This is a genomic window from Methanoculleus sp. UBA374, from assembly GCA_002508705.1.
GTDB classification, from domain to species: Archaea; Halobacteriota; Methanomicrobia; order Methanomicrobiales; family Methanoculleaceae; genus Methanoculleus; species Methanoculleus palmolei.
The window spans coordinates 55442-109758 of record DAYL01000013.1; the positions used below are offsets into that span (position 1 = coordinate 55442).

The following is a 54317-nucleotide window of genomic DNA, read 5'->3' on the forward strand; positions in this document are numbered from 1 at the left end:
CAGAGGATTTAACCGGTTCGGCGCCTATCATTGCAGATGAACGAGTCGCTCCGGCAGGTCGTCCATCTTGTCTTCGGCCTCGGGATCGCGGGTTTTGTCCACTTCTTCGACCGCGACATCACCCTCACCGTCCTCATACTCACGCTCTTTGTGGGGTTCATCTTCTCCGACGCCGTCGCCCGGGGCTACACCATTCCGGTCGTCTCCTGGGTCATTGCGGGTCTTGAACGGCGGGATGCCGTTCCGGGCAAAGGGGCCCTTTTCTTCGCTCTGGGGGCGCTCTTCTGCCTTTTCTTCTTCGGCAGAGAGATAGCCTTCGCCGGGCTCGTGGTGCTCTCGCTTCTCGACAGCGTCACCACCCTCGTCGGCGTCCGGTTCGGCAGGACCCGGATCTACAACCATAAATCCCTTGAGGGGACGCTTGCGGGTGTCGCGGTGACGACGGCCGCCCTTTGCCTCCTCGTCCCGCCGGCGGCCGCTCTGGCGACGGCCGCGGTCACGGGCCTTGCCGAACTGGTGAGCCCCGTGGACGACAACCTCGTTGTCCCGGTCGTGGCCTGCCTCACCCTTACGGTACTGCTCTGAAGCAGTGGCGGAACCGTCGAACCGGTCCATCGGGGACTGTATCTGCATGCCCAAAGATTATGAGGCTGGACCCGGGTTTGCCGGAGATTGAGGGCGTGATTAATGCTCCGCTAACCTCTTCGTGCGGTGGTCGCACACCGGGCAGGTGGTGAAGACCCCGCAGGCAGAGCAGTCCTCTCCGGTGCAGGGCTGGACCCGGATCGTAACGCTTGTCCGGGGGAACTCCCGCTTGACGTCGGTCTCTATATGTTTCACGATCCCGTACGCCTCCTCGAGGGTTGCGGTCTTCGGGACGACGAGATGGAGGTCCACGAACCGGTTCGGCCCCGAACGGCGGGTCCGGAGCCGGTGGAAGTTGATGACTGCCGAGCAGTGCTCGTTGATGATCTCCCGGATCCGGGCCTCCTCTTCCGGGGGCAGGCTCCGGTCGACGAGGTCTTCGAACGAACGCCGGATGAGGTCGAATGCCGCCTTCAGGATGATGACGGCGACCGCGAGCGCGATGAGGGCATCGAGGACCGTAAGACCGGTCAGCCGGATCAGAACGAGCCCCGCCACGACCCCGATAGAGGTGTAGACGTCCGTCCGGAGGTGCCAGGCATCGCTTTCAAGCGCGATCGACTCGGTTTTCTTTGCCACTCGCATCAGCCGGGAGGAGACGTAGAAGTTTACTCCGGCCGAGAGCAGCATGACCCCGATACCCAGTCCTAGCGCCTCCACGTTCAGCGTCTCTTCTCCGCCGAGAAGGTTTTGCGCTGCTTCATTGATGATGATGAGTGCGGCGACGAGGATGAGGACCGCTTCAAGAAGGCCGGATATGCTCTCGTATTTCCCGTGACCGAAGGTGTGACACTCGTCGGGGGGCCGGGCCGACTCCCGGACGGAGAAGTAGGCGATGGCCGCTGCTATCAGGTCGATGCCCGAGTGGATTGCCTCGGATATGAGCCCGACCGAGCCGATCGCGATCCCGGCCGCCAGTTTCGTCACGACGAGAAGCGTGTTGGACGCGACCGAGAGGCGTGCGGTCTTCTCTTTCAGCACGCCGTCCCGTCCCGGTGCGTCCAATCCGCCCAGAACGACCCCTCCCATGATTGATGAGTGTTCGCCCTCCACCGGGATAGGGTTTTTCATGCCCGAAGGGGGAGTCCAGAAGGGTCTCTGGCAGTGTTCCCTCCATCACCCGACCGTGAGGATGATGAGCGAGTCGGTCCCCTCCCGCCCGGGAGAGACCCCTTCGGTGAGCACCACGCGCTCGCCGGACCCGATCAGACCGGAGTCCCGGATTGAGTCGAGGATCGCCCCGTGCCAGTATTCCTTCTCGCTCCGGATCAGGAACGGACAGACCCCGTAGGAGAACGCCAGAAACTTGAGGGTTCCCGGGTTCCGGGTGAACGCAAGGATCCAGGCATCGGGTTTGAACCGCGAGATGCTCCGCGGCGTGCTCCCGGAGCGCGTGGGCGTCAGCACGAACCGGATGCCGAGCGCATCCAGCGCCTCGATGACGTTTAAGGAGACGACGTCGTTGACGGTGATCTTCTCCCGCCCCCTCCCCTGCCGGAAGTACTCGAGCGGGCTGCACACCGCCCCGACGGTCGAACGCTTCTCCTCGGTCGACCGGGCGATCTTTGCCATCATCGCGACCGTCTCGGCCGGGTACTTCCCGATGGCCGTCTCCTCGGAGAGCATGACGGCATCCGTCCCGTCGAGGATGGCGTTTGCAACGTCGGTCACCTCCGCCCGGGTGGGCCGGATGTTGTCGGTCATCGACATCAGCATCTGCGTCGCGGTGATCACCGGCCGACCGAGGATGTTGGCCTTCTGGATTATCCGCTTCTGCACCGTCGGGACCTCCTCGATGGGAATCTGGACCCCGAGGTCGCCCCGGGCGATCATGACTCCGTCGGTCTCCCGGAGGATCTCGTCGAGATTTGTGAGCGCCTCCTGCCGCTCGATCTTTGCTATCACCCTGACGGACTTCCCCGACAGGGCCGCGTGCTCCCGGGCTTTCAGGACATCTTCCGCCCGCTCGATGAAGGATATGCTGAAGGTGTCGAGCCCCTCGGAAAGCCCGAAGTCGATGCACTCGCGGTCCCGGTCGGTCACGGCGCTGAGTGCAACGATCCCGCCGCCGCCGACGAGGCTCATCCCTTTGCGCGAGAGGAGGGGCCCGCCGATGATCACCGTCGCCCGGACGTCGTTCTCCCCGACCTCGTCGACCCGGAGCTGAAGGAACCCGTCGCTGAGAAAGATGATGCTTCCCGGCGCGACCAGTTGCGGGAACTGCTCGAAATCGACGGGGATCTGGTCGGGATCGCTCTGAACCGGGGCGGTCGTGAGGGTGACGGTCTCTCCCTTGCGAAGTTCCATGGGCTCTTTAGCGAGGTCGCCGATCCGGATCTTTGGTCCCGGGAGGTCGATCAGGATCGTGACCGGGAGCCCGACTTCGTCCGCGGCGGTCCGGATGTTCCTGATGTTCTCCCGGTGCTCGTCGAACGACCCGTGGGAGAGGTTGAGCCGGGCGACGTTCATACCGGCCCGGATCATCCGGACGAGCACCTCCTGTGAGCGGGATGCGGGTCCTATGGTACAGACGATCTTTGTTTTGTGGTCGGGCAGGCTCATCCGTTTCCGTTTCGTCTGCTCCGATATCTGATGAATTACCTCTTCGAGCATCATAGTACCCTTCGGGTACCGGCACCGGATTAACCTTCGCCCGGGGTGCGGACATGCCGGGTGCGGACGTATCCCTGGGCAATGCGGCAGGGTTCACCCGCGGGAGGGGACCCGGACGGGTCTCTGACTCTCCGATTCCTGCACCGCGATCACCGCGAGTGCCTGTCCGCTCTCGGCGCTGTATTCGCCGATGCGGCGGTGGACGTGCTCGATCATGCCTCCGGTGGTGATGATGAGCGAGTCTTCTCCGATGAGGGCTTTTAAGATGCACTTGTCGATGACGCCGTAGGTGTATTCGAGAAGAATCCGCTCCCGGTTGGCGAACTCCTTGGCACGGGTTCCCATCGCCCCGACGTGCTCGGCCGTGCTCCGCTCGATGAACGCCTTCAGTTCGTCGCCGCCGATCCTGTCGGCGTTGCAGAGGTAGATCTTTCCGGTTTTGTCCCGAGCCGGGGCGCGGCCGCGCGTCTCCCGTTCGATCCTGTCGGTGAACTCAAGCACGCTCTTCGGGGGAACGCCCCGGTCGATGACTCCCCGGAGACCGAGTTCGTTGTAGAGGTCGAGGAGGGCGGGCGGTTTCAGCCTGGCGGCCGCGAGGAGGGTGTGATCCGAGAAGACCTCTTCCGGCGGCCCGCAGGCGAGGACGCGCCCGTGCTCCATGAGGATGATTGTGTCGGCCCAGCGGTAAGCCAGTTCTACGTCGTGCGTGGATATCAGCACCGTCCGGCCGCCGGCGGCGAGTTCGTCGAGGAGTTCCATCACCTCTTCGGAACTTGCGGGATCGAGGGTATTGGTCGGCTCGTCGAAGACAAGGACCGCCGGTTCCATTGCGAGGATGCCCGCGATGGCAACCCGTTTCTTCTCGCCGCCGGAGAGGTGGTGGGGCGGCCGTTTCTCGTAACCCCGGAGCCCGACGTAGCCGAGCGCGTCCCGGACGGCACGCCGGACGGCGTCGGGCGATAGGCCGAGGTTCACCGGTCCGAAGGCCACGTCCGCTTCGACGGTCGGGGCGATGATCTGGACGTCGGGGTTCTGGAAGACGAACCCGACCCGCCGGCGGAGGTCCCGGAGGCTCCGGTTGTCGTAGGCGAGCGGCCGGCCGGAGAAGCGGACTTCTCCCGAAGCGGGCCGGAGCATCCCGTTGAGCATCAGGAGAAACGTCGATTTTCCGGCACCGTTCGGGCCGACAATGGCGGTCTTTGACCCGGGAGTGATCCGGACGCTCACTCCGGTGAGGGCGGCCGGACCGTTTGGGTAGGTATAGGTGACGTTGTCGGTTTCAAGCAGTGGTGTCGTCATATGAGTGTCAGACCTCCGGTTCGGAGCGATACGCCCGCGACGGCGCCGATGTAGATCAGGGTCGTTGCGAGCGCGAGGCCGGATACCGGCCGGGTTTCGCCGGGTATCCCGAATTTCCCGTCGTAGCAGCGTGCGTCCATCGCAAGGACCAGGGCTTCGCCGCTCTCCCAGGTCCGGAGGAAGAGCGCCCCGGAGAGCATCCCGAACGAATGCACCGACTCCCGGAACCGGCCGTAGCCGAGGCGCATCACCTGCGAGCGGTAGATCTGGCCGGCCTCCTCGATGAGGATGAAGATGAACCGGTAGGTGAGCATGACGAGATCGATGAAGACGGCGGGCACCCGGAGCCTCCGGAAGATATCGAAGACCTCGGTCATCGGCGTCGTGAGCGCGATGAAGAACAGCGAGCACATGCCCCCGAAGACCCGGGCGAGGAGGAGGACGGCGAGATTCGCACCGTCCGCCGTAACTGCAAGGGGGAGGCCGGGGACCTCGAAGAGCACCGTCCCGCTCCCGGTGATGAAGAGAACCACGGCGATGCTCATCACCGCGAACGAGACCGGGATGAGGAGGATGCGGGCGTAAAATCGCGCGGGGATCTTTGCGAGGATAAGGATTGAGGCGCTCATCGAGGCCGCGACCAGAAGAGGGGCGACGGGGCCGGGAGACGAGATGCAGAGGAGGATGCTCGCAAGCCCGATAAGGAGCTTGAGAGCCGGGCTTACCTGACGGAGACCGTTTTCCTGGGCAAAGTCTTCGAGCACCTCATGCATTTGTGTCTCCTATCTTGCGGTACAACCAGAAAAATCAGGCGGTTTTTCTGTTGCCCTTCCAGTAGCCGAAGATGTAGCCGATGACTATCGCACCGACGGCGGCCTGCAGGGCGAAGAGGAGCGACTCAATCTCACCGCTCGGGGGCTCCCAGAAGGGCTCGATCCAGGGTTCGTAACCGGAGGACTCGATGAGCTCGGCGGCTTCGCCGTCGGCCCCGCCCCAGGCTTCCTCCCCGGAAGCCCGGATCGCGGCATCCTGGACGAGGAAGACAGCGGCAAAGATGAGGATGAGCGCGACGACCGCGATCTCCATGCCGTACTTCATGCCGCGGCCTCCCGGAGTTTCTGGATAGTCGCCTCAGGGAGGAGGTTTAAGCGGGTGAGGATCTCGGGCTTGAGCTGGACGATGTACTTGAAGACCAGCGCAATGACCGCACCTTCGATGATGGCGAGCGGGACCTGGGTGACGGCGAAGATTGCGGCAAAGGCCGAAAAGGCCCCGAAGAACCCGACGGTTCCCGGGAACGCGAGCGCGAGCTGGATCGAGGTGACGACGTAGGTGATGAGGTCGGCGAGGGCTGCGGCAACGAAGACCGTCGCATAGGTGTTCGCCCCCATTCGAGTCCCGGCCTTATAGACGAGGTACGCGACGAGCGGACCTGCGATTCCCATCGAGAAGACGTTCGCCCCGAGGGTGGTGATCCCGCCGTGCGCGAGGAAGACCGCCTGGAAGATGAGGACGATCAGCCCGAGGACGGCGGCGACGAAGGGGCCGAAGAGGACAGCGCCGAGCCCGGTTCCCGTGGGGTGGGAGCAACTCCCGTTGAACGAGGGGAGTTTGAGCGAGGAGAGAACGAAGACGAAGGCGCCCGCAACCGCAAGGAGCGGCAGGGTTTCCCGTTTTTCCTTGACGAGCCTGTTCACCTGGTAGAGCCCGATGATGATGAAGGGCAGGGAGACGAGGAACCATATCTCCCACCAGGGGCTTGGTAAGAATCCTTCCATAATATGCATGATTTCTCCACCTGGACCGCCATAGCAACGGCCCATCCAGATCACTTGTTTTAGTGCAAATTACCTTGGTATATGTTAGTTATTCCCGGTCATATTTATCCCCTGCGATATTCAACACTACTGGAGTGATATGCGTTCGATTTCGAGAGTTCTCGTCGCGGGAACCCATAGCGGCTGCGGCAAGACCACGCTCGCAAGCGGCCTGATGGCGGCGCTCGCCGCCCGGGGGCTTGTCGTCCAGCCGTTCAAGGTGGGTCCGGACTTCATCGATCCCACGCACCATTCGGCCATCTGCGGCCGCGTGTCGCGCAATCTCGACCCGTTCATGATGGGGGAGGCGGGGGTGCGGGAGACATTCGTCCGGGCATGTGCCGGCGCCGATGTCGCCGTCGTTGAGGGCGTGATGGGGCTCTACGACGGGATCGATGGCGGCGACGTCGCGAGCACGGCACACGTCGCGAAGATCCTCGACGCCCCGGTCCTTCTCGTCGTGGACGCAAAAGGGGCGTCCCGGAGCGTCCATGCGGTTGTCCGGGGCTACGCGGAGTTTGATCCCGGGGTCCGGGTCGCCGGGGTTGTCTTCAACCGGGTCGGGAGCCCCCGTCATCGGGCGCTGATCGCGGCTACGGAAAGCCTCCCGGTCTACGGGTGGGTCCCCCGGCGGGACGACCTCGTCGTCGGGAGCCGGCACCTCGGCCTCGCGATGGCGGCTGAGACCGGGACGATGGCGGGATTCGGTGCGGTGGTGGAGGAGACGTGCGATCTCTCCGGGGTCCTGGACCTCGCGCGGGCGGCCCCGCCCCTCCCTGCGCCGGCGGAGGCCACGGAGAAGCCGGATGTCGGAGTCCGGATCGGCGTCGCGAACGATGCGGCGTTCTGCTTTTACTATGCCGACAACCTCGACCGGCTCAGGCGGGCCGGGGGGGAGCCGGTCTTCTTCTCACCGATAGCGGACCGGCTTCCGGATGTCGACGCCCTCTATCTCGGGGGTGGTTACCCGGAGCTCCACGCGGAGGCGCTTATGTCTTCCCGGTGCCGGGAGGACGTGCACCGGGCGGTCGACGACGGCATGCCGGTCTACGCGGAGTGCGGCGGGCTTGTCTACCTCACGGAGCGGCTCACGGTCGGCGACGACGATTACCCGATGGCGGACGTCCTCCCGGCATCGGCCGCGATGACGAACCGCATCCAGGCCCTCGGTTACGTGGAGGCCCGGGCTGTCGGCGGTTCGCCGGTGCTTGCACCGGGTTCAACCTTCCGGGGCCACGAATTTCACTACTCCCGTCTTGACTGCGCTTCCGATACGAGATTTGCCCTGGAACTCCTCCGGGGCCGGGGAATCTGCAACGGCCGGGACGGACTCACCGTCCAGAACGTGGTCGGGCAGTACACCCACGCTTATTTCCCGGAGGGGTTCGCAGAAACGCTGGTGCGGGCCGCCGGGACATACCGGCGGGTATAGGACGGGTCCTCGTGCTTCGCCGGTGCGGAAAAAAAGGGGTTAGAAGGTGACGATGACTTCCCCGGAGAACCCGGACGTCATCGACTGGTAGGTGTAGTTACCCGGGGTGCTGAAGGTGTAATTGTACGATCCTCCCGGCTCGATCATCCCGGAATCGAAGAATGCCGCTTCTCCGGTTGCCGAGACGGTCTGGTTCGTCGAGGCGTCGTTGGTCCATTCTACCGTGGTGTCGGCAGGAACGGTTATTGTGTTCGGCACATACCCGTTGTCGGTGATGGAGATGGTCTCGTCAGCGGCGACCGCCCCCGGCGGTCCCGGCGGGGTCTCGGTCGCGTTCGCGTCGGCGGTGGTCATCGGGGTTTCGGTACCTACGGTCGTTGTCGTCGTCATCGGGGTTTCAGTGCCTGTAGCCCCGGTTTCTGCTGGTGTTTCGGTGCCCGTTGTGGTTCCGGTCTCTATCGGGGTTTCAGTGCCCGCGATCGTCTCGGTTTCTGCTGGTGTCTCTGTCCCTATCGGTGTTTCAGTTTCCATCGGGGTTTCGGTCAGTCCCGGTGTTGTGCCGGGGGTCGCCGTCTCGTTGCCCGAAGGCTGCACACACCCTGCGATCATGATGCTCGCGATCACCATGAGGGCAAGGATACCAAACATTCTCTTCATGGGGTGGATGATGCCTCTTTGCGTAGATAAACTTTACCCTCCTCTGAAAACTGAGCCTGTATTGGTCAAATCTTTTACAGCAGCGTTGTGTCCCGGCATCATGGAATTGAGCGACGTTTATTTACCGTTATGCCTGGAAAGCCCTGTAGATCTCACCTTAGACTGAATAGCCGTCAGTGAGTCCGGATCGAGGACTGGACCTGTGTTGCCCACCCCGGACGCTATGTTCTTTGGGTCCGTGGTGCCGCACCGGAGCGTATCTGCAGCTGAAGATATTTATAGCCGGGCACGGATAGGACGGCCCATGACGGCACTGGGCAAGCGCAGGTTCGGGAAGACCGGGCGTGGGGTTACCCCCGTGGGGCTCGGGGGAGAGGGTGTCCTTCGGACGTACGGGCGGCATGCGGAGGCAAACGCCGTCATTATGGAAGCGCTCAATCAGGGGATAACCTATTTTGACTCGGCGAAGGTCTACGCGGAGAGCGAGGACTACTACGGTGAGGTCTGGCGAAGCCGTCCCGACCTCCGGACATCAGTCTTTCAGGCAAGCAAATCCGCGAGCAGGAACCATGCGGATGCCGAGATGGACCTCCAGGAGACCCTTCAGAAGATGGGCATCGCGACCCTCGACCTCTGGCAGATCCACGATGTCCGGACCTTCGCCGAGGTCCGGGAGATCGAAGGAGCGAGCGGTGCCCTTGAGGCATTTATCGAGGCGAAGGAGTCCGGCATCGTCCGGCAGATCGGGGTGACGGGACACCACGACCCGGATGTTCTCTCGCACGCGGTGGAGAACTGGCCGGTCGATGCCGTGATGATGCCCGTAAACCCGGTGGAAGGTGCACTCGGGGGTTTTCTCTCCTCGACGCTCACGACCGCAAGGGAGCAGGGGGCTGCGGTCATCGGGATGAAGGTGCTCGGCGGGTCGAATTTCCTTGTTCCTGATGCGGGGGTGACGCCGGAGGCCCTCATCCGCTACGCCCTTGCCCAGGAGATCTCCGTTGCAATCGTCGGCTGTTTTACACCCGCCGAGGTGCAGGCGCTTGCCGCCGCCGGGAGGAGCGATCCGTTGCCCGACGACGACGCGGAGGCGCTCATTGAAGCGTTTCGCCCCTACGCCCGCGAGGTTGCGTACTACCGGGGGCCCCTGTGAGATCTCCTCCGGCCGGTTTTCTATATCTGCTGAAGGCGCCAATATACCGTGAGGGATACTGCCATGACAACCAGGGAATCGGACCGGGACCGCATCGCCGCATCTCCGGACGCGGTCATCGTGCTGGTCGTGCTCGTCATCTTCCTGGACATGATGATCTACGGCCTCCTCATCCCGGTCTTTCCGCAGTATGCCCCCCGGCTCGGGGTGGACGAATCGGTCATCGGGCTCATCTTCGGGCTCTACGCCGCCATGCTCCTCATCTTCTCCATCCCGATGGGCCTCCTCTCCGACCGTGTGGGCCGCCGCCCCCTCATCATCGTCGGGATGCTCCTCCTGGCCCTCGCGACGGCTCTCTTCGGCGTCTCGACCACGGTCGTGCACCTGGTCGTTGCCCGGACGGTCCAGGGGATAGCGGCTGCGGCAACATGGTCCGCGGGGCTTGCGCTCCTTGCCGAGACCTGCGACCCGGCCTGTCTCGGGGAGAGGATGGGGATCGCGCTCTCGGCGGTCGGGGTCGGGACCGTCCTCGGACCGGTTTTCGGCGGGCTGCTCTTCGAGTATCTGGGCTATGCCGCCACCTTCCTCATCCCGGCGGTGCTGGTGGCCGCGGTCGGCCTCCTTGTCTTCGCCGTCCCGGTGCGCACCGCAAGATCGGAGGAAGGTCCGGGGCGGTCGTCGATGTTGCCCCCGGGAAACCTCGTTCCGCTTGCAGCCTGCGCGGCTGCTATCATCGCGGTTGCCGGGACCTATGGTGTCGTGGACCCCTACCTCCCGGTCTACCTGCACGCCGCCTTCTCGGCCTCCCCGGCGACGATCGGATTCGTCTTTGCGGTGCTGGCGGTTGCGGCAATTTTCGCCATGCCGGCCGCAGGACGGGTCTACGACCGTTACGGGGGCAGCCGCTACCTCATCGGCGGCGGGCTCATTCTCTCGGGAATTGCAATTGCCGCCGCCATGCGGGCGCCGACCCTTGCGCTCGTCGCCGTCGCCGTCTTCGTGCTGGGGGTCACGCTGAGTTGCGTCGTGGTGTCGGTGGTGCCGATCCTCTCCGGCATCTACCGCAACCATGGTTCGCAGGGCGCTGCCTACGGCATCTACAACACTCTCTACTCGGTGGGGCTCTCGGTCGGCCCGTTCGTGGGTGCCGGTCTTGCGGCGAGGTTACCGTTGCCAGCGATATTCCTGCTGCAGGCGGCGGTCCTCACGGTTATGGGTGTGCTCGGCTGGTTTGTCATCGGGAGGCTCGGGTGGCGTTAAGTTATGTTCATCATGCCGCGGGGCCAACAGATCCTGGATCGATGATACCATGCCGATTGAACTCCGCTACCATGTCCCGGAACTACTGATCGTCTTCTTTGGCTTTGTCTTCCTGGTCGCGGCCTTTGGGGTTGTCGGCGGTGAGGCGGGGACGTTTCTCTCCTCCGCACTTGATGTGGCGCTCTTTGTCGTTCTCGCGATGCTTGTCTACCTGGCGGAGGACCGGTACCGTGTGTTCCGGTGGGTCGCCGTCGCCTGGCTCTTCGTTCTCATCGGGGGGCTTGCGGTCGCTGCGGCCGGTATCGGGGTGATCTCGATCCTGCCGGCAGAGGTGCTCACGACCGGAGAACTCGACCCGGACGCGGTCACGCTTGCCCTGGCCGCGGATGTGGCGCTTCTCCTCCTCGGCGTCCTTGTCGCGGGGCTTGCAAGCCTCATTGGGTTTTCCCGAAGGTTCCGGGTCCGGCTTGCCCGGTACCTTCCCTTCGACCCGGACTCCCTCCTTCATACGGTTGCGCTCGTGGTCGTCATTGCCCTGATCCTGATACCGCCGGTACCGCTCCTGGTGACGGGAGGTCCGCCCTTCCTCTCGCCGCAGTTCCTCGACCTCCTGCTCGAGTCCGGGGACCTCCTCGCGGACACGGTCACGCTGAACGCCTACACCCTCTTCTGGACGCTCATCGGCTCGTTCTTTATTGCGGGGGCCTACGTCCGCCGTACCCCCGGCGAGACCCTGAAACGGCTCGGGCTCGTCCGGCCGACGGGAAGGGAGGTCGTTCTTGCCGTTGCCGGAGCTCTCGCGCTGGTCCTCGCGTTCCACTTCATCGACCCGGTGCTTGCTACGCTGGTGGGCTGGCTCGGTCTCCCGGTCACCGACGGGGAGGCCGTCAACCTGCTTTTTTCCGGCTCGCTCACCCTGCCCGGGATCATCATGGCGTCCATTGCGGCAGGTTTCGGCGAGGAGGTGAGCATCCGCGGTCTGCTCCAGCCCCGGTTCGGCATCCTTCTCCCGGCACTCCTTTTTGCGTCGCTCCACGCATTCCAGTACAGCTGGGACGGGATCATCTCGGTCTTCCTTGCGGGGATCGTTTTTGCCTATATCCGCCGCTACTCAAACACTACGACGTCGGCGATCACGCATACGGTCTACGACCTGGTGCTTTTTTCCCTGCTCCTGGCCGGGATGTCGTCGTGAGCGGGACCCCGGGTTCAGTCGGGGAAAAGTGGGTCGGCGACGTCACCATCCGATATGGTTTCCGTCGCAGAACGGTTTGTTCCACGATCTCCCGCACCGGCAGAGCGTAACCCGGTTTCGGATCGTATAGGTTCTTCCGTCGGCGGACTCGACAGGGATTCCGCCGCGGACCCAGAGCGGTCCATGTTCGCTTCTGGCGGGGTTCTCTACCACGACAACGGAGCGTTCAAGAACGGGCTCGATCGTCTCTCCCGTCTTGCGGTCGCGGAGAACGAGCCGGCCGGAAGGACAGTTGCACGCTTCTTCTACTGCCGTGTCCCGGGCGGATGGGACGTTGGACTGTTCCGTGAGGTTCCAGATCCCCCCGGCCCGCATGCAGAACCGTGCGTGTACACAGAGCCCTTCATAATCGGTCAGTTCCAGTTCCGGTCCTCTGATGAGGGTCGGGCTCTGGAGATACGGTTCATTCCCGGCGGTTTCGGTACCGTCAAAGTGGACCTTTTCATGTGTCCCGTCACAATAGGGTTTGTTCTTCGAATGTCCGCAGCGGCATAAGGCATACTCTTCCTGCAGAGGATACTCCTCCACCTTTCGCCATGAACGGCAGTCGCTCTCGTCATCGTAGGAGATCTCCATCGTCATGAGCGGGACACCCCCGGTCACGATATATGGACCATTTCTGCTCACCTGAATCTTCATGGTCTCTTCCTTTCCGTTTTTTTGTATTATCCGTCACGGTCGCGCTCTTTTTACGGGGCGATCTCGGGTCTATTATGAGTCGAGAATAAAAGGGTTCCGTCCTAACTTTTCTTCACGATAAAACTGGAAACAATGCCCACGTCATATCCGTGCCCGATTTGCTACAATCAACTGTCCTCGGACCTTTGGATCGGGGTTCGGGCATCTCCTGAAGATTGTTCCTGCGCCTCCAAGATGTATCTGTAAGCACGTGCCCGGAACTCGATATTCTGGGGGTTTCTCGGATCGGCATGGAGTGAATGCCCGCAACGTTTGTAGACGGCCTCATGATGGTGTAATTCTGCTGCTTATGGGTCGCCGCCCGGTCCTTGATCCTGGTAAAATTTCCCCGGCACGATCACGTCGACGTTGTTTTGGAAAATACGGTCATACGGGGTCCGGCCAGTGCTTCCGGTACATCTTCGACCGGTGAACCAACTTCGTAGTGGGGAACCTCGCGAAGGTGCCGCGAGTGTCGGAACCCTTTTTACTCGTTTCGGGAGGAGGGTATCGTGCTATTTTGGATATGCTTCTGATCGTTGCGGACGCGAACCGTCGACGTGAGTGTTACTGCGTCGCCACATCGCCTGCAACTCGGCGCGCACCTCCTCCAGGACATACAGGCGGCCTGCTCTGATGTTTCGAGAGACTCCTCGACTCCCCGATAACTTCTTTGATCAGGGGCTCTCTTTGTCCTCGGCGGTCCCCATAAGCCGCCCTCATGAGACCTTTGGCGATGTTATCAGCGTCGTCTCATCCTCAATCCCTATCGGTCTCATCAGCTGAGACGGACCCCGCGTCCGAAGACCGGCCGCCCCTCAGCTAGTTTCAATCCCTATCGGGTTTTCTCATCAGCTGAGACATCTTCCAGGAGGAGAAGGGCGTGATCTGTCGGTACGTTTCAATCCCTATCGGGTTTTCTCATCAGCTGAGACTGCTCTACCCGCTGCAGATCCACTTCCAGAACATGATGTTTCAATCCCTATCGGGTTTTCTCATCAGCTGAGACGTATGCCCGGGAAAGGGGCATGCCCTCAACGCGGAGGTTTCAATCCCTATCGGGTTTTCTCATCAGCTGAGACGCGCGGAGGGGGTATGATGTCGGGGACTAAGCGATGGTTTCAATCCCTATCGGGTTTTCTCATCAGCTGAGACGCAAATATGATTGATAGGATACGCCTTTTATAAGTTTCAATCCCTATCGGGTTTTCTCATCAGCTGAGACATGCGGAGTATGCTGCGCGTTTTGCGAGCATTACAGTTTCAATCCCTATCGGGTTTTCTCATCAGCTGAGACCAAGCGACGGCCCCCCCTCCCATGGCTGCACATGGTTTCAATCCCTATCGGGTTTTCTCATCAGCTGAGACGGTACACGGACGCGACCTATACCGTCAGTGTAACGTTTCAATCCCTATCGGGTTTTCTCATCAGCTGAGACTTTGCAAACATATATATACTAGAACTTTTTTAAAGTTTCAATCCCTATCGGGTTTTCTCATCAGCTGAGACCGGGAGACGGCCGGGGATCGGCCGGTGAGCCGGTGTTTCAATCCCTATCGGGTTTTCTCATCAGCTGAGACAAAAGGGGCTATTTCCATCGACTTGGTGCAGTATACGTTTCAATCCCTATCGGGTTTTCTCATCAGCTGAGACGAGGGGTTAACCATTCGGGTTCAGAGTCAAATCGAGTTTCAATCCCTATCGGGTTTTCTCATCAGCTGAGACAATAGTATGTATGTTGCTATTATGCGTGATAATCTGAGTTTCAATCCCTATCGGGTTTTCTCATCAGCTGAGACCTAATGTCTGCCATTATCAATCCCTCTCCTTCACAAAGTTTCAATCCCTATCGGGTTTTCTCATCAGCTGAGACGTCGCTGTTGTATGCGTTTCCCAGATATCATGACCGTTTCAATCCCTATCGGGTTTTCTCATCAGCTGAGACTTTCCGGGCTCCGTTCTCCATCACTCATTTTTTCTGTTTCAATCCCTATCGGGTTTTCTCATCAGCTGAGACCATTATATCACCCTCTCGCCAGGTTTATAACAACCGCGTTTCAATCCCTATCGGGTTTTCTCATCAGCTGAGACAACCGGGTCGTCTACGAGACCGACGCGGCCGGGAAGTTTCAATCCCTATCGGGTTTTCTCATCAGCTGAGACCCGCATCCGCCGGGTCAGATACGTCGAGGATCTCCCGTTTCAATCCCTATCGGGTTTTCTCATCAGCTGAGACTGCAGAGTCGGGCGACGATCCGGCCCGCCTCGATGTTTCAATCCCTATCGGGTTTTCTCATCAGCTGAGACCAATCTTCGTGGGCGTAGCCGGTCCCGGTCTCGTACGTTTCAATCCCTATCGGGTTTTCTCATCAGCTGAGACCAGCGCCTCGTCGGGGAAGGAGTGGCCGGAAAGGGTGGTTTCAATCCCTATCGGGTTTTCTCATCAGCTGAGACCGTTACGTATGTATGCACGTGTGCCACATTGAGTGTGTTTCAATCCCTATCGGGTTTTCTCATCAGCTGAGACCTTTTCTAGGGAACACCCCCCAGATTATCTAATCCTTGTTTCAATCCCTATCGGGTTTTCTCATCAGCTGAGACCCGGTGGCTGCATCTATCTGGTGGGTGCCACCCCTGTTTCAATCCCTATCGGGTTTTCTCATCAGCTGAGACCGCTGAATAATCCTGCCATCCATCAGCCCACCTTAGTTTCAATCCCTATCGGGTTTTCTCATCAGCTGAGACCGTGGTCGGGCTGTGCGGCTGGAGTTCTACGAGGGTGTTTCAATCCCTATCGGGTTTTCTCATCAGCTGAGACCCACACTACCGAGAGGATGCCGAGCGCGATGAACGTGTTTCAATCCCTATCGGGTTTTCTCATCAGCTGAGACATTGATAAATGCTACTGTAGAACGGAGGATCTTGGTTTCAATCCCTATCGGGTTTTCTCATCAGCTGAGACCACGAGTGCGAAGCATCCAATCCATATGACTACATGTTTCAATCCCTATCGGGTTTTCTCATCAGCTGAGACCAAACGTCAGATCAGTATAGAGCGGAGCGAATGATGGTTTCAATCCCTATCGGGTTTTCTCATCAGCTGAGACCGATATCATAGATTCATCGTTACGGCTCGATGCCGGGTGTTTCAATCCCTATCGGGTTTTCTCATCAGCTGAGACTTTCCCTATCCAGTCTCGCGGAGCCTGGACTCGCCGTTTCAATCCCTATCGGGTTTTCTCATCAGCTGAGACGTATATAAAACTTACGGATCTAGCCGTACCATCTTAAGTTTCAATCCCTATCGGGTTTTCTCATCAGCTGAGACGATAGCAGATTTACTCGCGGAAACAGAACAGGATACGTTTCAATCCCTATCGGGTTTTCTCATCAGCTGAGACAGTCCGGCGGCAAACCGGACGGCACGCATACTAGGTTTCAATCCCTATCGGGTTTTCTCATCAGCTGAGACCCCTGTATCGATGGCGCGGCCTGGAGGACGCCTACCGTTTCAATCCCTATCGGGTTTTCTCATCAGCTGAGACGCGCGCAGAAATGCCTGAGAACCAATAACCCGAACGTTTCAATCCCTATCGGGTTTTCTCATCAGCTGAGACGTATACACCTGACCTGTATAGGCGTTGATCGCTGGGTTTCAATCCCTATCGGGTTTTCTCATCAGCTGAGACCACCCTCGGGACGAACGCCTTCTACGCCGCCTGGCTGTTTCAATCCCTATCGGGTTTTCTCATCAGCTGAGACACCCCTTTAGGTCGCCGGCAAACTGGGATAGGCGGTTTCAATCCCTATCGGGTTTTCTCATCAGCTGAGACCCCCGAGAGGTCCCGGGTGTGCGCCGTGGAGTGGTCGTTTCAATCCCTATCGGGTTTTCTCATCAGCTGAGACAAATCCCCTCAAAAAGGGGAACAACCGCATTTGCACGTTTCAATCCCTATCGGGTTTTCTCATCAGCTGAGACGAAAATGATCGAGATCCAGAGTGACGACCAAGAAGTGTTTCAATCCCTATCGGGTTTTCTCATCAGCTGAGACTATACGGCAATCGGTCGACCCAGAGGAGAGCGAGCGTTTCAATCCCTATCGGGTTTTCTCATCAGCTGAGACAAATTGTCGTCATGCCGGATACCGTCTCAGAGATACAGTTTCAATCCCTATCGGGTTTTCTCATCAGCTGAGACACATAATCCCCCACCAGGGCCGTCCCATCGAGGTAAAGTTTCAATCCCTATCGGGTTTTCTCATCAGCTGAGACAGGACCCGTCGCCGTCAGAGACGGCGCTATAAATACGGGTTTCAATCCCTATCGGGTTTTCTCATCAGCTGAGACGGGGAGGCTCGCCCCTCCCCGGCGAGGGCATCGCGTTTCAATCCCTATCGGGTTTTCTCATCAGCTGAGACGCGCGTTCGCAGACTCAACCTCTTTCTTCCCGACCATGGTTCAATCCCTATCGGGTTTTCTCATCAGCTGAGACGGGACGGCCGGGCGGTTTGTGGACGTTCGGATCTCGGATTCAATCCCTATCGGGTTTTCTCATCAGCTGAGACGATACGACCCACGGCTCGACGTTCCAGGTCCAGAGGGTTCAATCCCTATCGGGTTTTCTCATCAGCTGAGACTCACACCCGATCACGGTGAGCTGCAGGGCGTTGTGGTTTCAATCCCTATCGGGTTTTCTCATCAGCTGAGACTGGTTACTCTCCCCCTCCCGCCCGGGGATCTTCTGGTTTCAATCCCTATCGGGTTTTCTCATCAGCTGAGACCTCCTGCCAGGCCGGGAGAAGGTCGGTTATGTCCGTTTCAATCCCTATCGGGTTTTCTCATCAGCTGAGACGCGCAGGACCCCCGGTACTATCTCCGGGTCTGGACGTTTCAATCCCTATCGGGTTTTCTCATCAGCTGAGACCAACGTCACCCCGACCGGTACCAGCGTGCAGCGAATGTTTCAATCCCTATCGGGTTTTCTCATCAGCTGAGACCGGGAGACCCGGGCCGTCCCGCTCCACCCGATGAAGTTTCAATCCCTATCGGGTTTTCTCATCAGCTGAGACGGGAGAACTCCGGGTTGATATCTACCCAGATAACGTCCGTTTCAATCCCTATCGGGTTTTCTCATCAGCTGAGACGAGGTCAAGTTCCCATCGATCCTCAAACGCGACCTGTTTCAATCCCTATCGGGTTTTCTCATCAGCTGAGACGATCTTTCCCTTGCATACAGGGCAGTTGTCGGTATGTTTCAATCCCTATCGGGTTTTCTCATCAGCTGAGACCCGGTTCGGCCTCGGGTATCCCAAGGGGAACAACGACGTTTCAATCCCTATCGGGTTTTCTCATCAGCTGAGACTTTTTTGTTCAGCCCGGCATCGAGTCTCCACCGAGGGGTTCAATCCCTATCGGGTTTTCTCATCAGCTGAGACACAACGCGCCCGAGGTCGACGTCGCCGACCAGATGTTTCAATCCCTATCGGGTTTTCTCATCAGCTGAGACCGGTACGTCGACGATCTCCCGGTGAGCGTGCTCGGTTTCAATCCCTATCGGGTTTTCTCATCAGCTGAGACCTGTATGCGGCCTGCCTGTGTCCAGGCTGATAACCAGTTTCAATCCCTATCGGGTTTTCTCATCAGCTGAGACGCGGAATCTGCTGGTCGGAACGCCCCGCACCCGTGTTTCAATCCCTATCGGGTTTTCTCATCAGCTGAGACGTTGTACTGAGGATTCCCTACGACTCTAAGTCGTTCGTTTCAATCCCTATCGGGTTTTCTCATCAGCTGAGACTTGCTCTCCCGGTTTCGACCATCGTCTCGATCACGGTTTCAATCCCTATCGGGTTTTCTCATCAGCTGAGACTCTATCTCTGGTACTCGCGCACTGCGCCCGAGAAGTTTCAATCCCTATCGGGTTTTCTCATCAGCTGAGACGAGGAGATACACATCGACCTCCTGATCGTACTTGTCGTTTCAATCCCTATCGGGTTTTCTCATCAGCTGAGACACAGCACGCTCTACTCCTCGGCACAGGGCAACCTCCTGTTTCAATCCCTATCGGGTTTTCTCATCAGCTGAGACTCGGATGGTGCAGAGTCCACCGCAAGGACATGTCGGTTTCAATCCCTATCGGGTTTTCTCATCAGCTGAGACCTTGGCTGACAGTCAGTGGCGAATCGTAGGATACTGGTTTCAATCCCTATCGGGTTTTCTCATCAGCTGAGACACATCGAGGTCCTATCTGGCCCGGGCTCGATCATCCGTTTCAATCCCTATCGGGTTTTCTCATCAGCTGAGACATGGGCTGCAAGGCTGCAAGATCCCGGGTCGAGAAGTTTCAATCCCTATCGGGTTTTCTCATCAGCTGAGACCATCCGGGTGCTGCATGCCTGGGTGACCGACGCCGGGGTTCAATCCCTATCGGGTTTTCTCATCAGCTGAGACAAAACATTGTTCTGGTGACAGGAGGATCCACAATGGGTTTCAATCCCTATCGGGTTTTCTCATCAGCTGAGACGGAGAAAGCAGCATGGGAGAAACTACCCCGAAACTGTTTCAATCCCTATCGGGTTTTCTCATCAGCTGAGACAATCTATCCCTCAGGTAGAGTTTCATCAGTATAGTGTTTCAATCCCTATCGGGTTTTCTCATCAGCTGAGACGTTTGGGTTAGCCATCCTTCATCCTCAATTACAGCGGTTTCAATCCCTATCGGGTTTTCTCATCAGCTGAGACTTCGGCAGTCTCTCCAACGAAACCTTCGTCCCCGGCGTTTCAATCCCTATCGGGTTTTCTCATCAGCTGAGACGCACCGGCTGAGGTTGCGACGGTTGCAACGGATATAGGTTTCAATCCCTATCGGGTTTTCTCATCAGCTGAGACCAACCCCGCGCTGACGAGCAAGGATCCGGGATACGTTTCAATCCCTATCGGGTTTTCTCATCAGCTGAGACAGGCGTCGCCGGTGAGGAGGGTCATGGATCCAGCCTGTTTCAATCCCTATCGGGTTTTCTCATCAGCTGAGACAGCTCTACGTCCACTACGCTGACCGTCCCACCCCGGTTTCAATCCCTATCGGGTTTTCTCATCAGCTGAGACCGTCGACCTCCTGCTCGCCGCCCCGGAGCAGGAAAGTTTCAATCCCTATCGGGTTTTCTCATCAGCTGAGACTACAGGACGAAGGCCGGCCGGTTCTTCGTGTATCGGTTTCAATCCCTATCGGGTTTTCTCATCAGCTGAGACTCAGACTCCTCGATGCACGGCGGCCGGTCGATCTTGTTTCAATCCCTATCGGGTTTTCTCATCAGCTGAGACAGGTCCTCGTAGTACTGCCGGGCCTCGTCGGGGCTGTTTCAATCCCTATCGGGTTTTCTCATCAGCTGAGACGGATGCGGTATCCTGGACGGCGCCGAGGAAGAGCGGTTTCAATCCCTATCGGGTTTTCTCATCAGCTGAGACTGAACTCGTATGGGCTGACACAGCCGAAGAGCTCAAGTTTCAATCCCTATCGGGTTTTCTCATCAGCTGAGACCGGGGAGTTCCGGTACTCCGGGAAGGACGGCAAGTTTCAATCCCTATCGGGTTTTCTCATCAGCTGAGACGCCCTTGAGCGGGAGACGGTCAATATCTGGCACCTGTTTCAATCCCTATCGGGTTTTCTCATCAGCTGAGACATGCATGGGGTCACCTTGTCGTCGGAGAGGATCGCCTCGTTTCAATCCCTATCGGGTTTTCTCATCAGCTGAGACCGGTCTCGACCCACTGGCGGAGTTTTGTCGCGTCGTTTCAATCCCTATCGGGTTTTCTCATCAGCTGAGACAGAACCTCGAAAAGGGACTCGGTGCCGATGGCTCGGTTTCAATCCCTATCGGGTTTTCTCATCAGCTGAGACTCTGCTCGGGTGGTGATAGTCGGTGCCTCGGATAGTTTCAATCCCTATCGGGTTTTCTCATCAGCTGAGACCTCCCGCCCCGGAAGGTACGGGCGGGAAGTCTCGTTTCAATCCCTATCGGGTTTTCTCATCAGCTGAGACCATCCTCGATCCACTGGAGCCACAGGCCCGCCGGCGTTTCAATCCCTATCGGGTTTTCTCATCAGCTGAGACGGCCGAACGTCTGTTACCTGGAGGTCGGCAAACAGGTTTCAATCCCTATCGGGTTTTCTCATCAGCTGAGACGACGAGCGCCTGCAGCGGGTCGCGCTGGAGATCGAGGTTTCAATCCCTATCGGGTTTTCTCATCAGCTGAGACCAGTGTAGCCGCCTTCCCTGGCCGGGCTGTTCCTGTTTCAATCCCTATCGGGTTTTCTCATCAGCTGAGACCTCCGGATCGCGATCGTCCTGGCGCTCCTCCTCCTGTTTCAATCCCTATCGGGTTTTCTCATCAGCTGAGACGAAGAATTGGTGGTTCTGGCGTCTAGTCCTATCCGTGTTTCAATCCCTATCGGGTTTTCTCATCAGCTGAGACGATTCATGACAATCGCAGATGTGCAGGTGGTAATGTTTCAATCCCTATCGGGTTTTCTCATCAGCTGAGACTTGGCAGGTAGCCATACAGCCGTTTCCGGATCTCCAGGGTTCAATCCCTGTCGGGTTTTCTCATCAGCTGAGACGGACGCCCGGACCGGCCCCGATGTTCTCCAGCAAGTTTCAATCCCTATCGGGTTTTCTCATCAGCTGAGACGGATGACGAGCATCGGCTCCGATCTCACACTGAAGCTGTTTCAATCCCTATCGGGTTTTCTCATCAGCTGAGACTCTCATATGCCTCCAGGAGCGGCGTCGCGCGCGGGGGGTTTCAATCCCTATCGGGTTTTCTCATCAGCTGAGACCAGCCATCCGCGACGCCACGACAGCGGCCGAGAGTGTGTTTCAATCCCTATCGGGTTTTCTCATCAGCTGAGACCTTACTAACCCACTTTGGCACTTTCTCTGACTCTACGTTTCAATCCCTATCGGGTTTTCTCATCAGCTGAGACCTTCTCTACCCTGTATGATGGGACATGCGCCCTTAGTTTCAATCCCTATCGGGTTTTCTCATCAGCTGAGACTTCACGTGCGATCCCTACCAGATGGTCGACGAAGGGGTTTCAATCCCTATCGGGTTTTCTCATCAGCTGAGACCGAGAGCGCGGAACGTCTCCGCGAGGTCTTGTGGTTTCAATCCCTATCGGGTTTTCTCATCAGCTGAGACGGATGAGAGCCAGGAGATGTACTCGCACCTCAACGGGTTTCAATCCCTATCGGGTTTTCTCATCAGCTGAGACTCAAGATGTCGTTAAGAGTATTATCACTCATCCTTTGCTTCAATCCCTATCGGGTTTTCTCATCAGCTGAGACGGAGTTTAGGTTAAGGCAACTACGGTTTCCTTAACGTTTCAATCCCTATCGGGTTTTCTCATCAGCTGAGACTATTCTTACACTTTTCTTAACTTTTTCTCACTTTTAGTTTCAATCCCTATCGGGTTTTCTCATCAGCTGAGACTATTCTTTTTTTATTATATTATGATACTGTCCTTAGTTTCAATCCCTATCGGGTTTTCTCATCAGCTGAGACGCAGACCGGCTCACGGTGCGGCAGGTGATCTCCTCGATGTTTCAATCCCTATCGGGTTTTCTCATCAGCTGAGACACTTCTCGCCAAGCAGTAATGAGTCTTTGGAATCGTTTCAATCCCTATCGGGTTTTCTCATCAGCTGAGACACTCATCAGAGGGATTAAAACCTAAATCAATAGCAAAAGTTTCAATCCCTATCGGGTTTTCTCATCAGCTGAGACCTACAACTCCCTCTGACACTTTTTATCAAGAATCGTTTCAATCCCTATCGGGTTTTCTCATCAGCTGAGACTTCATCTCTGGCGATGCTGATCTTGATGAGACTGGTTTCAATCCCTATCGGGTTTTCTCATCAGCTGAGACGGGGATTTGCTCGATGACCGTCCTGCAATTCACCAAGTTTCAATCCCTATCGGGTTTTCTCATCAGCTGAGACGGTCGGAGTTGAAGGTCCTGGTCGTCGACCCCTGGTTTCAATCCCTATCGGGTTTTCTCATCAGCTGAGACGCCCGCCATCGACCGGAGCGAGCGAGAGGAACGGGTTTCAATCCCTATCGGGTTTTCTCATCAGCTGAGACACATGACTGACTCCCCATACGCGGACCAGTACAACGCGTTTCAATCCCTATCGGGTTTTCTCATCAGCTGAGACGGCGATCTCCTTGTTGATGCACCCTTCGCGGGCAGTTTCAATCCCTATCGGGTTTTCTCATCAGCTGAGACTGCGGGTAGTGGCGGGCGCGGTCGGGATACTCGGTGTTTCAATCCCTATCGGGTTTTCTCATCAGCTGAGACACCCCTTTAGGGGTGGGTAGTTGACAAGAGACAGGTTGTTTCAATCCCTATCGGGTTTTCTCATCAGCTGAGACATCACGCTCACGGGGGTGGAACGGTGATAACTACATGTTTCAATCCCTATCGGGTTTTCTCATCAGCTGAGACGTAGTCGGTGGCGGCGACTGGTGCGGAGAGTGTCAGTTTCAATCCCTATCGGGTTTTCTCATCAGCTGAGACGGAGTACCAGACCGTACCTGGTATCGGTGGAAGAGTTTCAATCCCTATCGGGTTTTCTCATCAGCTGAGACCTTCTTAATCGAGCGCATCAATGCCAGCCACCTCTGTTTCAATCCCTATCGGGTTTTCTCATCAGCTGAGACATCCGTCATCGTTACGGCCGTGTCAACGACCATCTGGTTTCAATCCCTATCGGGTTTTCTCATCAGCTGAGACGCTTCACTAACTACCCTGTTGTCCTGGGTAACCGGAGGTTTCAATCCCTATCGGGTTTTCTCATCAGCTGAGACGACTGTCCCGGGCACCACCTAGCGTTACCTCTATATGTTTCAATCCCTATCGGGTTTTCTCATCAGCTGAGACCCCGAAGTCTAACGGAAGCGTTCACGCGCTCGGAGTTTCAATCCCTATCGGGTTTTCTCATCAGCTGAGACCCACCGGTAGGTGCAGGGGACAGCAGCAGAAAATGGTAGTTTCAATCCCTATCGGGTTTTCTCATCAGCTGAGACCCAACGGGTTATGAGAGCCTCACAGACGGCCTCAGAGGGTTTCAATCCCTATCGGGTTTTCTCATCAGCTGAGACCAACATCACCGGTGCTCTCCCGGTCGGTCAGGAATAGTTTCAATCCCTATCGGGTTTTCTCATCAGCTGAGACACTGTTTCCCTCAGGGTTTCCCCGTCATCGAGAGCGGTTTCAATCCCTATCGGGTTTTCTCATCAGCTGAGACCTCCCCGTCCGCCCCCTCCTCCAGCGCCTCCAGGTTTCAATCCCTATCGGGTTTTCTCATCAGCTGAGACGATGACTGGTTTGCCTGTCAGTCACTCTTTGCTTCGGTTTCAATCCCTATCGGGTTTTCTCATCAGCTGAGACATTTAAAAGAGTTAGCCCGAGGCGTCGACGCTCAGAGTTTCAATCCCTATCGGGTTTTCTCATCAGCTGAGACCCCCGGCGATCGCCTTGCTGATCCCGTCGAATAGTTTCAATCCCTATCGGGTTTTCTCATCAGCTGAGACCCTTCTTTCTCTCCCCGCTCGACCAGGGCGATGATGTTTCAATCCCTATCGGGTTTTCTCATCAGCTGAGACGATCCTCGTCATCGGAATGTAGATATGCCTTGAAAGGTTTCAATCCCTATCGGGTTTTCTCATCAGCTGAGACTCATGGGGTCGGGCTCGGTCCAGCCATCCCGTAGGGGTTTCAATCCCTATCGGGTTTTCTCATCAGCTGAGACATGTAGTTGTAGGTCGCTCCCTTGTGACAGTACGGTTTCAATCCCTATCGGGTTTTCTCATCAGCTGAGACTAATGTTGTTTACTGGAATTATTTTATGGCCTCTTTGTTTCAATCCCTATCGGGTTTTCTCATCAGCTGAGACATAGGGGATTCTATTATCATTCGTGGTCGAGATGAAGTTTCAATCCCTATCGGGTTTTCTCATCAGCTGAGACTTGGAATACACGCGTTGTGCTCAATGCTGATGTTTGTGTTTCAATCCCTATCGGGTTTTCTCATCAGCTGAGACGGAGAACGCCCTGAAGGCGACCTGGCTCGAGTTCGGGTTTCAATCCCTATCGGGTTTTCTCATCAGCTGAGACTGAGGTTCAGTTCCAAAGCGTTCTGCAATCATATGTTTCAATCCCTATCGGGTTTTCTCATCAGCTGAGACGGGATAAGAAGAAACAAGAAGTAGTCAATCATGCTGTTTCAATCCCTATCGGGTTTTCTCATCAGCTGAGACTATTCTTTGTAACCCCTACACTTTTCTCAATACATCGTTTCAATCCCTATCGGGTTTTCTCATCAGCTGAGACACTGTTTCTACAGCAGCAACCACTTCTTCTTTTACAGGTTTCAATCCCTATCGGGTTTTCTCATCAGCTGAGACAGTTTCGGATGCTCTGCTGACGTATCAGTTTACGGAGTTTCAATCCCTATCGGGTTTTCTCATCAGCTGAGACGCTTGTCGTACCGGGATCCCGGCGGTCAGCCCGAGTTTCAATCCCTATCGGGTTTTCTCATCAGCTGAGACATCGGTTCATATCATGATTCGGTGACGAAGTATATGTTTCAATCCCTATCGGGTTTTCTCATCAGCTGAGACCCATGATAGCCATGAACCCATCGACCGTAAGACGTTTCAATCCCTATCGGGTTTTCTCATCAGCTGAGACACGCCTGGGCTCGGAAGGCGGGTCATCGTATCAGTGGTTTCAATCCCTATCGGGTTTTCTCATCAGCTGAGACCTCTTTGTCAACTTTAGGATAATGGTCACCTGGTATGTTTCAATCCCTATCGGGTTTTCTCATCAGCTGAGACCATCGGGACACGATAGATAGCCAGTTACCTCGTCGGTTTCAATCCCTATCGGGTTTTCTCATCAGCTGAGACATGTTTCTGCCAGGGACTTCAAGAAGTTTAGCAAGTTTCAATCCCTATCGGGTTTTCTCATCAGCTGAGACAGGGCGCCGGAGTCGCCGCCGCCGTCTGCTCGTTTGTTTCAATCCCTATCGGGTTTTCTCATCAGCTGAGACGGGGAACTCCCCATCTTTTGACAGGGTGATGTCAGCGCTTCAATCCCTATCGGGTTTTCTCATCAGCTGAGACATGGTCTACGAATACGATCCAGAGGTCGACGTCTATGTTTCAATCCCTATCGGGTTTTCTCATCAGCTGAGACGGGATGCGGCACGGGGTCTAGATCCGCCCAAACTGAGCTTCAATCCCTATCGGGTTTTCTCATCAGCTGAGACACCTGGAGCGTCTACCCCGGCGACCCCCTGATCATGCTTCAATCCCTATCGGGTTTTCTCATCAGCTGAGACCGCCCCCTATTTTGCCTGCAAAATCCAAACAAAGTCATGCATGGCACCGAACGGAGACGATCAAGTCATAGACGAATGGCGTACCCTGCCTATATTAACAGGCATGATCACTAAGATGTCTCATCATAGAGAGAAATTAATCTTTTGCTTACACCACATTGGAGAGCGATTCCGGCGACTGCTCCCCGAGTTCCTTTATCTTTCCAATACATCGGGTGCATAGTTCGTAGATCCGCACTCTGTCGTGAGGCCCGATGACCCCCCTGATCTTTTCCTCCATCTGAACCCTCTGCACATCCGTGATCTCAAGTTCAAAGATGCTATATTGCTTCCATGCACCATATCCCTCAAGAATCCTGAACACCCGATTTCTGATCTTGTCTTTTGAAATATCATAGGTCACCACCAGCCGCACATGCCTCACCTCATGAAAGCAAGAGGATGATAGACTTTCATCTCTCCCGTAATCGCCTTCCTGAAAAGTATCGCCTGCATGACTATCGCCTGCCTTCGAGACACCTGATACTTGAAGCCCGGATGTCTGAACTTCTCTTTCATATAGGAGTCGTATAAGGAGAGATATTTTTTAAAGGATGCGTCTTTCAGGTGGTTGTCCTCCTTGAAATCATCATGCGTGAGAATTCTCTGATTCACCAGCCTCAGAGCGAACGCGTCACAAAAGATCGGCCTGAACTCCTCCAGGAGGTCCAGAGCAAGGGCCGGTCTCCCATGACGATCCGTATGCATCACTCCAAGGAAGGGATCGAGGTTATACTGCCGCAGGGCTGAGATGACCTCGTTCATGACCATTGTATAGGTCAGAGAGAGAAGGGCATTGATATGATCTTCCGGAGGTCTACGTGTTCTTTTTTCAAATGTCCAGCCCTCTATAAGGCATTCGTTCAGGGCCGCAAAGTAGATTCCGGCGGCTTCCCCCTCTATACTGCGAAGCGCACCGATATCCTTTGCATCCGCGGCACTCTGTTCCAGTTCCTTCAATCTCCCAGGGGGAGGGACATGCTTTCTGGAGAGAAGAGTCCGGGAATTCCTGATCTTGCCGCCGATAATGGCACGGGCAATCTTGAGGGCCCGGATCCCAGTGCAGCCGTACTGGTGGCGGCGGACCTCGGCGATGGTATTGTGTACCGGGACAAAGCTTCCCTCGTACCGTCCGTAATATGTGAAGTAGTTCACGGCCATGCCCCGCTCCCGACACTTCGTGAGAACCGAAGAGGAGACCGATACGCTCCCGAAGACGTTGATCGTCCTCACCTTTTCTATTGGGAATGAAACCAAAACGTCCTTTTCACCCCAAGGTGTCACCGTGATCCTGCTTTCCTCTGCCCTGACACGGCTCTTCTGTGCCGCGACATAGACCACGTCATCGTTAAACATTCCCTCGGATGTCTTCACCACTCTGAATGCCTCGGCGCCATCCGCCGCGCGATCCGATTCTGACATAACCTAAGCTTCCTCCAGCAGGCGTGCCTCATAGGGCATACAGTAGGTGACCGCACTGCACTTCCTGCATTTGTTTGGATTATCCGCGAATGGCGGGATCTCGTCAACCCTCATGGACCGTATCTCCTCAACCGTCTTCATCACCTTCTCCCGGAGTAGATCGGTGATCTCTATTGGATGCCGTGCGTTGGTCTCGTAGAGATACAGGTATCCTATCGGCACCCGTTCCCCTAGATATTCCTCCAGCAACAGGGCGTACGCCGCCAATTGGACCAGATCGTTCTCGTAATATCTCGAACCATGCTTGCGCTCGACCGGGACGATAACATCGCCAGTCTTCTCAACGACATCGATTTTCCCGTGCATGTGGAGGTCTTCGGAACGGAGATAGACCTCCCGGTACCACCCGCCCCGTCGGCTCTGGCGATGGTGGAGGGCCCGGCCGTCGGCAAGGTAGACGTTCAACCCCTGTGTCTGGTAGAACATCAGGTAATAGAGCCGACGGGGGCAGTAGAGATACTGGTTGAGGTCTGAGATGTTGACGAGATCAGGATCACTCACAGAATCACCAGAACATTATTGAACCTTGATCACCTGATTATCCCACAGAATGACTTCTTCCGGGGCCAGCATCCGACTTGGATCGATGGAATATAGCAGGTCTCCAAGATACCTGATCAGAAACTTCTTCTGTCCAAGAGAATATCCCTGCAACGCCTGACTTGCGAGAGGCATAATTATGGCCTTTAGGGCCTCGCCATGTAGGGGATATTCAACCGGTTCGGGGATATATGGGAGAATTATCGCCTGAACAAAAGGTCCATCGATATCGCTCGAAATTTCTTCCAGTTCTATACCCTCTGAAGTCTCCCTGATCTCTACCGGTGTTCTGTTCAAAACAGAGAGGAGGTCATACACCGTCTGGCGGATTTCGTGCCCCCGCACGTATCTCACATTCCCTCGTAGTGCACGACCACGAAGACTCTGGCAGGCCTTCTTGATATCGTCGATAAAATACATCAATCGGTCCATGTCCCTATTCGCCAGGGCTGGATTCCGTTTATCCAATAGTCTAAAGAAAGCCTTCCATATGGCATATCTTGGTCCATCATCAGGCGATGAGAAATATCCCTCAAGATCTTCTTCCCTGCGGTTGTATTGATCTATGGCCAACGCCTGGCGGAACGTAAAGAGATTTTTCACCTTATCGGCATTGAGAGAATAATCCGCAGAGATTCCCTTCATGGTCTCTATAAATTCTGGATAACTGATAACACCCTGGGGAAAGAGGTGTTCGATTCCTTTCCGCGTGAAGAGATAACATTCTGCGGGTTCGCGACGGGCGGCCCGCCCGAACCGCTGGACAAACGAATCAATGGTATATCCTTCCTCCATAAAGAGCAGCGAGATGGGATAGTCAAGGCCGACCTCGCTTTTATTTGTCGAAATCAGGATCGGCTTTGTTAAATTTGGCTTCTCTCCGATCTGATTTGTATCATAACCATTATCCTTTTCAGACAACGCATAGACCTCAGGACATTCCTGATACAACCTGCGGAAGAATTGGTTGCTGTCCCGCACACTGTCAAAGATCAGGAGGATGGACGGTTCCCCACCTCTTACGCCCTTGAGAGCGGACTGCAGAACTTGTACAACCTCTGTAAAGTGGTCAAGGATCTTCCCTTGATAGAAAGAGACATCTGTCTTATACCGGATCTTGCTCCCTTCCACTGGATCGTCGTTCTTCATAGGTCTGGCGCGGACCTCGGCGACGGATGGAGGAAGCCGCTCCTCACCGATCCGAACGAGGTTCTGAAGGAGAGTGATGATCTCATCCTTTGGGGTAGCAGAGCTTAGGACAACCCTGTTGTAGCACCCGTTCTGAAAGAGTGCGATCTGCATCAGAATGCCGCTCACCTCAAATTCCTGATAGGCATGGAATTCATCGTACACCACATAAGAGAACTGCCTGAACGCATCGAGAAGGTTCTCTTCCGGATTATTATACATCCGCCCGATTATTGCCTGGAAGATGTCAGGGTTTGTTAAAATGATGTCATGCCGGGCGATGAATCCCCAGAGTTCATTGCTCCGTTCAGAGCCCTTTAGGTGCAGATCCTTTGATGATAATGTCGCAGCAGAGTATCCTCTCTTTCTGAAACGCTCCATCTGGCTTGCGATGAGGGCATTTGTTGGATAGAGGAGCAGGACCTTCTCCTCTTCTTTGAGAAGGTACTCAAAGCAGGAGGTCTTCCCGGCTCCAGTTGGGGCGACAAGATGGATAACATCCGCGTTCCCCTCCTGGATACACTCGATGAAATCCTGCTGGAATTGCCTGAGCCGCTGGGAACCGTCTCCGCCGTCAGGACCGAGTGGGATATAGACTTCATCAACAGTCGTCATTGTCAGGCAGCCATGATCTGCGGAACGAGGACGTCTTCGACAAATTTTACATCGACATCAAGGAAGTGATGGTCCCGGTAATCGCTCCCGCGGACAAGGGTGCTTGCATGATTGTAAATATCGATAAGAGAGATAGCGCCCTCGTCGCCGTTCCGTCCCGAAGGGACCCCATAGACGTCGTGCAACATGAACAGGTTCAGACAGACCGTTTTGGGGTTGGCGGTCTTTTTTAATCGCACTTCTCCGCTCCGTCGGATTCCCATTGTCAGCAGGAGATCATCTGGCAGTGGTTCGCGAGACCACACGGTGAACAAGAACTTGCTTCCCGGTGCAAGGCCTATGTACCGCCTGACTTTGTTAAGCCCTACTTTTTTTCTTTTCAAATCTGGATCTAGGTCCATATCTTTTAGATTTTTGAATTCATCTTTTGCAATAATGGTCATGTTTCGCTCTGAAAGATATTCGGTACTTTTGAATGTCTCTTCAGTATAGACTAGATTCAAAGGGACACCATCGGTTACAAAGAGTTCCGTAGACGCCAGTTCTTCATACTGGTGTTGATATGCCTCTTTCCCGTAGAGAAAATATCGCTTTTTGAGGAGACCTAATGAATATCCGAGTGCGTACGACAGAGCCGTGCTACTCAGGATATCACCGGTTCGGATTAATGTACCTTCACTCGCCGCATAAAAGAGGGGGGAGTGGAGTTCTGCAACATAGGTCGTCGTTTCCATGATCATTCACCGGATCAGAGAATTGTTCGCCCTCACGCAGCCTTTTTAGGCTCCGCTGTTTTTTTCTCTTTAGTTTTCTTCTCCTTCTCCACTGTTTTCAGCCCCTCCTCCCTGAGAATTACGAGGGCTTCCCTTAACACATTCGAACTGGCCGCTTCTTTTCGTTCGCAGACATTGATCGCGTTAGTAAGCCACTCCGGAAATTTGTTGAAAGCAATGTTTTCAGACACTTCCTTGAATCCTTCCTTGACAAAGACATCCCAATCTGCCCTTTTATGCTCCATAATATAGGAGGCCAATATGGCCTTAATATCGTCCACAGAAAGGTTCTCTGCATCTGAAGGAATGTGATCCAGGATCATCTCTCCGCAACTCAACGATGAGTCGGAAGGGGATTGAATGCATCCGATGATTTCATTCCTGATATTTCGGCCGGTACGCGTTTCACGTGCGCCATACCGGCTGGTGTTCAGGATGTTGTGGAGGAGGTACAGAAACATCTCCTTTGTCCCTGCTTCAAGGGTAACGAAATGCACGAAGTGTGTACCTGGTTGGACTTTCGTAGGACTGAACAGGGCTTCTGACTGGCCTCCTTCCGCATTACGCATTGTGCCGCTCTCATAAAGGGCGTTATGTACCTCTTTGTTCATGAGATCGTACCGCTCAAGACTGTAAGTATATCCTTCAATGACTCGGCTCTTCTGGGAATATGTTGCCCGCGACACAGTCCCGGCAAGACCATAGGTCAGCATGTCGGCAGTCTGAGATTTTTCCAGATCTGAAAGCGGTTCATTGTAGGTGTACTCCGGGGTGATGATGTCTCCATCATCATCCAACTCACGGCACAGATTCAGGCCGGTAAGGCGCTCTTTGCTTACGAACTTCTCTCCGTTGACCTGTGCGTGCAGAACCCCGGAGAACTCTTGGGTCTCTGCCCGTTCAAGATCTGAATTCCTGAAAAGGGTGGGATCAGTTACTGTCCGTAGTACGATCAATGTAGTCGTTGGCCGTGCACGACGATAGATCTCGTAGTTCCCAACAAACCCTACATCGGGGATAGATTCTTTCAGTTCATTCCAGTTCATATCATTTGCCATTTTACTCATCCTTCCTTGTCACGAGAATATACTCAAATTCATAGAGATCTGTGAGGGAGTTCTCCCATGTTACGATACCATTCGCACTCCAGAGTTTCTTATTTTTCAGGTAATCAGAAACACTGCTGACAAAATCCAAGCATTCTGCAGGGATATCCTTCCCCTGCTTTTTGCTGTACTGCTCACGGAGTACATCTTTCATGACCTCTGCAGACGCGAACCGCACCGTTTCGTCGTCGGAGAATCCCTGTGCAAGAGCATTCATCAGCGATTCAAGGGTTGTGCGGAAGATCTTCACTTTTTTGTGCGTCCCGCCAAAGCGGTGCGTGCCAAAGAGTGCTGCTCCTTTCTGTGCAATTTCTTTCATTTCCATATCATCATCTCGGAACAATGCATTCAACTCATCTCCGTGGGAAACGACCCACGATTCGAAATTTTCAACTTGTTTTTTTGCAAATGGGATTACAGAAATCGGTTTGAACTCCTGGACCTGGTACAGTCCTTTAAGTGGATTAAGGCGATTGATGAGATCCAGTTGTGCGTTTCTCAATCTGGCCTCTGAGAACGATGTAATTTTGTCAAGTTCGAGCGTCTTTTCAAGCCGGGTCGGCATTTCGTTGTAGAATACACATTTCTGCATCTTGACTGTCGAATAGGGAGCGGTCACGACACACCGGCATCCGGCAGCGGTGCACATCTTCAGTGCCGTATGGATGGCTCGTGTTCTCCATGTAGTTTTGCTTGCACGGTCAGGCTTTTTGCTCCTTTTTTTAGGGACCCGAATTGCCATCGGCTTGATGTGGAAGGGTGTTCGGAAGTCACCGAGAGTGAAACTTATCCCCCACTTATCAGGTTTAGTCGTACTTGCATGGATGGCGACACGAGAGAGCGGAGCTCGAAAGGCGTCGAGATTGGCAAACGTGTAGTCGAAGTAAAAGTAAAAGAACAACAGATCTTCCTGGGTATTGCACGAACTCTTTTCGACCAACTGGTTTAGCAATAGGAATTCAATCTGGCATATGTCACAGTACCGTTTGTATTGATCCTGGAGGGTTGTACTCTTGGTAAATCCTCCAGACTGAATGAAATGAGTTCCAGGCTTGTAATCCCGGTGTGCTGGTGCTCCGCACATGAAACAAACGTCTGTCCCTCCCTCTGGAGATGGTAGATCCAGACAGGCCAGTTCATCATTATTCAGGAATTGGATTGTCTGAATTAAGGGATCAAGGACAGAACACTCTTGACTTAACAGAGCTTGCAGGATTTTTGTGACTACGGGATGTAATTGCAAAAGTTCGTCCTTCAATTCATCAGAACGCTGTATAATTTCATGAACAGAGTATGCCTTGCATTTCTGTCCGCCTATGCCAATTGTATCTGCAAAATGCTGTCGGATATTGCCTATCTTTCTAAGTGCAAGGAGTGAGTGTTGGTCAGTGAATTCAGATTCTATTTTGGGGAAAGATGTCCAGTCACTCCCACGCTTGTCACTGTAAATAAAATACGAAAGACAGGCAATCGCTTCCTGCATGCGGGTGTCTGTAGGATAGGTTGTTTTACCAAGAGCACTTAAAAGACCAGATTCTGTTCTTTCACGAACAGAATTCAGAAATAATTTATAACGAGTGTCTCCATCAAGAGGTATTGACATAAGCGGCGCAATATTGAATTTCCGATCGGAGATATCGGGCTTAGGTTCAATATTCTGGATTAACTCTTCCTCAATCAGGGACTTGAGCGCATGCAGATCAAGGGTGACTTGCTCTGGAGCAAGATACAAAATCCCATGTGGTGAGAGAAGAAGCGGGATGCCGCCGCCATCAGTAATTGCTCTCTTTACACTCCGGTAGATGATCTGGGAGAAAAGCTGTTGCGGGATGTCTGGGAGAACAATATGATGTGCGTCAAATCCTTGTGTTGATAATTTTTTGCAAATTTCTGGGAGGGAATATTCTGTTTTCCCCCAACTGGCAACTTTATCCCCGATCTTTACGAAAGGTAGGAGTTTTCCAAACTTTGGACGACTATATCTTGACTCATGGTCTGCCTCGTCTGATTCCTGTGCATGCTGGACGAGGAATACAATGTCATCGAGATATTTGTTCCACTCTGGGAAATAGTGCTTGAGCTGAAACGGATCGGTCTCAAAATATTTTTCGATCAGGGAACGGTAGTTCCCATTTATCTTCGCCCCAGATTTCTCATTCCAGAATTTCTGAACGTCGTGGAGTGTCAGGGCGATACAGAGCATTTTTACATTGAACGTTTTGATGGAATGGTGGTTGACCTGCTGCTGATTATAGAGGTACAACGTCGCCCCAGTTAAGACCGCAGTAATGACATGTGCCGGAAAACTGACGCCCCGAATATATTTTGCATCAAATTGAGCTGATTCTCGGAATAAGTCTGAAACAACTGTTGATATGTAGTCGGTTAGGTAAGGTCTAATGGCCTCATATACATCTGGAGTTTCCTGTATCAGCCGTTCAAGTTCTTCATCTGTTTGAGGAAGTATCTCAATGATTTTATCGTCTTCCATTGTTTCCCTCTTTAATCATGGTACTAACCTGACCACATCCCCGTGCAACACTACTCCCCACTCCGCTGAAAGGTGCAAACAATGAAAGAAGAGTGACGGCATTTCTGAACGCGGCGGGGGCGTCAGGTGTAACCAGATACTTACAATCACAGATAAAGCCCTGTTTGAAGATTGGGCGCGGGTGATCTCTCTTGATATCATGCACCGTATTTACGAGGACACTGTAGGTCTGATAGGATTCGGGTTCTGGTTTCTCTATGAGATACCTTCCAAAATCATCCTGATCAATTCCCATCTGCAGCCCTTCAAGGCAGACTTGGTTCCATTTCGAGAGAAGGGAGTGAAACACCGCACCTCGGTGCGGAAACATCTCTGTAACTCTACTATTCCTAAATTGAATGCATGTAGGGGTCAGAAATCTGAACGCCAGTACGGGACATTTGTACTTCGTAACTTCGGCAAACATCCCAGGATAAGTCAGGGATCTTTTTTCTACCTTCTCGATGAGGAGTGATCCCTGATCAAGTGATATTGCTGTGTCCGGTCGGAAGAGTGACAGAATCAGGGACTCATAAATCTCTTCTTCTCGGGGATCACTGATTCCTATCCGAATTTTGTAGGATGCATTTGGGCTGAGACGTTTATGTCCTGACCTGCGCCCCCCTGAAAAATCTCCAATCAACCCACTCACCGATATTGAGTGCAATGGCGTTTCGTGGATGTGAAGGCTGATCTTTTCATCTGTATTCTGGATAAAGGACAGAATTGAAGAGTATATCTGATATCCATCACTATGTGGAACTTCGAATCCATTCTCTGGCCGCACGGTGATGGAGATCTGATGCATAATCTACCATTTATGTCGAATTATATAAACATTTTGACGTTTTTCATGTCGATTTTTTCAAAAATACGGATTTTAATTTGTTGATTTTCATCACTATGCATATATATGAATGTGATTGAATTCTCTTTTAATGAAAACATATCTCTCCCCACTTGGGTTTGACACGTCTCATCTCATCTCATTGATCGCCAGATGGGGTATTGAAGAGGGAGACCGAATCTGTCTGATTAGACCGGAATATGGTGAAGATGTGCGGGCCGAGCGAGCCATTGATGATGTCAGGGTGATGGGCCAGAAGATCAGCAGCGATATCAGAGTAGATGTCCTTAAAATTGCCACTCGAAGTATTGAGGAGATGACCTTAACGCTCATGGATGAAATTTGTACATCGACGCCTCCGGCCCTACCGGAGGGGTATCTGATAGTAAATCTCTCTGGCGGTCCACGTGAAGTACTTGTCGCACTCACCACCGCTACACTTATGCTCTCGTCACGCATTCGTCAGTGTGCAATTTACTCGGATATTACGCGGGAAATTGAAACATTCATGCCACCGCGCCTTCCCGTTTTGCTCGATGAAAGAACCCTCCAGACATTGGCCGATGTCGCCATGCACAACCCAACATCTATTTCTGAAATTGCTGAGAGAATTCACGTTTCTGAGAGCACGGCATCACGGGTTTGTGCGAAGCTTGTGTCTATGAATATGATCGAAGTGCAACAAATTAAGAGAACTAAAGTTATAACACTCCTATTTGGCGGGAAAATTATGCTCAAAGTTGGAGGAGTAGAGCCTTTGCCTCTCTAAATCGTACTGGTATCCGCAACACACTCCTCTTGGCTCGATGCTGGTAGACCACATACGATTGGGAGAGAAGTGATGCTCTCAGTGATCGTCGTGCCAAAGTAACTGATCTCCAGACACAGTTCCAGTAACTTGGAATCCGGTCGTCCTTCAACTTGCAGATCCCTGGGGGATGTGGCGGGCAGATGTGAAAGCCCGAGCACTTTCTGCGGGAATTTGATCGTGAACAACTTCTATCCCACCATGGTCGCAGTCTTCAGGGTGGAGACTGCCCTTTGTCATCTCTTTGCCTCACTGATCTCGCCGTTGATCACACCACATGGTTACAGGTGCGATGGCTGTGAAGTTTGACCCAATACTCGAATGCCCGCTCTCATACGCTTTTCTGAAAAGGGTGGAGAGGGTGTCATGACTTGATCCGATTGGGAGAGCATACCCCGGTTTCTGTCAGTTTGTGGCTGTGGAAAAATGACACCTACATACGGGTTTGAGACATGAGGGTATTTCTCCTTCAAGGCTCTTCAGGCCGTTTGACGGGCCACGAAGTTGAGATCTCTGTCATTGTCAGCCGCCCTTGAGGATTCCCTCTGCGTCATATGCTGGAGTACCCCCTATGCAGAGAGCCCATCCTCTAGGTGTTTGACGGGGAGACAGATCGGCCTGTTCACCCGGATGGTGATGCCGCGCGCGGTCTGTTGTCCTGTGGTGAGGGGGCGCCGCCTTCGGTGAGGCACCCCTCAGTGGGGAGGGTGGTTGACGGAGTGGTGCGCAGACCAGTTTTGGTCGGACAAGAACTGTGGTCCCCTTAAGGGGAGGTAAAGCGGCTGAACCTACGATACGGATTAGGAATCACGGAATTTAACGGTTTAAGAAAAGAATCGAGATGTTTCGTTTAAAACGCTGAGGGGGAGATTTGAACTCCCGAGGGGCTCAACGCCCCACGGGCTTTCCAGGCCCGCGCCCTACCGGTCTAGACTACCTCAGCACAATGTGCATCAGTAGTTGGCGACATACGCTATTAATAATATCTCCCCGGGGGCTTTTCCTTCCCTTACGCCCCGGCATCTTTTACGTGTTTCTTCCATCCCCCGGGATAGGTGCCGGGCTGCATCAGGACGACGGTGGGGGCGACGACGAGCCCGGGTTCTCCGGGTTTCAGCGCCGACGAACCGACGAGGGCCTTCCCGAGCCCCACCAGCTCGTCGCGCTCCGTCATGATCGCGACCGTCTCGCCCTTTCCAAACCCTCCTTCCTTTGCCGTGACCCCCACCCCGGCGAGCACCGCGCCGTGGCAGACGGCGTCGACCGCGGTGTCGCGGACGACGACCTTCGGGAGGTCGGGGACGGCGGCTTCCGGGAGGCGGATCATTCCCCGGAGGGGCCCGGGATTGCCCGCCCGGGCTGCTGCAGCGGCATCGGCGAGTTCGTGGAGCGAGACGGCGACGCGTTCGTCGAATGGTCCCGAGCGTATCCTCCGGAGTTCTTCCATGTGGGCGCAGACCCCGAGGGCGTAGCCCAGGTGAACGCAGAGCGTCCGGATGTAGGTCCCGGCGTCGCATCTGACCCGGAAGAGGACGAGCCTGCCCTCCATATCCAGGACCTCGATCTCCTGGATCTTCCTGATCCTGAGGCTGCGCTTCACCGCGCTCTTTCTGGGGGGCCGCTGGTATATCCGGCCGGTGAACTCCGCCGCCGCCCGGTCCACGGCCTCCCGGGATACGTCGCCGTGGAGTCGCATCAGACAGACGTACTCCTTGTTGTGCGAGAGGAGGACCGGGGCGAGTCTGACGGCGGCGCCGAACATGACGATGAGCACCCCGGAGACCTGCGGGTCGAGCGTTCCGGCGTGGCCCACCCGCCGCCCGAGGATATTCCCGACCCAGGCGGTCACCTGGTGGCTGCTCGGCCCCCGGGGCTTGTCGACGACGACGATCCCGGCTTCCGGGATGGGGAGGTCCTGACCGGTCACCCGTCTCACCGGCCTTCCCGGTAGCGGTTCAGCGCCTCAAGGGTTCCTGCGAGCGACCCGTCCCCGACGACCGCCGGAGGGTGTCCCCCGGCCCGCATCGCGTCGGCGGTGACGTCGCCGATGGCGACGAGGAGGAGGCCGTCGCGGGGCCGCCACCGTGCTTCCCGGTAAGACATGGCGCTTGTGAAGAGGACCGCGTCGGCGTCCTCAAGCACGAGTTCGGCTCCCGTGGGGACGAGCGCGTAGACCCGCTCCTCCCGAACCGTCCCGCCCGCCCGGGCTATTGCGTCGAGGAGGCCCGGGTTCGGGACATCTGCCCGCGGGATTCCGACCGTCCGGCCCCGGAGCCAGTCGCCGAGGTAGGGGACGAAGTCCCGGGAGTAGAACGAGGGGAGGACCTCGGCCTCGATCCCCGATTCCCGGAGGACCTCGGCGGTCTTCGGTCCGATGGCGATCACCCGGGGCCACCGTTCGAGTTTCGGTCCGATGATCGCCGCAGGGAGGGCGCTTGAGAAGAAAAGACAGTCGAATTCGCCGTGGTTGACGGCTTCAACGAACGCGGTGACCCTGTCTGTCCGCAGTTCCGCCCGGAGCGGCGAGACCGTGTAGCAGTCATGGCCGTAGGAAGCGCAGAGGGCGCGGTCTCCCGTCGCCTTGTTTTCAAGCCGGGTGATGGCGATCTTCATGGTCACAACGTTCGTCACGGCGGAATATGACTGTATCGGAGAGCTCAATCCGGTTGATTTATCGCTTCCGTCTCCGACCGGTGATCAGCGTGCTCATCAGTATCATACTGGGCGCCGTCGTCGGCATCGTGTTCGGCGCCGTGAGCGGTCTCGTTCCCGGCATCCATGCAAACACCGTGGCAGGGGTCCTTCTCTCGCTCCAGGCGTTTCTCCTTGTCTGGTTCGACCCGGTGGTCATTGCCTCGGCCATGTTTTCCGTCCTCGTTACGCATACGTTTCTCGACAACGTCCCGGGTACGTTCCTCGGTATTCCTGATGCCGATACTTCCCTCGCGGTCCTTCCGGCGCATGCCCTCTGCCTCGAGGGGCGGGGGGAGGAGGCCGTCCGGATATCGGCCCTCGGGAGCGCCGCCGGCGTTGTTCTCTCCCTCCCGCTCGCGCTGGCCTTCGTCCTGGTCCTCCCCGCTCTCCAGCCGGCGATTGACTGGGGCATCGGCCTCGTCATCCTCGCGGTTGCGGGCTACCTCATCGTCGTCTCCGAGTCGCCGGGGTGGGCACTCGCCGTCTTCTCGGTCTCGGGGGTTCTTGGCCTCTTCTCTCTCGGCTACTCGTTCCTTGCCTGGCCGACGGGCGGTGAGTCCGGGGTGCTGATGCCCCTCCTCTCCGGGCTCTTCGGGATCGCGGTCCTCCTCCAGGCATCGCACGGGTTAATGCCCGTACAGCACTTCTCGGGGATCGACCTTCCAGAGGGCGCTCTCCGGCGTGGCTCCATCCTCGGTTCGGTCGCGGGGGCGCTTGTCGGCTGGCTTCCTGGCCTCTCGAGCGCCACGGCAAACGCTCTCCTGACCTCGGTCGTCGGCTACGACTCCAATCCGCGCGAATACATCCTTGCAACCAGCGCCGCGAACACCGTGAACGCCTTCCTCGGGCTTGCAGCGTTTTACGCCATATCGCGGACACGGAGCGGTGTCATGGCGGCGATCTCGGCGCTCGAAGAGATCCCGCCGGCGACCGCCATCCTCCTATCCGGTGCGATCGCCGCGGTCGGAGCCTACCTCCTGACCGTCCGCCTCTCACGTGCAGCCGGGTGGTTCTCGGGCATCAATATCACGAGGCTCAACTACGGCGTCATTGTCTTCGTCGCCATCCTCTCCTTCATCCTCTGCGGTCCGTTCGGGGTCTTCGTCCTCCTCCTGGCGACGGTGGTCGGCTACGTCCCGACCCTGGTCAACATCCGCCGGGTCTACTGCATGGGGGCGATCATGGTCCCGGTGATGGTCTACTCCTTCAGCCTCGCCTGACCCTGTCGGGGTTCTCTTATATCGACTGACTCCCAATACCGTAACCATGCTACAGCGCTACTGGTTCGGAGACGTCGATGAAGAAGGATGCCGGGCCGCCGGCACCGATCCGGCCGCTCTCGCCGAGCGGGCGGCCGCGCTCCGCACCGGTATGGACTCTTTCATCCCCATCGACTGGGAGGTTGCCCGGGACTGCGGGGTCGTCCGGACCCGGGAGGAGTACGTCGCCCTGCTTCGTTCCGTCTGCACCATCCTTGCCCGGGAGAAGGTTTCCCGCTCCTACCAGGGCCGGGACGTCGAGCTTCTCCAGATGGTCAGGATGCTCGATGAACTCGACAACGTCGTCAATCTGCTCCAGGAGCGTGCTGCGGAGTGGTACCAGGTCACGAACCCGTCGTTCTCCCGGAAGTACCGGTCTCTCCCGGCGAAGAAGATGCTCGGGATCATCCGGAATGGGGCACGGGGCGGTCTATCGGACATCTCCGGGGAGATCGAGCGGCTCACCGCGGCGAGGGGCCGCCTGATGAGGGAGGTCTCGGCCCGGGCCGACGAGGTGCTGCCGAACACAAGCGCCCTCATCGGGGGGCTGGTCGCGGCCCGTCTCCTCTCCCGCGCGGGGGGGCTCGCCGCTCTCGCGAAGATGCCGGGAAGCACCATCCAGGTCCTCGGCTCGGAGCGGGCGCTCTTCTCGCATCTCCGGGGCGGGACGCCGCCGCCGAAGCACGGGATCATCTTCCAGCACCGCCGGGTCCACAACGCCCCAAAAGAAGTGCGCGGAAGGGTGGCCCGGGTGCTCGCGGCGAAACTCGCCATCGCCGCCCGGCTCGACTACTTCCGGGGAGAGGCGGTACCGGAGTTCCTCAAGGATGCCCAGGCCCGGATCGACGCTGCGGGGGATGCCGCATGATCCGGCTTGGGAACGTGCTCGTCTCGCCCGGGGAGGGCGGGGTCTACGGCGAACGGACGCTCGACGGGTACCGTGTCTGGGACCCCTACCGGAGCAAGCTTGCGGCGCTCTACACCCTCGGCGGCGGCGTGGAACTCACTCCCGGGATGCGGGTGCTCTACCTCGGTGCGGCGAACGGGACCACGGTATCGCACGTCGCCGACTACGTCGAGACCGTCTATGCGGTGGAGTTTGCACCCCGGCCGATGCAGGACCTTCTTGAGGTGGCCCGCCGGAGGAAGAATATCGTCCCGATTATGGCCGACGCGAACCGGCCGGAGGAGTATGCGCCGTTCATGGAGGCGGTCGACCTGGTTTACCAGGACGTTGCACAGCCAAACCAGGTCGAGATCGCGGAGCGAAACCTGATTTTTCTCAAACCGGGCGGGTACCTTGTCCTGATGCTCAAGACCCGGAGCGTGGACGTCCGGCGGGAACCGGCCGAGGTGCTCGCGGAGGCCCGGGTCGGGCTTCTGCGGCGTCTTGATGTTGTGGATATCCGGTGGCTTGAGCCCTACCACCAGGACCATGCTGCGATCATCTGCACTCTCCGGAGTAGTATATATTAAAGAGGAGGGCGACTTCTTCACATGGACCGGGTAGTCTTCAATCCGTTCTCTCCGTTCGTGCTCTTCCTCCTCTTCGGGCTGTTCATCTTCTTTCTCTTTGCCGTCGTCATCTTCCCGGTGATCTTCCTGACGGCGATCGGGGCGACGTTTGCAAAGCTCGGGTTCTCCTGGTGGCAGGCGTTCCTCATCCTTCTCATGACGCTTGCCGGGAGTTTCATCAATATCCCGGTCCGGACGCTTGAAAGCCGGCCGGCATCGTCGGTTTACAACCGGTATGTCGCGTTTTACGGGCGATTCTACCGAATTCCTCAGCCGGTGCAGCGGACGGTCATTGCGGTCAACGTCGGCGGCGCCGTGATCCCGGTCGCGATATCGCTCTACCTGCTCTATGATTCGGTCGTGATCAGCGGGGGCTACCTGCTTCTCTGGCTCGCCCTCGTCGGGGTTGTGGTCGTGACGGCCGTAACGAAACTCGTCGCCCGTCCGGTGCCGGGTCTCGGGATCGCGACGCCGTTCTTCATCCCGCCGCTTGCGGCGCTCCTTGCAGCTCTCTCCCTCTCACTCTTTGCGGGCGGCGTCCCGGCCGCGGCGGTGATCATCGCCTACGTGAGCGGGACGCTCGGCACCCTGATCGGGGCGGACCTCCTGAACCTCAACCGCATTGCGGATCTCGGGGCGCCGATGGCGAGCATCGGCGGGGCGGGGACGTTCGACGGGATCTTTCTCTCCGGTCTCCTTGCGGCGTTGCTTGCATGAGGGGGTCCTTCGACCGGTCGTGATTTTTTGCTATAGGGGTTCCCGGCACTCAAGGCGTCATCCGGCACCGGGGTATGGCTCCCTTCGAGGGGAGAACGGTATGGCTCCGCTACTTTTCTCTCACCGATTGCAGAACGTGTTCAATCTCCTGCCTGAAGAGAGCAAAGTCGCCGATATGCTCGTTGAGGATTGAGAAGGCAAGAGCATCGTCGATTGCGCCGTAGCGGTGCACGACAATGTTCCGGAACCCTTTCATCGCCTTCAGGTTCTGTCGCGTCCCCGGGGCAAGCACCCCGTGCTGCACGAGGTTCCCGAGGATATCCTCATCGGTGCCGGGGACACCGAGATGGAGGTCAGCATTTAGAATTGCACATACATCAAATACGTCCTCGATGGCATATTCGACCCGTTTGTAGATGCCGTCCTTCACGATGCCGAGCCGCTCGAACGAATCGACGGAGTCGGGGAGGTGTTCTTTGACCATGTCGACACTCTCTGTCATCTCCTGGAGTTTGATACGGATTATCGCATCCCGGACCTTGTCCGTCACGCCATAGCCTCCTTGCCGATGTAATCATACAATCGGTGCTTGAAATCATCGAATTCCCGGATCGTCTGATACGCGACGTCGTAGAGGAACCGCTCGTCGGGACAGTAGATTACCTTTCCGCGGAGGACTTCCGTCCGGACATAGAGCGGCAGGAAAGAGAAGATCTGGATGTCGTAGCGGTCATCGAAAAGTTCGGAGAGCGCTGCAAACCGGAATCGGGCTGCCTCCTCACGGTCCCCGTCGTAGTAAATACAGAGATCGATGTCTGATCCTTCCCTCGCCCGCCCTTCGGCGACGGAGCCGTAGAGGATGATGAAGCGGACCCTCTCGAACCCCTCAATGGCCTTGAGCCGCTCAAGCGCATGCCGGACAAAACGATCCACTTTTTCTCACACTGCCCGGAAGTTCTTTAGGTTCTAGATGGGGATCGCTCTCACATTAACGTTTCCTGCGGTGGGGGCTGGACCGGGCTGGTCGTCTGTCCCATTCCCTTCATAAGACCAATATCGCCACCCGGGCTTCCCTCAGGCAATCGTTCAGCCTCACAACCACAAAATAAGGTGAAGTGAACCGCTACCTGACGAGCCGGCTCCATTCTTCACGGGATATGCCTGCCTGCCGGAGGATGCGCACGAGCAGGTCGACGCTGATCTCTGACCGGTGGGTGTTTGGGATGGTCAGAACGAGATCTCCTTTCACCATGAATGGGTGTCTGCCTCCCCGACACGTTCCCTCGAATCCAGGAGCCTGAAGGTTCTTCACAGGTTGGTTCCATGAGATGGGTCTCTATGCTCCGGCACCCATATCCACTCTGACGATCTCTCCCACCGTGCGACCGGCGATCGGAGGTATCGGGAGGCCGCGCCGGAGCCGTATGATCAACCATTCGTCGATGACGTCGGCAAGGTTTCTTCTGCACTCTTCCAGCGTCCTGCCGGTTGCAAAGACCCCGGGAAGTTCCGGGATCTCTCCGTAATACGGTTCGTCGTCCTCGATGATCTCGTAGTTGGCGTGTTCAAGTGCCGCGTTGATATACTCAAGGATCATTGTATACCGCAATGTGATTGCCCCCGCATATAGGGTTTCGCTTTCCCTGGTCGAGCGGGATCACGACTGCTGCTATTGGTCTATCCTACCTTAGTGTTGGGGTGTGAGGGCATGGATTCACTCCCCGGCATACTCCTCCCGGAGGCGGGTGAAGACCCGCACCTGCCGGGTGTAGATCGCCGTTGCGTTCCGTTTGTACTCGAGCGTCGTCGGGACGGCGGGATACCGCCGGAGCCGGGAGAAGATTCTCGCAAGGTCGAGGCCGCCGTCGGGATGGTCGAGTTCGAGGTGCTCGTCGGTGATCGAGCCGCGCCGCATGTTCGAGAGATGGTGGAGGGTCACGCTGAGGTCCTCGAACCGTTTCAGTTCCTCCGTAAAGGAGAGACGGCGGTAGTTTGCGGTGCAGGCGAGGTGAGGGAAGTCGAGGCAGAATCGGGTGATTCTATCGTCTGCAAGGGCCGCAAGTTCTTCTGCGGTGTTCCCGAGGAAGGGACGCCCGGCGTGGACCGCGGGGAGGTTCTCGAGGGTGAACCGAGGATCGTTGTAGCGGTCGAGGAACCCGGCGAATCCTTCAACGGTCTCGGCGCGCCCTCCGGGTTTGTACCTCCCCGCGTGGAGGACGATCGTCTCCGCGCCGAGGACGTCGGCGGCTTCGAAGGTCTGGCTCACGGCCTCCTCGATGTACGCCGTGATCTCGCCCCGCGGCCGGTCGTCGTAGGCGGCGGGGGCGCAGGGGTTGACGCCGTGGCTGTGGTGGGGCGCATGGACGATCGAAGGGATGCCTGCCGCGGCGACCCGGTCGAGGTGTTCCTGGAAGAGAGGACGGGGCAGGGGGACAGCCTGCACCTGGATATGCTGGATTGCACCCTCTTCGTAGAGTTTCGAGAGAAAGGCGAGCGTTTCCGGGTCGTCGAGCCGTACTGTGCAGCCGAGGTTGTAGTCAGGCAATGGCATATCTCCCTCTGATGCGTGGGGCCGCAGTTATCATCAGGATACCGGCGGGATGAAGGGAGTTCGTGCGTTTGAAGGGTGGTAATCCCGCGAACTTCGCGTGCAACCGGAGCGCCACCCCTACAACCGTTGTCTCACACCTGTTCGTAGAGATACTGACGATCCGCTTCAGGTACTGCAAAAAAGGTTCGACCCTCAGATGGGTAGTAGCCCGGAGCAGATTCGAACTGCTGTCGCGAGATCCAGAGTCTCGCATGATTGACCGCTACACTACCGGGCTATTGGGCTCTAAAATGTTGTTTGTGAATCCTAATTAACCTGACGGCCCGGCATCATATCTTTGACGCGCGCGGGCACTTTCCGCAGGCGCGGCAGACCTCGGCGACAGGCTGGATCTCGGCGCCGGATTTGCAGAACGGTTCGATGTCGTTCGCATCCCGCCGGTAGTACACGTGCGGGACGAGCGCAATGTGGGTATAGCGCCCGCAGGCTACCCCGAGTCGGTCGGCGATCGCTCTCTGGAGGCGGACGAGCGCGTACATGTTCGCGCCGGCTGCGGAGAGAATGTCGTTGCTCCGGAAGACGACCTTCATCTGGAGTTTTCCGTTCCGGAGGAGGCACTGGACAAGCTGCAGGCAGGGGCAGTCGTCGAGGTTCTCGTCGATGACCGGGTTCCAGGTGACCGCGACCGCCCGCCGGGAGTTCGCGGCGGCGGCGAGTTTTCGGGAGATGTAGGCGATCTGGTCGACGTGGACGTCTTCGCCCTCCGTAGCGAGCCGTTCGCCCCAGTCGAAGAGTCGCCGGTGGTAGTCATACTCGAACTTCGCGTCGGAGCCGGAGAGGAGATTCTCGGCGTAGGCATCCAGGAACCGCTGCTGGAATCGGGAGGCGGGGCTCACCATCGGCTCGCTCTCCGGCGACTCCACGTCGAGCGCAAGTTCCTCGCACTCGATCGTTGCTTCGTCGTTCTCGGTCTCCAGCGCCCATCCCTTTTCGAGGACGGTCCTGACCGCCAGTTCGTGTGCCCGTGCGAGCGTGGGGGCCCGAATGATCCGCATAGGGAGTAGTTGGCGGGCCGGGGTAGAAAAGGCTCCGCACTAAGGGGGGTCTGATATATAGATGCTCCGGCAACGATGCCGGTCGGGGTTGCCGCCGGGGTCGGGGTGAGGGGGGGAATTTCGGCGTCCCCTGCCGCTGGCGGTACTGACCGGGTGCGGGTCCTTGGGTGCGATACGCGATGGTGCGGGCGCCGGGGTTGCCGCCGGGGTCCGGCGCTTTTCGCTTTTTCCGGAGTAAGGTTTTTATCCTCATAAACCAATGGAACGCGGTGATCCGGGAATGAACCGGAATCCAGGTGAATTCGGGGCGTTTTCCCGTGTTGTGGTGCCTATCAGGGACGCCAGATCCCCGGTCGACCACAAAGGATATATTAAGTGTTCCACAAATATTGTGACATATTCCGTAATTCGGAGTATAGAGCGTGGTGAACCCGTATTCGACGTCTGTCGAGTACCTCGTGTTCACATTCCCTCATGTCATCACAATGGAGGTATAGTATGAAGAGTATGACAAAACTGATGGTAGTCGCCATGGTCCTCGCGGCTGCACTGGTCGTTGCACCGGTTGCGGCACGGTCGATCTCGATCTCGACAAGCGGCACTACCGTCTATGTAGGCGAAGAAAACCTTAACTTCGGCTCGGCTTTTGGTACTGCTCCTGTTACCCAGCTGGTCCACTACAGCGACCCCACGGCGGGAGCTATCGATAAGACCATTCTGGCGGATGCCAGCGGTAATATCACCGAGTTGACCAAGGCCGCCATTGGCACAACGACCGGCCCCTACTACGTGTTCAACGCCAGTGGGAGCCCCACCGACCGGGCTACATCTACGGGATACGTCAACATTCAGAACCCTCAGGCAACGCTGGATGTTGTGCTGGACGCCAACCGGCAGGAGTCCGTGAATGCCAAGTCCATCACCCGGGCGACCCCGGTGGCCTTCAAGCTGACAAACAACCTGAACGGTCTTGCCGGTACGGGCTCTGCGATGCAGATTGAGGTTACCATGCCCGGCGGCGGTGTGACGACCAACTTCGGCCAGAACCTGAAGGGTATTGTGGTTAACGGTGCGACCGTTGTCAAGGGCCCCGTCTCCCTGACGAACGCCGAGACCGGTACCTACACCGCCATTGCAAAGTGGCCCAGCGGCACCGACTTCTACGGCAAGGGCTTTGACTCCAACACCGTGACCTTCGAGGTTTCCAGCAAGGCGCTGACCCTCACGTCCAACAAGGACAACGTCGTTCGCGGCAACAGTTTCACCGTGACGATCGCCGGCGAGTCGCTCAAGACTTACCAGATGTACATCAAGCAGGAAGGAAGCCTTGCTGCTTCGGAGTACCCGTGGATCGTCGCAGGTCAGAACGGAGTTACCCTTGTTAACGACACCATCGCTGGAGCCAGCAACGTCACGGCGAATGTATCCACAAACGCCGGCGGCACGCGGTCCGTCCAGTTCAACACCAACTCGAGCACCGACGACCGGCAGTTCACCATCCGCGTCGAGGACCCGACCAAGACGAGCACCTACGACGAAGTCAAGGTGAGGGTTGAGGAGGGTGACGTTACCATCACGACATCCGGCACCGGTACCTACTACATCGGCGAGGAAATCACACTCTCCGGTACCAACACCGACAGTGAGACCGTCTACCTCTTCCTGACCGGTTCGAACCTTCCCCACAACGGTGTCATGCTCACCGGTCTCATGACCGATGTGCAGAACGGCAATGCGAGCACGTTCGATCAGGAAGACGTTGAGGCCGACGACACCTGGTCGTACAAGTGGAACACCGGCGACATCCAGAGGTCTCTTGACGCTGGCGGCTACACTATCTGGGCTGCCTCGCAGCCCGTAGACAGGGCTCACCTCTCCGATGCCAAGTACCAGTCGGCCCCCGTCAACCTCCGGTCCGGGTTCATCACCGCAACCTCGAGCGGCGCAGTTGTCGCGAGGGGTGACGACCTGACGCTCACCGGAACCGCACAGGGCGACCCCGGCAACGTTGCAGTCTGGATCTTCGGCAAGAACAAGCAGATCCTCGCCGAGTCCGCCACTGTTGAGGACGACGGCAGCTTCGAGTACGAACTCACGAACACCGACGACCTCTCCGCAGGCCAGTACTTCGTGGTCATCCAGCACCCGATGGGTGACAGGATCTTCGGAATCACGCCCGGTAGCGGCACTCAGGCAGGCTACATTGTCGGTGCAGAGGGCTCCGGTTTCACCTACGTGAACATCGCCCGGCTCCAGGCATCCGATGCAGCGACCGCGCTGATCAACGCCCTTGATTCCCCGAACATCGACGACACCTACGTGAAGCTCACCTTCGTTGTTGCGGAAGCGACCATCTTCATCGACTCGATCGGCGACAAGGATGCGGGCAGCACCTTCACGATCTCCGGCACCACCAACCTCGCTGTCGGTGACACGCTGAACGTCGAGGTCACCTCCTCTGCGTTCGGGCCGTCTGACAAGACCCAGTCCTCCGGCTTCTCCAGCGTTACCGGCACCACGACGGTCAAAGAGGGCGAGGGTGTCAACACCTGGTCCTTCGAGGTCAACGGAGCCAGCTTCAAGCCCGACCAGTACATGGTCAAGGTTGAGTCTATCGAGACCGACACGTCTGCGACTGCAAACTTCAACGTAGTCGAGCCGCGCACGACCCCGACCGGTACGGTCACCCCGACCGAGACTGGCACGACTGTGACCACCACGACCACCACCACGACCACGACCCCGACCACGCCCCCGACCCCCGGATTCGGAGCACTCCTTGCTCTTGCCGGCCTTGGTGCGGTTGCCTTCCTGGTCCTGCGTCGGGATTAAACCCAACTAACTTATTTTTTTGTTCCCCTGCTCTTTCGAGTGTTTTCTCGGGCACGGGGCGGTGCCCTGGTTTTCCATTCCTGATGCCGTGATTTCCGGGGTCTCCCTGGTTTTGAGACCAATCCTTGAACAACGGATACTCACTCGCGGTATCGATTGATGCCCCGTATCCCAAACGCTTGATGAGCCCGGTTCTATAACTGTCGGCTGATCCCCATGGGAAGGCGGGAAAACCCTCGCACCTACGATTCTGAGAAGTGGTCCATATTCCCGCTGTGCGTGACGACCGGCTCTATCATTCCGGCTTCTCCCAACCCCGTCGCCCCATCGGATCAGCCGCCCTTAAGTAGTACAAACCCTCAATTTTCAGATAGGATAAGGGTTCGCGTATGAAACTGACTGTAAAACTGCTTGACATAGCAAACCGGGGAGTTCTCCTCCACAGCACCGACGCACGGAGCATGCGGATCCGCGACGGCGACCGCGTCCTCGTCGCCGACGAAGCAACGGGAAAGACCGCCCAGGCCCATGTCGACACCACCGGCTCGCTCATCGCACCGGGCGTCATCGGCGTCTACCGGCCGCTGAATGCCACGCTTGCCGTCGATGAAGGGACCCCCGTCGAAGTCCGGGGCGCCGAGCGGCCGGCCTCCCTCTCGCACATCAAGAAGAAGATGGACGACGGGCGGTTTACCAAGGACGAGACCCTGGATATCGTGAAAGACATCGTCAGCGACACCCTCTCGCCCGGCGAGATCACCGCCTACGTCACCGCGTCCTACATCAACGGTCTCGATATGGATGAGGTTGAGTACCTGACGCGGGCCATGGTCGAGACCGGAGAACGTCTCCACTTTATCCGGCACCCTGTCGTCGACAAGCATTCCATCGGCGGCGTGCCCGGTAACAAGATCACGCTCCTGATCGCGCCGATCATCGCCGCAAGCGGCCTTCTGATCCCGAAGACCAGTTCCCGCGCCATCACCGGGGCCGGCGGGACTGCCGACCTCATGGAGGTCCTCGCGCCGGTCTCGTTCTCGGCGACCGAAGTGCAGCAGATGACCGAGAAGGTCGGCGGCACTATTGTCTGGGGCGGGGCTACGAACATCGCCCCGGCCGACGATAAGATCATCACTTACGAGTACCCGCTCCGGATCGACGCGCCAGGCCAGATGATCGCGAGCGTTATGGCCAAGAAGTTCGCCGTCGGCGCCGATCTCGCGGTTATCGATATCCCGGTCGGCCGGAACACCAAGATTGCGACGCCTCAGGAAGGGAGAAAACTCGCCCGGTCGTTCATCGAACTCGGCGAGCGGCTCGGGATACGGGTCGAGTGCGCGTTAAGTTACGGGGAGTCGCTTGTCGGCCACACCATCGGCCCGAACCTTGAGGTGCACGAGGCGCTTGCCGTCCTCGAGGGAGCGACCGAGCCGAACTCTCTGATCCAGAAGAGCCTCTCGCTTGCCGGGATAGCGTTTGAAATGGCTGGAAAGGCGGCATACGGCCAGGGATACCAGATGGCCACGGATATCCTCCGGAGCGGCAAGGCGCTTGAGAAGATGCGGCAGATCATCGAGGTTCAGGGCGGCGACCCGACAGTGAAGGCTGACGATGTCGTTCCGGGGGAGTACCGGTTCGACGTGAAAGCGCCGCAGGACGGCTACGTCATCGACCTGAACAACAGCGCGCTTGTCACGCTCGCCCGGCTTGCGGGCTCGCCCTACGACCACGGCGCGGGGATCTTCGTCCACGCAAAGAAGGGGACCCGGGTCAGGAAAGGGGACCCTATCTTCACTATCTATGCCGAGCAGGAGTGGCGGCTTGAACGTGCGATCGAGGTCGGCAGGGTGCTGATGCCGGTGGTCGTGGAAGGGATGATCGTCGAGCGTATTCCGCCCGAGCGCTGGGTGTAAACCGAAGCACTCAAATTTCTGGCCGCAGTACACTCCAGCATGGCAAAACACCGTCTCATCATAGCCTTTCTCATCGCCTGCGTCCTCCTCTGCTGCACGGCGCAGGCGGTCACCCTGCGCATCACCGTGGTGGACGAGGAAACCAACGACGCCATTTCCGGCGCCTCTGTCTACGTCGACGGCGTCTATGTGGGAAGCACTGCATCGGACGGCATCTACTCCTATTATCACTCCGAGGAGAGGGATGATCTGTATCTGAAGGTCGTCCGGTCGGGCTACCGGAACTGGGTGGATTACGTCGATTACGATGATACACGCGTCGAGGTCGAGATGATCCGGGAGGACGAGACCGTCACGTTCGAACTCTACGATGCGGTCACCTGGAACCCGATCTCCGGTGCCGTGGTGCGCGTCGAGAGCGATGATTACTCCGACTCGGAGGTCACCGGCAGCGACGGGAGTGCGGACTTTTCGCTGAAATCGGACGAGTCCTACAGCGTCGAAGTCCGTGCGTCGGGCTACCGCGACCTCTCTGAGACCATACGGACGGATGACAGCACCAGCGACGTCGTTCAGTACTGTCTCCTCAGTAACGACCTCCTGGCGGTCCAGGTCCTGGACAGTGAGACTTCGAAACCCATCCTGGGCGCGGAGGTCTTCATCGACGGCGCGCGCGCCGGGGCAACCGACGCCGCAGGCAGGCTGGCGCTCCACCTGGAGCGGGAGAAGCGGTATTCTCTCAAGGTCACGGCTACTGACTACCAGCCGTACCAGGAGAGTCGTTACCTCGGGACAGACTTTGTGTTCCTGCGGACGTCTCTCTCGAAGTCGTCATACCCGGTCTCGATAACTGCCTTCGACGAGGCGACGAAGCCCGTTGAAGGGGCGGAGGTTTACATCAACGGGACGCTCCGGGGGCAAACCAACCAGTACGGCCGGCTCGCACTCTCCGATATCCCTGCGGGTACCTATGAGGTCATGGTGCGGGCGTCCGGTTACGGAGACTGGAGCGAGACGCGCCAGATTGCCGGAGCGGGTGAAGAGATTGTCGCCGAGCTCGGTTACGACCGGGCGAGCGTCACCGTTCGCGCGGAGGGCACCGACCGGGAGGCAGTGGCCGACGCGGTCATTGTTATCGACGGTAAGGTTGTCGGGGTGACCGACGGCACGGGTTCCCTCAAGACGACGCTCGTCACGAACCGGGAGTACGCCGTCGCCGCGACCCGTGACGGTTATCGGAACATCTCGGTCAATGCGGATATCCCGCTCGGCACGACCGAGTTCACCGTTCCGCTTGTCATGGAGCAGACCTTCAACGTCTGGGTGCTCGTGGCCGGCGTCGGTGTTGTTGCCGTGATCCTCCTTGCGGCGGTCTTTGTCGTGCGGCGGAGGCAGGCCGGGAAGAACCGTGGCAAGCCTCGCATCCGGGACAGCCTGTAGGACCCGCAGGAAAGAATATTCCCGTGCGGCAGCCCCGGGAATATCTTTTTTTTATTATACCGGTTCCAGTGCGATAGTTTCTTTCAATCTATGCAATTATTATTCTCCAATCTTAAAACTACGCCTTCTCGGTTGCGCATTCTATTGACAATATTTATATACTCTGGTGTGTCAGGAGTTGATACGGTGACATATGAGCGGATGGACCTATGCGTGTCTGGTGGCGGGGCTGATCCTGCTGGCGGCTCCGGCCGGTGCGCTGATTCCTGATGATATCACGATAGCTGCGGATACCCCGTGGGTGACGGCGGGGAGCGGGGAGACCGCGACCGTGACGGTGCAGGTGCTGAACAATACTCCCGATAGCAATACCCCGGTCGCCGGGGTTGCCGTCGATTTTACCCTGGACGGTGATTCAGGGGGCATCTCTCCCGCGCAGGCGGTGACGGACGATAACGGTACGGCTACGGCGGTCTTCACCCCCGGGACCCGGAGCGGGGATGTGACGGTTACGGCGACGGTCGGCTCCCTCGCCGGGAGCATCGACCTGCATATCGATCATGCGGCCCCTTACCGGCTCGCAGGCTCCCCCGGGTATAGGCCGAAGGTGACGGTCGGGGGGACGACGGCGATCATCGTCCGGATGGTGGACCGCTACGACAACGTGGTGGATAGCCGGCGCGTAGCTGAGAACGTGACCTTCACGGTGGGCTCGCCCGGGGGAGGCGCGACTTTTGTCGGCGGTGATAAGGACGAGATCACGGTTCCGGTGGATGCGGACGGGAACGCCACCGCGACGCTCCGGGTCGATACGGTGGAGGGGGAGAATATCGTCTTTATCCAGCCGCCGGCGTCGGTCAGGAGTGAGTATATCTTCATCAAAGGCGTGGCGGACGGTATGCCGTTCAGCATCACGCAGATGGTTGAGCCTGCCAGCGCCTCGGTCCCGGCCGACAGCGATAAGGTGATCGAGTTCACCTACACCCTGTTTGACGAGTACGGGAATCTTGCGGAGGGCCAGGGTCTCTGGGTAAACGCCTCGATCCAGCGGGGAAACCGGCCTGAGGAGCGGGAGACCGCTCTCCTATACTCCAACTCCCACGGTCAGGTGATGATCACCTATGGGCCTGAGGATTCCGTCGGTATCGCGACCATCACCGCAACGGCCGCCGCGAACGCGAGCGTGAGCGTATCGCAGGAAGCCGAGTTCACCAGCACTGATCCGGTAGATATGCTCCTATCTGCGAGCCCCCAGTTCATGCCAAGCCGGGATGTCAATCTGAATTCTGTTGCGCAGCTCCGGGCCAAGGTGATGGATATCAAGGGGAACCCGGTCGAGGGCGAGACGGTGACGTTCAAGATCTTGTCGGTCTATGTCGGTGGGTACAACCAGACCGTGGCGCCGTATCTTGAGACAGAGGGACAAACTGAAGCAACAGCCACGACTACTAAAATTGAGTCCGGTCGCGTCGACCCTGCTGTCGTCAGGTTCTACGCCGGGAGTTTTACGACCGATAAAAAGGCGCCGGGCTGGAACGCCAATGCGACCGGCACGGCGACCGTCCGGGCGACATGGGGAAACATCAGCCGGGATATCGTCCTGACCTGGAAGAACTATCCCTACCTCTCGGTGGAGACCTCGGTCTCTCCCGAGACGGTCGCGGTGAACGGTACGGTCGACGTCACCATACGGCTGAAGGGGGACGGATATAAACTGCAGCCGGACCCGATCGACGCGGTGCTGGTGGTCGACCGGTCGGGGAGTATGAAGTGGGATATCGATAAAAATAGTGGTAACTCGAACGAGAGAATGAATGCAGCACGGGGCGCGGCGGAAACGTTCATCAGTCAGATGAACTCGGGCCGGGATCGGATTGGTCTTGTCTCGTTTGCCTCCGAGACGACGGTGAATAATGATCTGGGCGACTCATTTGATAAGGTAAACGCTAGTCTAAATGGGCTCAATGCGAACGGTGCTACACAGCTGCGGCGGGGGATCTACGAGGCAATACTCATGCAGAATGAAAGAGGACGATCCGATGCCATCAAAGCTGTGATCGTCATGACTGACGGCGACTGGAACTATGATGGAAGCCCGATTGGGCACGGAACGGGATATCCTGCGAACTCTTCAGATGCTTATAAATTCAGCGGCAACAATTTAGAGCCTAATAACTATCGATACTACGACGGTCTTGGCGGAACTC

General features: G+C 56.9%; 38 protein-coding genes, 2 tRNA genes and 1 CRISPR repeat array. Of the genes, 14 read left to right on the plus strand and 26 right to left on the minus strand.

From position 1 onward, the window contains the following. Positions 1 to 36 precede the first annotated feature (36 nt). Positions 37 to 585 carry a diacylglycerol/polyprenol kinase family protein gene (locus BRA42_RS03765; protein WP_292409978.1) on the plus strand — a complete coding sequence of 183 codons (549 nt, stop codon included), beginning with the start codon at positions 37 to 39 and terminating at the stop codon, positions 583 to 585. A gap of 99 nt (positions 586 to 684) precedes the next feature. On the opposite strand, the gene BRA42_RS03770 is transcribed toward BRA42_RS03765, so the two are convergent. The 6 genes from BRA42_RS03770 to BRA42_RS03795 all read right to left on the minus strand — a co-directional run bounded on the left by BRA42_RS03770 (position 685) and on the right by BRA42_RS03795 (position 6344). Continuing rightward, positions 685 to 1674 (minus strand): cation diffusion facilitator family transporter, encoded by a 990-nt coding sequence (locus BRA42_RS03770; protein ID WP_292409976.1) that lies wholly within the window; start codon positions 1672 to 1674, stop codon positions 685 to 687. Positions 1675 to 1761: 87 nt separating this feature from the next. Then, positions 1762 to 3261 carry a pyruvate kinase gene (gene pyk, locus BRA42_RS03775; RefSeq protein ID WP_292409974.1) on the minus strand — a complete coding sequence of 500 codons (1500 nt, stop codon included), beginning with the start codon at positions 3259 to 3261 and terminating at the stop codon, positions 1762 to 1764. 90 nt (positions 3262 to 3351) lie between these two features. Further along, positions 3352 to 4557 carry an energy-coupling factor ABC transporter ATP-binding protein gene (locus BRA42_RS03780; RefSeq protein ID WP_292409972.1) on the minus strand — a complete coding sequence of 402 codons (1206 nt, stop codon included), beginning with the start codon at positions 4555 to 4557 and terminating at the stop codon, positions 3352 to 3354. Next, positions 4554 to 5330, minus strand: a complete 777-nt coding sequence (cbiQ, locus tag BRA42_RS03785) for a cobalt ECF transporter T component CbiQ (RefSeq protein WP_292409970.1) — start codon at positions 5328 to 5330, stop codon at positions 4554 to 4556. Before cbiQ ends, BRA42_RS03780 begins: the two co-directional genes overlap by 4 nt. Positions 5331 to 5364: 34 nt before the next feature. Next, positions 5365 to 5655: an energy-coupling factor ABC transporter substrate-binding protein gene (locus tag BRA42_RS03790; RefSeq protein ID WP_292409967.1), complete on the minus strand. Its 291-nt coding sequence runs from the start codon at positions 5653 to 5655 to the stop codon at positions 5365 to 5367. After that, positions 5652 to 6344: an energy-coupling factor ABC transporter permease gene (locus BRA42_RS03795; protein WP_292409965.1), complete on the minus strand. Its 693-nt coding sequence runs from the start codon at positions 6342 to 6344 to the stop codon at positions 5652 to 5654. The genes BRA42_RS03790 and BRA42_RS03795 overlap by 4 nt, the downstream gene beginning before the upstream one ends. Positions 6345 to 6474: 130 nt before the next feature. Between BRA42_RS03795 and BRA42_RS03800 the strand changes: the two genes are divergently transcribed. After that, complete coding sequence (locus BRA42_RS03800) at positions 6475 to 7806, plus strand: cobyrinate a,c-diamide synthase (protein ID WP_292409962.1); 1332 nt, start codon at positions 6475 to 6477, stop codon at positions 7804 to 7806. Between the two features lie 39 nt (positions 7807 to 7845). On the opposite strand, the gene BRA42_RS03805 is transcribed toward BRA42_RS03800, so the two are convergent. Beyond that, complete coding sequence (locus tag BRA42_RS03805) at positions 7846 to 8463, minus strand: cupredoxin domain-containing protein (RefSeq protein WP_292409961.1); 618 nt, start codon at positions 8461 to 8463, stop codon at positions 7846 to 7848. 304 nt (positions 8464 to 8767) lie between these two features. On the opposite strand from BRA42_RS03805, the gene BRA42_RS03810 reads away from it, so the two are divergent. The 3 genes from BRA42_RS03810 (at position 8768) to BRA42_RS03820 (ending at position 12071) form a co-directional block, all read left to right on the plus strand. Then, complete coding sequence (locus BRA42_RS03810) at positions 8768 to 9616, plus strand: aldo/keto reductase (protein ID WP_292409959.1); 849 nt, start codon at positions 8768 to 8770, stop codon at positions 9614 to 9616. 63 nt (positions 9617 to 9679) lie between these two features. After that, the gene (locus BRA42_RS03815) at positions 9680 to 10876 is read left to right on the plus strand and encodes an MFS transporter (RefSeq protein ID WP_292409957.1); all 1197 of its coding nucleotides are present in this window, start codon (positions 9680 to 9682) and stop codon (positions 10874 to 10876) included. A 49-nt stretch (positions 10877 to 10925) separates the two neighbouring features. Further along, complete coding sequence (locus tag BRA42_RS03820) at positions 10926 to 12071, plus strand: CPBP family intramembrane glutamic endopeptidase (RefSeq protein WP_292409956.1); 1146 nt, start codon at positions 10926 to 10928, stop codon at positions 12069 to 12071. Between the two features lie 42 nt (positions 12072 to 12113). On the opposite strand, the gene BRA42_RS03825 is transcribed toward BRA42_RS03820, so the two are convergent. The 9 genes from BRA42_RS03825 to cas6 all read right to left on the minus strand — a co-directional run bounded on the left by BRA42_RS03825 (position 12114) and on the right by cas6 (position 35287). Beyond that, complete coding sequence (locus tag BRA42_RS03825) at positions 12114 to 12770, minus strand: CDGSH iron-sulfur domain-containing protein (RefSeq protein ID WP_342685841.1); 657 nt, start codon at positions 12768 to 12770, stop codon at positions 12114 to 12116. Between the two features lie 864 nt (positions 12771 to 13634). Continuing rightward, positions 13635 to 26206: direct repeats of the CRISPR family, unit length 37 nt; unit sequence GTTTCAATCCCTATCGGGTTTTCTCATCAGCTGAGAC. Between the two features lie 148 nt (positions 26207 to 26354). Then, the gene (gene cas2, locus BRA42_RS03830) at positions 26355 to 26612 is read right to left on the minus strand and encodes a CRISPR-associated endonuclease Cas2 (RefSeq protein ID WP_292410779.1); all 258 of its coding nucleotides are present in this window, start codon (positions 26610 to 26612) and stop codon (positions 26355 to 26357) included. A gap of 14 nt (positions 26613 to 26626) precedes the next feature. Next, on the minus strand, positions 26627 to 27667 hold the full coding sequence (gene cas1d, locus BRA42_RS03835) for a type I-D CRISPR-associated endonuclease Cas1d (protein ID WP_342771122.1): 1041 nt from the start codon (positions 27665 to 27667) through the stop codon (positions 26627 to 26629). Between the two features lie 3 nt (positions 27668 to 27670). Next, positions 27671 to 28228, minus strand: coding sequence for a CRISPR-associated protein Cas4 (gene cas4, locus BRA42_RS03840; protein ID WP_342771121.1), 558 nt, complete (start codon positions 28226 to 28228; stop codon positions 27671 to 27673). A 15-nt stretch (positions 28229 to 28243) separates the two neighbouring features. Next, positions 28244 to 30070, minus strand: coding sequence for a type I-D CRISPR-associated helicase Cas3' (cas3, locus tag BRA42_RS03845; protein WP_342771120.1), 1827 nt, complete (start codon positions 30068 to 30070; stop codon positions 28244 to 28246). A 2-nt stretch (positions 30071 to 30072) separates the two neighbouring features. Then, positions 30073 to 30804 carry a hypothetical protein gene (locus BRA42_RS03850; protein WP_342771119.1) on the minus strand — a complete coding sequence of 244 codons (732 nt, stop codon included), beginning with the start codon at positions 30802 to 30804 and terminating at the stop codon, positions 30073 to 30075. A gap of 32 nt (positions 30805 to 30836) precedes the next feature. Then, entirely contained in the window at positions 30837 to 31901 is a 1065-nt protein-coding gene (gene cas7d, locus BRA42_RS03855) for a type I-D CRISPR-associated protein Cas7/Csc2 (protein WP_342771118.1), read from the minus strand. A 1-nt stretch (position 31902) separates the two neighbouring features. Beyond that, positions 31903 to 34440 (minus strand): hypothetical protein, encoded by a 2538-nt coding sequence (locus tag BRA42_RS03860; RefSeq protein ID WP_342771117.1) that lies wholly within the window; start codon positions 34438 to 34440, stop codon positions 31903 to 31905. Continuing rightward, a complete protein-coding gene (gene cas6, locus BRA42_RS03865) occupies positions 34427 to 35287 on the minus strand; it encodes a CRISPR system precrRNA processing endoribonuclease RAMP protein Cas6 (protein WP_342771116.1) in 861 nt (286 codons plus the stop codon). The genes BRA42_RS03860 and cas6 overlap by 14 nt, the downstream gene beginning before the upstream one ends. Before the next feature lie 130 nt (positions 35288 to 35417). Here cas6 and csa3 point away from each other — a divergent pair, with 130 nt between their 5' ends. After that, on the plus strand, positions 35418 to 36095 hold the full coding sequence (csa3, locus tag BRA42_RS03870; protein ID WP_342771115.1) for a CRISPR-associated CARF protein Csa3: 678 nt from the start codon (positions 35418 to 35420) through the stop codon (positions 36093 to 36095). A gap of 895 nt (positions 36096 to 36990) precedes the next feature. On the opposite strand, the gene BRA42_RS03875 is transcribed toward csa3, so the two are convergent. From BRA42_RS03875 to BRA42_RS03885, 3 genes are all read right to left on the minus strand, one after another. Continuing rightward, positions 36991 to 37077 (minus strand) — tRNA-Ser (locus BRA42_RS03875). A 66-nt stretch (positions 37078 to 37143) separates the two neighbouring features. Continuing rightward, positions 37144 to 38061, minus strand: coding sequence for an RNA-guided pseudouridylation complex pseudouridine synthase subunit Cbf5 (locus tag BRA42_RS03880; protein ID WP_342770234.1), 918 nt, complete (start codon positions 38059 to 38061; stop codon positions 37144 to 37146). 5 nt (positions 38062 to 38066) lie between these two features. Beyond that, the gene (locus BRA42_RS03885; protein WP_342771114.1) at positions 38067 to 38747 is read right to left on the minus strand and encodes a uroporphyrinogen-III synthase; all 681 of its coding nucleotides are present in this window, start codon (positions 38745 to 38747) and stop codon (positions 38067 to 38069) included. An 89-nt stretch (positions 38748 to 38836) separates the two neighbouring features. Between BRA42_RS03885 and BRA42_RS03890 the strand changes: the two genes are divergently transcribed. From BRA42_RS03890 to BRA42_RS03905, 4 genes are read left to right on the plus strand one after another with little or no spacing between them, the layout of a single operon-like run. Beyond that, positions 38837 to 40048 (plus strand): tripartite tricarboxylate transporter permease, encoded by a 1212-nt coding sequence (locus BRA42_RS03890; protein WP_342771113.1) that lies wholly within the window; start codon positions 38837 to 38839, stop codon positions 40046 to 40048. Between the two features lie 46 nt (positions 40049 to 40094). After that, positions 40095 to 40955 carry an RNA-processing protein gene (locus BRA42_RS03895; RefSeq protein WP_342771112.1) on the plus strand — a complete coding sequence of 287 codons (861 nt, stop codon included), beginning with the start codon at positions 40095 to 40097 and terminating at the stop codon, positions 40953 to 40955. Next, on the plus strand, positions 40952 to 41563 hold the full coding sequence (locus tag BRA42_RS03900) for a fibrillarin-like rRNA/tRNA 2'-O-methyltransferase (protein WP_292409940.1): 612 nt from the start codon (positions 40952 to 40954) through the stop codon (positions 41561 to 41563). Before BRA42_RS03895 ends, BRA42_RS03900 begins: the two co-directional genes overlap by 4 nt. Before the next feature lie 21 nt (positions 41564 to 41584). Beyond that, entirely contained in the window at positions 41585 to 42319 is a 735-nt protein-coding gene (locus tag BRA42_RS03905; RefSeq protein WP_292409942.1) for a DUF1614 domain-containing protein, read from the plus strand. Between the two features lie 109 nt (positions 42320 to 42428). On the opposite strand, the gene hepT is transcribed toward BRA42_RS03905, so the two are convergent. The 7 genes from hepT to BRA42_RS03940 all read right to left on the minus strand — a co-directional run bounded on the left by hepT (position 42429) and on the right by BRA42_RS03940 (position 45925). Continuing rightward, a complete protein-coding gene (gene hepT, locus BRA42_RS03910; protein WP_292409943.1) occupies positions 42429 to 42869 on the minus strand; it encodes a type VII toxin-antitoxin system HepT family RNase toxin in 441 nt (146 codons plus the stop codon). Beyond that, positions 42866 to 43252, minus strand: a complete 387-nt coding sequence (mntA, locus tag BRA42_RS03915; protein WP_342685848.1) for a type VII toxin-antitoxin system MntA family adenylyltransferase antitoxin — start codon at positions 43250 to 43252, stop codon at positions 42866 to 42868. Before mntA ends, hepT begins: the two co-directional genes overlap by 4 nt. Positions 43253 to 43442: 190 nt before the next feature. After that, positions 43443 to 43631 carry a type II toxin-antitoxin system HicA family toxin gene (locus BRA42_RS03920; protein WP_292409948.1) on the minus strand — a complete coding sequence of 63 codons (189 nt, stop codon included), beginning with the start codon at positions 43629 to 43631 and terminating at the stop codon, positions 43443 to 43445. Positions 43632 to 43655: 24 nt separating this feature from the next. Continuing rightward, entirely contained in the window at positions 43656 to 43916 is a 261-nt protein-coding gene (locus tag BRA42_RS03925) for a type II toxin-antitoxin system HicB family antitoxin (protein ID WP_292409949.1), read from the minus strand. 117 nt (positions 43917 to 44033) lie between these two features. Then, positions 44034 to 44864 carry a TIM barrel protein gene (locus tag BRA42_RS03930; RefSeq protein ID WP_394339243.1) on the minus strand — a complete coding sequence of 277 codons (831 nt, stop codon included), beginning with the start codon at positions 44862 to 44864 and terminating at the stop codon, positions 44034 to 44036. 210 nt (positions 44865 to 45074) lie between these two features. Beyond that, positions 45075 to 45147: transfer RNA gene (locus BRA42_RS03935), tRNA-Gln, on the minus strand. Between the two features lie 52 nt (positions 45148 to 45199). Beyond that, a complete protein-coding gene (locus BRA42_RS03940) occupies positions 45200 to 45925 on the minus strand; it encodes a thymidylate synthase (RefSeq protein WP_342770454.1) in 726 nt (241 codons plus the stop codon). 498 nt (positions 45926 to 46423) lie between these two features. On the opposite strand from BRA42_RS03940, the gene BRA42_RS03945 reads away from it, so the two are divergent. The 4 genes from BRA42_RS03945 to BRA42_RS03960 all read left to right on the plus strand — a co-directional run. Further along, positions 46424 to 48757, plus strand: coding sequence for an MEMAR_RS02690 family S-layer glycoprotein (locus BRA42_RS03945; RefSeq protein ID WP_342771111.1), 2334 nt, complete (start codon positions 46424 to 46426; stop codon positions 48755 to 48757). Positions 48758 to 49146: 389 nt separating this feature from the next. Then, complete coding sequence (locus tag BRA42_RS03950) at positions 49147 to 50670, plus strand: AMP phosphorylase (protein WP_292406120.1); 1524 nt, start codon at positions 49147 to 49149, stop codon at positions 50668 to 50670. Positions 50671 to 50709: 39 nt separating this feature from the next. After that, on the plus strand, positions 50710 to 52110 hold the full coding sequence (locus BRA42_RS03955; RefSeq protein ID WP_292406117.1) for a PEGA domain-containing protein: 1401 nt from the start codon (positions 50710 to 50712) through the stop codon (positions 52108 to 52110). Positions 52111 to 52303: 193 nt separating this feature from the next. After that, the coding region (locus tag BRA42_RS03960) for an Ig-like domain-containing protein (RefSeq protein ID WP_342770457.1) at positions 52304 to 54317 on the plus strand (2014 nt) is incomplete at its 3' end.

Bases quoted from the DNA above. Each gene is read 5' to 3' on its own strand.
- BRA42_RS03765 (WP_292409978.1), top strand. From the start codon at position 37: ATGAACGAGTCGCTCCGGCAGGTCGTCCATCTTGTCTTCGGCCTCGGG.
- BRA42_RS03770 (WP_292409976.1), bottom strand. From the start codon at position 1,674: ATGGGAGGGGTCGTTCTGGGCGGATTGGACGCACCGGGACGGGACGGC.
- pyk (WP_292409974.1), bottom strand. From the start codon at position 3,261: ATGATGCTCGAAGAGGTAATTCATCAGATATCGGAGCAGACGAAACGG.
- BRA42_RS03780 (WP_292409972.1), bottom strand. From the start codon at position 4,557: ATGACGACACCACTGCTTGAAACCGACAACGTCACCTATACCTACCCA.
- cbiQ (WP_292409970.1), bottom strand. From the start codon at position 5,330: ATGCATGAGGTGCTCGAAGACTTTGCCCAGGAAAACGGTCTCCGTCAG.
- BRA42_RS03790 (WP_292409967.1), bottom strand. From the start codon at position 5,655: ATGAAGTACGGCATGGAGATCGCGGTCGTCGCGCTCATCCTCATCTTT.
- BRA42_RS03795 (WP_292409965.1), bottom strand. From the start codon at position 6,344: ATGCATATTATGGAAGGATTCTTACCAAGCCCCTGGTGGGAGATATGG.
- BRA42_RS03800 (WP_292409962.1), top strand. From the start codon at position 6,475: ATGCGTTCGATTTCGAGAGTTCTCGTCGCGGGAACCCATAGCGGCTGC.
- BRA42_RS03805 (WP_292409961.1), bottom strand. From the start codon at position 8,463: ATGAAGAGAATGTTTGGTATCCTTGCCCTCATGGTGATCGCGAGCATC.
- BRA42_RS03810 (WP_292409959.1), top strand. From the start codon at position 8,768: ATGACGGCACTGGGCAAGCGCAGGTTCGGGAAGACCGGGCGTGGGGTT.
- BRA42_RS03815 (WP_292409957.1), top strand. From the start codon at position 9,680: ATGACAACCAGGGAATCGGACCGGGACCGCATCGCCGCATCTCCGGAC.
- BRA42_RS03820 (WP_292409956.1), top strand. From the start codon at position 10,926: ATGCCGATTGAACTCCGCTACCATGTCCCGGAACTACTGATCGTCTTC.
- BRA42_RS03825 (WP_342685841.1), bottom strand. From the start codon at position 12,770: ATGAAGATTCAGGTGAGCAGAAATGGTCCATATATCGTGACCGGGGGT.
- cas1d (WP_342771122.1), bottom strand. From the start codon at position 27,667: ATGTCAGAATCGGATCGCGCGGCGGATGGCGCCGAGGCATTCAGAGTG.
- cas3 (WP_342771120.1), bottom strand. From the start codon at position 30,070: ATGACGACTGTTGATGAAGTCTATATCCCACTCGGTCCTGACGGCGGA.
- BRA42_RS03850 (WP_342771119.1), bottom strand. From the start codon at position 30,804: ATGGAAACGACGACCTATGTTGCAGAACTCCACTCCCCCCTCTTTTAT.
- cas7d (WP_342771118.1), bottom strand. From the start codon at position 31,901: ATGGCAAATGATATGAACTGGAATGAACTGAAAGAATCTATCCCCGAT.
- BRA42_RS03860 (WP_342771117.1), bottom strand. From the start codon at position 34,440: ATGGAAGACGATAAAATCATTGAGATACTTCCTCAAACAGATGAAGAA.
- cas6 (WP_342771116.1), bottom strand. From the start codon at position 35,287: ATGCATCAGATCTCCATCACCGTGCGGCCAGAGAATGGATTCGAAGTT.
- csa3 (WP_342771115.1), top strand. From the start codon at position 35,418: ATGAAAACATATCTCTCCCCACTTGGGTTTGACACGTCTCATCTCATC.
- BRA42_RS03885 (WP_342771114.1), bottom strand. From the start codon at position 38,747: ATGAAGATCGCCATCACCCGGCTTGAAAACAAGGCGACGGGAGACCGC.
- BRA42_RS03895 (WP_342771112.1), top strand. From the start codon at position 40,095: ATGCTACAGCGCTACTGGTTCGGAGACGTCGATGAAGAAGGATGCCGG.
- BRA42_RS03900 (WP_292409940.1), top strand. From the start codon at position 40,952: ATGATCCGGCTTGGGAACGTGCTCGTCTCGCCCGGGGAGGGCGGGGTC.
- BRA42_RS03905 (WP_292409942.1), top strand. From the start codon at position 41,585: ATGGACCGGGTAGTCTTCAATCCGTTCTCTCCGTTCGTGCTCTTCCTC.
- BRA42_RS03925 (WP_292409949.1), bottom strand. From the start codon at position 43,916: ATGATCCTTGAGTATATCAACGCGGCACTTGAACACGCCAACTACGAG.
- BRA42_RS03940 (WP_342770454.1), bottom strand. From the start codon at position 45,925: ATGCGGATCATTCGGGCCCCCACGCTCGCACGGGCACACGAACTGGCG.
- BRA42_RS03945 (WP_342771111.1), top strand. From the start codon at position 46,424: ATGAAGAGTATGACAAAACTGATGGTAGTCGCCATGGTCCTCGCGGCT.
- BRA42_RS03950 (WP_292406120.1), top strand. From the start codon at position 49,147: ATGAAACTGACTGTAAAACTGCTTGACATAGCAAACCGGGGAGTTCTC.
- BRA42_RS03955 (WP_292406117.1), top strand. From the start codon at position 50,710: ATGGCAAAACACCGTCTCATCATAGCCTTTCTCATCGCCTGCGTCCTC.